General features: G+C 61.8%; 54 protein-coding genes, 1 other RNA gene and 1 pseudogene (1 of these 56 running past the window's edge). 29 read left to right on the forward strand and 27 right to left on the reverse strand.

The features are described from left to right. Nucleotides 1-218: 218 nt before the first annotated feature. Nucleotides 219-2,720 (reverse strand): annotated as a pseudogene (gene uvrB / locus WH91_RS01310) (excinuclease ABC subunit UvrB); the annotation flags it as partial. A gap of 314 nt (nucleotides 2,721-3,034) precedes the next feature. On the opposite strand from uvrB, the gene WH91_RS01315 reads away from it, so the two are divergent. From WH91_RS01315 to WH91_RS24510, 6 genes are all read left to right on the forward strand, one after another. Then, on the forward strand, nucleotides 3,035-3,307 hold the full coding sequence (locus WH91_RS01315; protein WP_046169213.1) for a hypothetical protein: 273 nt from the start codon (nucleotides 3,035-3,037) through the stop codon (nucleotides 3,305-3,307). Between the two features lie 102 nt (nucleotides 3,308-3,409). After that, nucleotides 3,410-3,877: a MarR family winged helix-turn-helix transcriptional regulator gene (locus WH91_RS01320; RefSeq protein WP_046169214.1), complete on the forward strand. Its 468-nt coding sequence runs from the start codon at nucleotides 3,410-3,412 to the stop codon at nucleotides 3,875-3,877. Between the two features lies 1 nt (nucleotide 3,878). After that, nucleotides 3,879-5,009, forward strand: coding sequence for an HlyD family secretion protein (locus tag WH91_RS01325; RefSeq protein WP_046169215.1), 1,131 nt, complete (start codon nucleotides 3,879-3,881; stop codon nucleotides 5,007-5,009). A 46-nt stretch (nucleotides 5,010-5,055) separates the two neighbouring features. After that, nucleotides 5,056-6,630: a DHA2 family efflux MFS transporter permease subunit gene (locus tag WH91_RS01330; protein WP_280140238.1), complete on the forward strand. Its 1,575-nt coding sequence runs from the start codon at nucleotides 5,056-5,058 to the stop codon at nucleotides 6,628-6,630. A gap of 98 nt (nucleotides 6,631-6,728) precedes the next feature. Next, on the forward strand, nucleotides 6,729-7,100 hold the full coding sequence (locus tag WH91_RS01335; protein WP_046169216.1) for a DoxX family protein: 372 nt from the start codon (nucleotides 6,729-6,731) through the stop codon (nucleotides 7,098-7,100). Between the two features lie 263 nt (nucleotides 7,101-7,363). After that, entirely contained in the window at nucleotides 7,364-7,540 is a 177-nt protein-coding gene (locus tag WH91_RS24510; RefSeq protein WP_158409498.1) for a hypothetical protein, read from the forward strand. Between the two features lie 368 nt (nucleotides 7,541-7,908). Here the strand turns inward: WH91_RS24510 and WH91_RS01345 are convergent, their stop codons facing one another. The 4 genes from WH91_RS01345 to WH91_RS01360 form a co-directional block, all read right to left on the reverse strand. After that, the gene (locus WH91_RS01345) at nucleotides 7,909-8,481 is read right to left on the reverse strand and encodes an SH3 domain-containing protein (protein WP_046169218.1); all 573 of its coding nucleotides are present in this window, start codon (nucleotides 8,479-8,481) and stop codon (nucleotides 7,909-7,911) included. Between the two features lie 124 nt (nucleotides 8,482-8,605). Beyond that, nucleotides 8,606-9,271 carry an SH3 domain-containing protein gene (locus WH91_RS22295; RefSeq protein WP_052952517.1) on the reverse strand — a complete coding sequence of 222 codons (666 nt, stop codon included), beginning with the start codon at nucleotides 9,269-9,271 and terminating at the stop codon, nucleotides 8,606-8,608. Nucleotides 9,272-9,464: 193 nt separating this feature from the next. Beyond that, nucleotides 9,465-9,866, reverse strand: a complete 402-nt coding sequence (locus WH91_RS01355; RefSeq protein ID WP_046169219.1) for an acyl-CoA thioesterase — start codon at nucleotides 9,864-9,866, stop codon at nucleotides 9,465-9,467. Between the two features lie 2 nt (nucleotides 9,867-9,868). After that, nucleotides 9,869-10,462: a thymidine kinase gene (locus tag WH91_RS01360; RefSeq protein WP_046169220.1), complete on the reverse strand. Its 594-nt coding sequence runs from the start codon at nucleotides 10,460-10,462 to the stop codon at nucleotides 9,869-9,871. Nucleotides 10,463-10,785: 323 nt separating this feature from the next. Here WH91_RS01360 and WH91_RS01365 point away from each other — a divergent pair, with 323 nt between their 5' ends. Next, entirely contained in the window at nucleotides 10,786-11,166 is a 381-nt protein-coding gene (locus WH91_RS01365; protein ID WP_046169221.1) for a DUF2147 domain-containing protein, read from the forward strand. 192 nt (nucleotides 11,167-11,358) lie between these two features. Here WH91_RS01365 and WH91_RS01370 read toward each other — a convergent pair whose 3' ends face one another. The 3 genes from WH91_RS01370 to WH91_RS22300 form a co-directional block, all read right to left on the reverse strand. Next, entirely contained in the window at nucleotides 11,359-12,237 is an 879-nt protein-coding gene (locus WH91_RS01370; RefSeq protein ID WP_046169222.1) for a DMT family transporter, read from the reverse strand. Between the two features lie 40 nt (nucleotides 12,238-12,277). Then, entirely contained in the window at nucleotides 12,278-13,510 is a 1,233-nt protein-coding gene (locus WH91_RS01375; protein WP_046169223.1) for an aminotransferase class V-fold PLP-dependent enzyme, read from the reverse strand. A 168-nt stretch (nucleotides 13,511-13,678) separates the two neighbouring features. Beyond that, nucleotides 13,679-14,350, reverse strand: a complete 672-nt coding sequence (locus WH91_RS22300; RefSeq protein WP_052952518.1) for a Spy/CpxP family protein refolding chaperone — start codon at nucleotides 14,348-14,350, stop codon at nucleotides 13,679-13,681. Nucleotides 14,351-14,472: 122 nt separating this feature from the next. Between WH91_RS22300 and WH91_RS01385 the strand changes: the two genes are divergently transcribed. Then, the gene (locus WH91_RS01385; RefSeq protein ID WP_046169224.1) at nucleotides 14,473-14,859 is read left to right on the forward strand and encodes a GNAT family N-acetyltransferase; all 387 of its coding nucleotides are present in this window, start codon (nucleotides 14,473-14,475) and stop codon (nucleotides 14,857-14,859) included. 63 nt (nucleotides 14,860-14,922) lie between these two features. On the opposite strand, the gene WH91_RS01390 is transcribed toward WH91_RS01385, so the two are convergent. Next, the gene (locus tag WH91_RS01390) at nucleotides 14,923-15,222 is read right to left on the reverse strand and encodes a hypothetical protein (protein ID WP_143078161.1); all 300 of its coding nucleotides are present in this window, start codon (nucleotides 15,220-15,222) and stop codon (nucleotides 14,923-14,925) included. Between the two features lie 145 nt (nucleotides 15,223-15,367). Between WH91_RS01390 and WH91_RS01395 the strand changes: the two genes are divergently transcribed. Then, nucleotides 15,368-15,787, forward strand: a complete 420-nt coding sequence (locus WH91_RS01395) for a DUF4864 domain-containing protein (protein ID WP_046169226.1) — start codon at nucleotides 15,368-15,370, stop codon at nucleotides 15,785-15,787. Between the two features lie 29 nt (nucleotides 15,788-15,816). Here the strand turns inward: WH91_RS01395 and WH91_RS01400 are convergent, their stop codons facing one another. Further along, complete coding sequence (locus tag WH91_RS01400) at nucleotides 15,817-16,008, reverse strand: hypothetical protein (RefSeq protein WP_046169227.1); 192 nt, start codon at nucleotides 16,006-16,008, stop codon at nucleotides 15,817-15,819. 128 nt (nucleotides 16,009-16,136) lie between these two features. Here WH91_RS01400 and WH91_RS01405 point away from each other — a divergent pair, with 128 nt between their 5' ends. Together WH91_RS01405 and WH91_RS01410 are read left to right on the forward strand one after the other, a co-directional pair. Continuing rightward, nucleotides 16,137-17,228: a LacI family DNA-binding transcriptional regulator gene (locus tag WH91_RS01405; RefSeq protein WP_046169228.1), complete on the forward strand. Its 1,092-nt coding sequence runs from the start codon at nucleotides 16,137-16,139 to the stop codon at nucleotides 17,226-17,228. A gap of 59 nt (nucleotides 17,229-17,287) precedes the next feature. Next, nucleotides 17,288-18,490: a pyridoxal phosphate-dependent aminotransferase gene (locus WH91_RS01410; RefSeq protein WP_046169262.1), complete on the forward strand. Its 1,203-nt coding sequence runs from the start codon at nucleotides 17,288-17,290 to the stop codon at nucleotides 18,488-18,490. A gap of 276 nt (nucleotides 18,491-18,766) precedes the next feature. On the opposite strand, the gene WH91_RS01415 is transcribed toward WH91_RS01410, so the two are convergent. From WH91_RS01415 to greA, 6 genes are all read right to left on the reverse strand, one after another. After that, a complete protein-coding gene (locus tag WH91_RS01415; protein WP_046169229.1) occupies nucleotides 18,767-19,870 on the reverse strand; it encodes a hypothetical protein in 1,104 nt (367 codons plus the stop codon). 667 nt (nucleotides 19,871-20,537) lie between these two features. Further along, the gene (locus WH91_RS23995; RefSeq protein ID WP_143078160.1) at nucleotides 20,538-20,699 is read right to left on the reverse strand and encodes a Thivi_2564 family membrane protein; all 162 of its coding nucleotides are present in this window, start codon (nucleotides 20,697-20,699) and stop codon (nucleotides 20,538-20,540) included. A gap of 551 nt (nucleotides 20,700-21,250) precedes the next feature. After that, nucleotides 21,251-22,243, reverse strand: a complete 993-nt coding sequence (locus WH91_RS01425; RefSeq protein ID WP_046169231.1) for a magnesium transporter CorA family protein — start codon at nucleotides 22,241-22,243, stop codon at nucleotides 21,251-21,253. Nucleotides 22,244-22,465: 222 nt separating this feature from the next. Then, nucleotides 22,466-23,359, reverse strand: a complete 894-nt coding sequence (locus WH91_RS01430; RefSeq protein WP_046169232.1) for a LysR family transcriptional regulator — start codon at nucleotides 23,357-23,359, stop codon at nucleotides 22,466-22,468. A 32-nt stretch (nucleotides 23,360-23,391) separates the two neighbouring features. Next, entirely contained in the window at nucleotides 23,392-24,342 is a 951-nt protein-coding gene (gene trxB / locus WH91_RS01435; protein WP_046169233.1) for a thioredoxin-disulfide reductase, read from the reverse strand. A gap of 247 nt (nucleotides 24,343-24,589) precedes the next feature. Further along, on the reverse strand, nucleotides 24,590-25,063 hold the full coding sequence (greA, locus tag WH91_RS01440) for a transcription elongation factor GreA (protein WP_046169263.1): 474 nt from the start codon (nucleotides 25,061-25,063) through the stop codon (nucleotides 24,590-24,592). A 467-nt stretch (nucleotides 25,064-25,530) separates the two neighbouring features. On the opposite strand from greA, the gene ppk2 reads away from it, so the two are divergent. Then, entirely contained in the window at nucleotides 25,531-26,442 is a 912-nt protein-coding gene (gene ppk2 / locus WH91_RS01445; RefSeq protein WP_046169234.1) for a polyphosphate kinase 2, read from the forward strand. Nucleotides 26,443-26,476: 34 nt separating this feature from the next. Then, on the forward strand, nucleotides 26,477-28,714 hold the full coding sequence (locus tag WH91_RS01450; protein ID WP_244542389.1) for an FdhF/YdeP family oxidoreductase: 2,238 nt from the start codon (nucleotides 26,477-26,479) through the stop codon (nucleotides 28,712-28,714). A 79-nt stretch (nucleotides 28,715-28,793) separates the two neighbouring features. On the opposite strand, the gene WH91_RS01455 is transcribed toward WH91_RS01450, so the two are convergent. Continuing rightward, nucleotides 28,794-29,201: a helix-turn-helix domain-containing protein gene (locus tag WH91_RS01455; RefSeq protein ID WP_046169236.1), complete on the reverse strand. Its 408-nt coding sequence runs from the start codon at nucleotides 29,199-29,201 to the stop codon at nucleotides 28,794-28,796. Between the two features lie 81 nt (nucleotides 29,202-29,282). On the opposite strand from WH91_RS01455, the gene WH91_RS01460 reads away from it, so the two are divergent. Next, nucleotides 29,283-30,500, forward strand: a complete 1,218-nt coding sequence (locus WH91_RS01460; RefSeq protein ID WP_425285345.1) for an MFS transporter — start codon at nucleotides 29,283-29,285, stop codon at nucleotides 30,498-30,500. Here the strand turns inward: WH91_RS01460 and WH91_RS01465 are convergent. After that, nucleotides 30,482-31,378, reverse strand: coding sequence for a TolB family protein (locus WH91_RS01465; RefSeq protein WP_046169238.1), 897 nt, complete (start codon nucleotides 31,376-31,378; stop codon nucleotides 30,482-30,484). The two genes, WH91_RS01460 and WH91_RS01465, sit on opposite strands and share 19 nt — an antisense overlap. A gap of 72 nt (nucleotides 31,379-31,450) precedes the next feature. Continuing rightward, a complete protein-coding gene (locus WH91_RS22305; RefSeq protein WP_052952519.1) occupies nucleotides 31,451-33,628 on the reverse strand; it encodes an AI-2E family transporter in 2,178 nt (725 codons plus the stop codon). A 140-nt stretch (nucleotides 33,629-33,768) separates the two neighbouring features. Here WH91_RS22305 and ettA point away from each other — a divergent pair, with 140 nt between their 5' ends. Continuing rightward, nucleotides 33,769-35,424, forward strand: coding sequence for an energy-dependent translational throttle protein EttA (ettA, locus tag WH91_RS01475; protein WP_046169239.1), 1,656 nt, complete (start codon nucleotides 33,769-33,771; stop codon nucleotides 35,422-35,424). A 79-nt stretch (nucleotides 35,425-35,503) separates the two neighbouring features. Here the strand turns inward: ettA and WH91_RS22975 are convergent, their stop codons facing one another. Beyond that, the gene (locus WH91_RS22975) at nucleotides 35,504-35,728 is read right to left on the reverse strand and encodes a DpnI domain-containing protein (protein WP_074797539.1); all 225 of its coding nucleotides are present in this window, start codon (nucleotides 35,726-35,728) and stop codon (nucleotides 35,504-35,506) included. On the opposite strand from WH91_RS22975, the gene WH91_RS01480 reads away from it, so the two are divergent. Next, the gene (locus WH91_RS01480) at nucleotides 35,702-36,217 is read left to right on the forward strand and encodes a hypothetical protein (protein ID WP_171910572.1); all 516 of its coding nucleotides are present in this window, start codon (nucleotides 35,702-35,704) and stop codon (nucleotides 36,215-36,217) included. The two genes, WH91_RS22975 and WH91_RS01480, sit on opposite strands and share 27 nt — an antisense overlap. Nucleotides 36,218-36,228: 11 nt before the next feature. Beyond that, the gene (locus tag WH91_RS01485) at nucleotides 36,229-37,080 is read left to right on the forward strand and encodes an alpha/beta fold hydrolase (protein ID WP_046169241.1); all 852 of its coding nucleotides are present in this window, start codon (nucleotides 36,229-36,231) and stop codon (nucleotides 37,078-37,080) included. A 221-nt stretch (nucleotides 37,081-37,301) separates the two neighbouring features. Here the strand turns inward: WH91_RS01485 and WH91_RS01490 are convergent, their stop codons facing one another. Next, entirely contained in the window at nucleotides 37,302-37,733 is a 432-nt protein-coding gene (locus WH91_RS01490; RefSeq protein WP_074797546.1) for a host attachment protein, read from the reverse strand. 193 nt (nucleotides 37,734-37,926) lie between these two features. Here WH91_RS01490 and rarD point away from each other — a divergent pair, with 193 nt between their 5' ends. After that, nucleotides 37,927-38,880, forward strand: a complete 954-nt coding sequence (gene rarD, locus WH91_RS01495; RefSeq protein WP_158409499.1) for an EamA family transporter RarD — start codon at nucleotides 37,927-37,929, stop codon at nucleotides 38,878-38,880. Here rarD and WH91_RS01500 read toward each other — a convergent pair. After that, entirely contained in the window at nucleotides 38,877-39,767 is an 891-nt protein-coding gene (locus tag WH91_RS01500) for a hydrogen peroxide-inducible genes activator (RefSeq protein ID WP_143078158.1), read from the reverse strand. The two genes, rarD and WH91_RS01500, sit on opposite strands and share 4 nt — an antisense overlap. Before the next feature lie 97 nt (nucleotides 39,768-39,864). Here WH91_RS01500 and katG point away from each other — a divergent pair, with 97 nt between their 5' ends. The 7 genes from katG (at nucleotide 39,865) to rnpB (ending at nucleotide 47,875) form a co-directional block, all read left to right on the forward strand. After that, nucleotides 39,865-42,069 carry a catalase/peroxidase HPI gene (gene katG / locus WH91_RS01505; protein ID WP_046169244.1) on the forward strand — a complete coding sequence of 735 codons (2,205 nt, stop codon included), beginning with the start codon at nucleotides 39,865-39,867 and terminating at the stop codon, nucleotides 42,067-42,069. A 233-nt stretch (nucleotides 42,070-42,302) separates the two neighbouring features. Next, the gene (locus WH91_RS01510) at nucleotides 42,303-43,451 is read left to right on the forward strand and encodes a DUF2336 domain-containing protein (protein WP_046169245.1); all 1,149 of its coding nucleotides are present in this window, start codon (nucleotides 42,303-42,305) and stop codon (nucleotides 43,449-43,451) included. 250 nt (nucleotides 43,452-43,701) lie between these two features. Continuing rightward, nucleotides 43,702-44,652, forward strand: coding sequence for an ArsR/SmtB family transcription factor (locus WH91_RS01515; RefSeq protein WP_046169246.1), 951 nt, complete (start codon nucleotides 43,702-43,704; stop codon nucleotides 44,650-44,652). Nucleotides 44,653-44,664: 12 nt separating this feature from the next. Continuing rightward, on the forward strand, nucleotides 44,665-45,564 hold the full coding sequence (metF, locus tag WH91_RS01520) for a methylenetetrahydrofolate reductase [NAD(P)H] (protein WP_046169247.1): 900 nt from the start codon (nucleotides 44,665-44,667) through the stop codon (nucleotides 45,562-45,564). A gap of 210 nt (nucleotides 45,565-45,774) precedes the next feature. Further along, entirely contained in the window at nucleotides 45,775-46,575 is an 801-nt protein-coding gene (locus tag WH91_RS01525; RefSeq protein ID WP_046169248.1) for a hypothetical protein, read from the forward strand. A 149-nt stretch (nucleotides 46,576-46,724) separates the two neighbouring features. Continuing rightward, nucleotides 46,725-47,450 carry a J domain-containing protein gene (locus tag WH91_RS01530; protein ID WP_046169266.1) on the forward strand — a complete coding sequence of 242 codons (726 nt, stop codon included), beginning with the start codon at nucleotides 46,725-46,727 and terminating at the stop codon, nucleotides 47,448-47,450. A gap of 33 nt (nucleotides 47,451-47,483) precedes the next feature. Continuing rightward, nucleotides 47,484-47,875, forward strand: an RNA gene (rnpB, locus tag WH91_RS22315) — RNase P RNA component class A. A 6-nt stretch (nucleotides 47,876-47,881) separates the two neighbouring features. Here rnpB and WH91_RS22310 read toward each other — a convergent pair. The 5 genes from WH91_RS22310 to WH91_RS01560 form a co-directional block, all read right to left on the reverse strand. After that, complete coding sequence (locus WH91_RS22310; RefSeq protein ID WP_052952522.1) at nucleotides 47,882-48,310, reverse strand: BrnA antitoxin family protein; 429 nt, start codon at nucleotides 48,308-48,310, stop codon at nucleotides 47,882-47,884. Beyond that, a complete protein-coding gene (locus WH91_RS01545; RefSeq protein ID WP_046169249.1) occupies nucleotides 48,303-48,557 on the reverse strand; it encodes a BrnT family toxin in 255 nt (84 codons plus the stop codon). The genes WH91_RS22310 and WH91_RS01545 overlap by 8 nt, the downstream gene beginning before the upstream one ends. Before the next feature lie 74 nt (nucleotides 48,558-48,631). Then, the gene (locus WH91_RS01550; protein WP_425285346.1) at nucleotides 48,632-49,669 is read right to left on the reverse strand and encodes a sensor histidine kinase; all 1,038 of its coding nucleotides are present in this window, start codon (nucleotides 49,667-49,669) and stop codon (nucleotides 48,632-48,634) included. Further along, entirely contained in the window at nucleotides 49,669-50,115 is a 447-nt protein-coding gene (locus WH91_RS01555; RefSeq protein WP_046169251.1) for a response regulator, read from the reverse strand. The genes WH91_RS01550 and WH91_RS01555 overlap by 1 nt, the downstream gene beginning before the upstream one ends. Continuing rightward, nucleotides 50,112-51,605 (reverse strand): sensor histidine kinase, encoded by a 1,494-nt coding sequence (locus WH91_RS01560; RefSeq protein ID WP_082101936.1) that lies wholly within the window; start codon nucleotides 51,603-51,605, stop codon nucleotides 50,112-50,114. The genes WH91_RS01555 and WH91_RS01560 overlap by 4 nt, the downstream gene beginning before the upstream one ends. Before the next feature lie 218 nt (nucleotides 51,606-51,823). Between WH91_RS01560 and rsmH the strand changes: the two genes are divergently transcribed. The 4 genes in view from rsmH to WH91_RS01580 are tightly spaced (at most 19 nt apart) and all read left to right on the forward strand, a layout consistent with a single transcriptional unit that may run on beyond the window. After that, on the forward strand, nucleotides 51,824-52,825 hold the full coding sequence (gene rsmH, locus WH91_RS01565) for a 16S rRNA (cytosine(1402)-N(4))-methyltransferase RsmH (protein WP_046169252.1): 1,002 nt from the start codon (nucleotides 51,824-51,826) through the stop codon (nucleotides 52,823-52,825). Further along, on the forward strand, nucleotides 52,822-53,211 hold the full coding sequence (ftsL, locus tag WH91_RS01570; RefSeq protein ID WP_046169253.1) for a cell division protein FtsL: 390 nt from the start codon (nucleotides 52,822-52,824) through the stop codon (nucleotides 53,209-53,211). The genes rsmH and ftsL overlap by 4 nt, the downstream gene beginning before the upstream one ends. Continuing rightward, entirely contained in the window at nucleotides 53,211-54,950 is a 1,740-nt protein-coding gene (locus tag WH91_RS01575) for a peptidoglycan D,D-transpeptidase FtsI family protein (RefSeq protein WP_046169254.1), read from the forward strand. Before ftsL ends, WH91_RS01575 begins: the two co-directional genes overlap by 1 nt. Nucleotides 54,951-54,969: 19 nt before the next feature. Beyond that, nucleotides 54,970-55,784, forward strand: partial view of a UDP-N-acetylmuramoyl-L-alanyl-D-glutamate--2,6-diaminopimelate ligase gene (locus WH91_RS01580; protein ID WP_052952523.1) — the 5' portion only. Its footprint extends 628 nt past the window's final position; only the first 815 of its 1,443 coding nucleotides appear in the window; the start codon lies at nucleotides 54,970-54,972; its stop codon lies beyond the right edge, outside the window.

The following is a 55,784-nucleotide window of genomic DNA, read 5'->3' on the forward strand; positions in this document are numbered from 1 at the left end:
CGCCTCCCCCTGAGAGGGGGAGGAATCTGATCGAGTTTGCGGCTTGTTTGGTAGGTAGGCTGGATGTCTGGCTCCTCCCCTTGCAGGGGGAGGTTGGGTGGGGGTTTTGCTGAGGGGGCGGCGATGGGCCCCCACCTCGCCTCCCCCTGTGAGGGGGAGGGATACTATCGGGGATGCGGAAAGGTCGGAGTTTAGTTGACCTCGCCCTGCAGTGTATCCAACTCCATCTCGCGCAGTCGCTTGACCTCGTCGCGCAATCTTGCCGCCTTTTCGAATTCCAGGTTGGTCGCGGCTTCGCGCATCTGGGTTTCGATGTCTTTGATGACGGCTGCCAGGTTGGCGCCGACCTGGATTTGTTCTTTGCCGTCGCGGCCCTTACCAATGCTGACGGTGACGTGGTCCTGTTCGTACACACTGTCGACAATGTCGTGGATGTTGGAGCGGACGGACTGGGGGGTGATGCCGTGTTCGACGTTATAGGCGGTCTGCTTTTCGCGGCGGCGGTTGGTTTCGGCGAGGGCGCGGGTCATTGAGCCGGTGATCTTGTCGGCGTAGAGCACGACCTTGCCGTCGACGTTACGCGCGGCGCGGCCGATGGTCTGGATCAGGGAGGTTTCCGAACGCAGGAAGCCTTCCTTGTCGGCGTCGAGAATGGCGACGAGGCCGCATTCTGGAATATCCAGGCCTTCGCGCAGCAGGTTGATGCCGACGAGGACGTCGAAGGCGCCGAGGCGGAGGTCGCGGATGATTTCGATGCGCTCGATGGTGTCGACGTCGGAATGCATGTAGCGGACGCGGATGCCCTGTTCGTGCAGGTATTCGGTGAGGTCCTCGGCCATTTTCTTGGTGAGGACAGTCAGCAGCGTGCGGTAGCCCTTTTTATTGGTCTCGCGGATTTCGTCGACCACGTCATCGACCTGGGCTTTCGCCGGGCGGATTTCGACCGGGGGATCGATCAGACCCGTCGGGCGAATGACCTGTTCGGCGAAGACGCCGCCGGTCTGGTCCATTTCCCAGGAGCCGGGCGTCGCCGAAACATAGACCGACTGCGGGCGCATGGCGTTCCATTCCTCGAAGCGGAGTGGACGGTTGTCCATGCAGCTGGGGAGGCGGAAGCCGTATTCGGCGAGAGTGGCCTTGCGACGCAGATCGCCGCGATACATGGCGCCGAGCTGGCCGATGGTGACGTGGCTTTCGTCGACGAAAACCAGGGCGTTATCGGGCAGGTATTCGAACAGGGTGGGCGGTGGCTCGCCGGGGCGGCGGCCGGAGAAGTAGCGGGAATAGTTCTCGATGCCGGCACACGAGCCGGTGGCTTCCATCATTTCGAGATCGAACAGGGTGCGCTGCTCAAGGCGCTGGGCTTCGAGGAAACGGCCGGCGCCGTTGAGCTCCTGCAGGCGCGCCAGCAGCTCGGCGCGGATCAGCTTGATGGCCTGGTTCATCGTGGTGCGCGGCGTCACGTGATGGCTGTTGGCGAAGACGCGGATGAAGCTGAGGTCGGCGGACTTTTTGCCCGTTAGCGGATCGAACTCGGTGATGGATTCGATCTCGTTGCCGAACAGCGAAACGCGCCAGGCGGCGGCGTCATAGTGGGCGGGGAAGATTTCGACGGTATCGCCGCGGACGCGGAAGGTGCCGCGCACGAAGCCGGTGTCGCCGCGCTTGTATTGCAGGGCGACCAACTTGGCGAGCAGCTCGCGCTGGTCGATCTTCTGGCCCTTCTGCACGTCGATGGTCATGGCGGTGTAGTCTTCGACCGAGCCGATGCCGTAGATGCAGGAGACCGAAGCGACAATGATGACGTCGTTGCGCTCGAGGATCGCCCGCGTCGCCGAGTGGCGCATGCGGTCGATCTGCTCGTTGATGGTGGATTCCTTCTCGATGTAGGTATCGGTGCGCGGGACATAGGCCTCGGGCTGGTAGTAGTCGTAGTAGGAGACGAAATATTCGACGGCATTGTCGGGGAAGAACGACTTGAACTCGCCATAGAGCTGGGCGGCGAGGGTCTTGTTGGGAGCCAGGATAAGCGCCGGGCGGTTGGTGGCGGCGATGACCTGGGCGGCGGTGAAGGTCTTGCCGGAGCCGGTGACGCCGAGCAGGACCTGATCGCTCTCGCCGTTGTTGATGCCTTCCACCAGCTCGGCAATGGCGGTGGGCTGGTCGCCGGCGGGCTTGTAGTCGGTCTGCATGCGGAAGGGATTGCCGGCGAGGCGTTTCAGGTTGGACTGCGCCTTGTGCGGCACCCAGGGGGAGGAGCCCTCCACCTCTTTGCGGCCGTGCAAGATGATCTGTTCGAGGGCTTTCACGGTGGCGGTGATGCCGACGGTCTGGGCGTGTTCGAGGCTCTCGCCCTTGCGCGCCTTGTTCTTCTTGACGGATTCGCTCAGCGCATCGCGCAGCTTGGCGAGGGTTTCGGGATCCTTGGCGGTGGTGTTGCGCAACTGAGTGGCGGGCGACGGCATATGCCCGAAACCGGCCTGCGGCGCTTCGCCCATGCCATCGAAATCGACGCGATCGACCGAGTTGATCTTGGATTTGGGCGCCTTGGCGCTCATGCCGGTGACGGAGTCGTGGCTGGACTTGGTGGTGCGGCGCTTTTCCAGCGCGGTCTTCTTCTTTGCAGCGGCGGCCAGCGCCTTGGCGGCATCGGCTTCGACCTGCGCGGCGTCGTCGGCGACCTTCTGGTCGGCCCGGTCGAGCGCGCGCTTGTTCCGCATGCGCTCGGCATAGAGCGGCTTGTTGGCCTTGAGGTCCTCGGCCTTCTCGATCTCGCCGAGGAAGTCGTCGATGGAGAATTCGTTGCTTCTTTTGTCCTCGCGCCGGACTGGCTGGTCCGGGCGTGCGGGTTTGTCGGCCATGGGATGCTCGCGGTCTGGGGGAGCGACTCAAATGGGTAACGAGGCGCGCGAATGCAATGTTCCCGCCAACATAGCGGGTAACGAACGGAGAGGGAACGGGGACTGCTGACAGGCGGTGTCAGGAGGCGGAACGCAATCGGATTACAGCCATTGCTGTGCAGCAGGAGAAGGCCATGACCCAGGTGCCCACTACAGATCAGATCCGCAATGCCATCGACAGTGGCGCTACTGGCGAGAAGGTCGGGTTTCCCGATCCGGCCGCCGCGCCGCTGGGGACCGATGCGGAAGCCGGGGGACATGCGCCGACGGTGCAGGAGCGCGCCATGGAGGCCAGGGCACAGATCGAGTATGTGCCGCCTGTGCCGCCCAATGGCGTGGTGGTCTATGGCGGCCTGATCGCGATGGTCACCGTGGCGATTGTTCTGATGCGGGTATTGTTGGGGTAAGGGGCGCCCGATTGCTCACGCAAACATGGGCGAAAATAGCTGTTGATTTGCCAAGCGTGCTTATTATATATTTACTTATAATAAGCGTGCATTGGATATTTTATGAGATCGAACCTTCGGACAGAGCGGCCAATCGGCTATCTCATCCATGAAGTGGCGCGGATGATGCGGCGACGTTTCGAGGACGAGGCGCGGACGCATGGCCTGACGCTGGCGCAGTGGCGGGCGCTGGGGGCCATCGACAGCGAGCACATGATTACGCAGGTGGCGCTGGCCAGCCATATCGATGCCGATCCGATGACGGTCAGCGGTATCTTGGATAGGCTGGAAAAGCGCGGGCTGCTGGAGCGCTATCCGCATCCCAATGACAGTCGCGCCAAGCTGTCCCGGCTCACGCCCGATGGCGTCGAGATGGTGGCCGCCGCCCGCCACCTGGGCAAGACACTATATGACGCAGCGCTGGACGGCCTCGATGAGGCGGAGCGCCAAGCGCTCATCTCTAGCCTGTCACGCATGCGCGACAATCTCAACAATACCGACCAAATGGCCGAACAACAGGAAGCCGTCTAGAATGAGCGCCCGTGTAACCGAACCCAATCCGTCCCAGCCCACCGTCGTTACCCTGCCTCGCGCAGAGCAAATCGCGCCAGAGGCGAAAGCCGTAGCGCCGGCCAAGGAAAAGCGCCGAGGCCGCGTGCTGCTGATGGCAGGCGTGCCCCTGTTGCTCGTCGCTGGCGGCGGCTGGTTCTACCTCAACGGAGGCCGTTATGAAGAGACCGACAACGCCTATGTGCAGCAGCCAAAGCTGTCGCTGAGCTCGGACGTTGCCGGCCGGGTATCGCAGGTGAGCGTCGTCGAAAACCAGATCGTCAAGGCGGGTGATGCGCTGTTCAGCCTCGACGCGCAGCCGTACCAGATCGCGCTGAGCCAGGCCAATGCGGCGCTGGCTTCGGCACGGGTCAATGTCGAGCAGCTCAAGGTGAGCTATGCCACGGCGCAGGCTCAACTGGCCTCCTCGGAGGCGACCCTTGCCATTCGCGAGGAGGCTTTCGGCCGCCAGTCGGCACTCGTTGAGCAGGGCATCAACGCCAATTCGTCTCTCGATGACGGTCGGCTGACATTGCAGCAGGCACAAAGTGCGGTGGATCTGGCCAAGCAGCAGATTGCTGCGGCGACCGCAGCGCTGGCCGGCAACCCTGCCATCGTAACGGACGAGCATCCGGCAGTGCTGGCGGCGCTGGCGAGTGTCGAGCAGGCCGAGCGCAACCTGAGCAAGACCGATGTGGTGGCACCGGCTGACGGCATCATTTCCAATGTGTCGAGTCTCAATGTGGGGCAGTTTATCGCAGCGGGCACCATGATCGCGGCGCTGGTGGAGACCAATTCGACCTGGATCCAGGCCAATTTCAAGGAAACCCAACTGGGCGAACTGCGTGTCGGCCAGCCGGTGGATATCCATGTCGATGCCTATCCTGAGATCCTGCACGGGCAGATCGCCAGCCTGGGCGCGGCGACGGGCTCGGAATTTTCGCTGATCCCGGCGCAGAATGCCACTGGCAACTGGGTGAAGGTGGTGCAGCGCTTGCCGATACGGGTGGCGCTGCCGGAAAGCGCCGAACTTGCCATGCTCAAGACCGGCATGAGCGCGATGGTCACGGTCGATACCGGCCGGTCCACGCTCGACAAGATGATGGGCAAGTAATCCGGCGCGGGCCTGATCGCGCCATCGTCAAGACTGGAGGCCCTCTGTGGCCAAAGCCGTATCCGAAACCCTTTCTGCCCCCGCCCTGATCGTCAAGAACAAGGGATTGCTGACGGCCGCCCTGATGCTGGCCACGGTGATGCAGGTGCTCGACACCACGATCGCCAATGTGGCGCTGCCCCATATGGCCGCTTCGCTGGGCGCCGCGCAGAACGAAATCACCTGGGTGCTGACGTCCTACATCGTCGCAGCCGCGATCGCGACGCCGCTGACCGGCTGGATGGCCGACCGCATTGGGCAGAAGCGCCTGTTTATGGTGGCGGTGATCGGATTTACCGTGGCCTCGGCGCTGTGCGGGATCGCTACCAGCCTGCCCGAAATGGTGATGTTCCGCGTGTTGCAGGGCGTGTTCGGGGCGGTTATCGCGCCGCTGGCGCAGACGGTGCTGCTGAATATCAATCCCAAGGAGCGCATTGGCCAGGCCATGGCCATCTATGGCATGGGCATCATGGTGGCGCCGATCATCGGGCCAACACTGGGCGGCTGGCTGACGGAAAGCTTCGACTGGCGCTGGGTGTTCCTGATCAATCTCCCGCTGGGCGTGCTGGCGGTGTTCATGTTGTTTGTGTTCATGCCCGATACCGAGATCAAGCGACGGCGCTTTGACTTCTTTGGTTTCGGCATGCTGGCGCTCGGGGTCGGCGCGTTGCAATTGATGCTCGACCGCGGCGCCGACAACTTCTGGTTTTCATCGATGGAAACCTGGATCGAGCTGGGGCTGGTGATTACCGGGCTCTGGGTGTTCGTGGTGCATTGCCTGACGGCTGAAAACCCGTTCCTCGACCTGCGCATCTTCAAGGATCTGAACTTTTCGCTGGCATCGGTGCTGATGTTCCTCGTTGGCATCACGCTGTTTTCCGGCCTGGCACTGTTGCCGCCGATGCTGCAGAGCCTGATGGGCTATCCGGTCATCTTCTCCAGCGTGATCATGGCGCCGCGCGGGGTGGCGACGCTGTTGTCGATGGTGGTGGTAGGGCGACTTATCGGCAAGGTCGATCCGCGGCTGCTGATGCTGTTTGGCATCGGCTGCATGGCTTATTCGCTCTATGGCATGACCAGCTTCAGCCTGCAGATGGACTATTGGCCGGTGATCACTACGGGCGTTATCCAGGGCTTCGGCATGGGCTTTCTGTTCGTGCCGCTGCAGGCGCTGGCCTTCGCGACGATCGCACCGAAGTATCGTGCCGACGCGACATCGATGTTCGCGCTGGTTCGTAACATGGGCAATGGCGTGGGCATTTCGCTGGTGACGGCCGTATTGTCCAACATGATGCAGGTGAACCACGCGGAACTGGCTGAACGGCTGACCGCGACGTCGCAGAATGTCATCAACCAGATGCCGAGCCTGCTGGGCGGCAGCGCCCAGGCCGTGGCAATCGTCAACGGGCTGGTGACGCAGCAAGCGGCAATGCTGAGCTATCTGGATGACTTCTGGCTCATGCTGCTGTTGAGCCTTGCAGCCATACCTTTGGTGCTGTTGCTGCGCGGGCCAAAGAAGTCAGCCCGGCCGAAGACAGAGGAAGAAAAGGCGCTGGAACGGGCGCATGCGATGGCTGAATGACGTGGGTGGGCCGTATTTCGCATTGAGGTGTCGAACAAGCCGCGATTGGATCGTTGTGAGGGCATAAGGCGGCGTTGGGCTGCCTTGGGGGACTGACAATGAAAATTACAGGTTGGGTGTTGAGTGGGCTGATCGGGCTGTTTCTGGCGATTGCGTCGGCGGCGCCCAAGTTCATGGGCATTGCGGCAGCGACGGATGCGATGACGGTGGTGGGATGGCCCCTGAAACACCTGGTGCTGATCGGCTGTATCGAGGTCGCCTGCGCGGCGCTTTTCCTCATTCCGCGTACGGCTTTGCTCGGGGCGGTGCTGACGACGGGCCTGCTTGGGGGTGCGTTGGCGGCCAATCTGCGGGTGGACAATCCACTGTTCAGCCACACGCTGTTCAGCGTCTATCTGGGCGTCGCGGTGTGGGTTGCGCTGTGGCTGCGCGACGAGCGCATCCGCAAGGTGTTCCCATTGCTCAGTTAAGACGCGGTTGATGATCGAGTTGGCTAGACCGGCGCGATTCAACTCAAGGTATCCGAGCTCAGGTATGGGATGGTGAAGCTGTATTAAAACGGTCTCGCCTCGCGAGCGTACAAATTCGGACCAAGCGTTGCCTGTAACGGGATCGAGATTGGGGTTTTCTGCGTTGACCCCAAGGTTCCCTTGAGACAGCGTCAGACGAAGTCATGTACGAATTTCGGGTTGTTGATATCCACATAGAAGACGGCGGAGACCAGGAACTGTTGGTGACCGCCTCCAGCCCGGAAGCCGCTGCGAGAAAAGCACTGGGCATTGATCTGGTGCGTAGCGGCGCCAAGCGTGATCTGCGCGCCAAGGTATATTTCCAGCATCCAGGGCAGTCACTCTCGATGGTGCGCCTCTATGCCAAGGTAGCAGAGCGAGCCATCGCTGAACGCGTCTAGAGTTTATTGCTTTGGGTGGGATAGCCCAAAGCTGCCGAGTTGCGTTATCGTTTGCCCTGATCAGAATTCGGGCCGGCGGATCAAAACTCCAGCCTGCGGGAGCTTACGCAAAATCGTTTCCACGGCTTAGCGGAAGTAGGTGTTGCGGATGAAGTGCCATAGCTGGCCAAGTCTGCAAAATGGCCGACGACACGGTCAGTGCTTCGTCGCTTAAGGCAGTTCGGGCCCGCAGCGTCGGATCGGTCATTCGGGCTCCAGCCAGCACGAAATCAGTGGCCGCCCAGCGCGCAGTCACGCGGTAAAGAGCAGTGGCCTGAGAAATACCAACGATGTCGGTTGGCAGCGGCCAGTGGCCGCTGCGATAGAACTTAGTAGACGTGGATCGACGACAGATTGCGCAGGAGATACTTGTCGAGTGCTGGTTGGGAGACCACGATGCGTTCACAATAGCTCTGGAAGAAACGGTCGCGGCAGACGTCAACAGAGGTGCCGTCGACGCGGACCGAGGCGAAGCTGTTGTCGAGGCCGGAAAGGGCGAGATCCTTAAGGACCTGACCGGTTTTCAGGCAGACTTCAGAGCCGGCATAATTGACGCCGGTGTAGAAGCAGACGGTACCGCCGCGGGGATAGCTGGCCAGCCCGTTAGGCCAGTCACCGGGAATAGCACCGAAGGAGATGTTGCGCTTGTAGGTCCAGCCGCGACCGGCGTCCCCGTCGACCAGGCACCAGAGCTTTTGGCAACGCAGGACCTTGATAGCCAGATCGGGACTGATTTCGCCAGTAAAGGCATATCGCGTACCGGGACCCTCGCGCAGGGTCAGCGTATCGGTGCTCCAGGCGTGGGTGCCTGATTGCGAAGCTGCCATCGCGGGCGTCTGGACTACGGAGAACAAAAGCGCCGCGCTGGTCAGGGCGGTCAGCAAGCGGAGGAGGATGCGCATCTTGGTGTTCCTGTGGCTGGTGCTGCAGGCAGCCTAGCGCGAGACGTGCCGGCTTCCAAGGGGTGTCAAAGCCAAGGGCGCAACCGTGGTTGCGCCCTTGATGAATACCGCAGTGTCGCAGCGATTAACGCACGCGGACCGATGCGACGAAATCGTCCAGATCACCCAGCGACGAGGCACTCGTGGTGTAAGTGCGGCAGTCGCGATAATTGTTTTCCGAACACACCTGAACCTGCAGACCATCGGGGTTGTCGATGGATGAGATGCGGTCAGCCCAGTTGCCGAGGTTGCGGTTGCTGTCGCCCGATTCCAGGCAGAAGCTGTCGCCGCGGAAGCGGGTCCGGTCAAAGAAGCACACTTCGCCAAAAGTAGGCTGGACAACCGGAGGCCGGGGCGGACGCGGCGGCTGAACCTGGGGCTGCTGGCCGACGCCGAAGTTAATGGTCGGACCACCGGGGCCAGTCGAGAAACCAAAGGACAAGCCTGGCTGCTGCGGATTGACGGGAGCACCGCCGCCAGCACTCAGGTAGTTCGACGAAATCCAGCCATCAGGACCTGGCTTGGCGATATAGCACCACGAGCCCTCGCACTGCTGCACATCGACCTGGGTGCCACGACGCACGGCATCGACGATGCCGTAATTGGTGCCCGGTCCCTGGCGCACGTTGACATTGCTGGTCACTATGCCGGGCGCTGCATAAGCGGCGGGGAGGAAAACAACGACCGCAGTGGCCGCGACGGCGATGCCCGTGGCAACATTCAGCAAAGTCTTGCGGGTACGGCGATTCATGATTGGCGCTCCTGTGTTCTGGTCATCCAGCCCGAATGGGCAACGCTTGCGGCGGCCAGGTATTTTGCTAAAGAACGGGGCTATGGAGAAAAGAGTTCCAGGCCCCGGGAAATTGTCAGTGCTTGCGACGTCTTGCGAGTGCCGCGGTTGCCACAGTCTTTAGGGAGGCGATCCTGAACGTTGCCTGAACGGTTCAGTCCGGAATTTTGCGCTTGGTGCCGTCTTCATTGAGCGCCACGAAGACGAAGCGACCCTCGGTCACCCTAACCCGGTCGGACAGCCGGTTGCGACGCGCCCAGGCTTCGACGCCGACGGTGATCGAAGTGGTGCCCACGCGTTCAACGCTGGTATAGACGCAGAGCACGTCGCCCACCTTTACCGGGGCAATGAACGTCATGGCCTCGACGGCAACGGTGACGGTGCGACCACCAGTGCGCTCGACGGCTGCAATAGAGCCGGCAATATCCATTTGGCTCAGCACCCAACCGCCGAAAATGTCGCCGGAGGGGTTGGTGTCGGCGGGCATGGCCAGCGTGCGGATGGTCAATGCGCCCTTGGGCTCCGCGGTTTCGATCGTCTCAATCGTCTCGCTCATGTTCAGGGTCCTTTCACGGGCCAACGACCGACTGCTTCTTCCCAATGCTTGCGGCATAGCGAGACATAGACCGACTTTTCAATCGCAACCTGTTCGCCATCGGTCAAGACGCGACCGTCGGCGTTCTGGCGCACCACCATGGTCGCCTTGGCACCACATTCGCAAATGGTGCGGATTTCGCGCAGCACATCTGCAATGGCCAACAATTGCTGGGAGCCGGGAAACAGCTTGCCCTGAAAATCGGTGCGCAAGCCAAAGCACATCACGGGGATGCGAAGACGGTCGCTGACCCGCGCCAATTGCCAGACCTGATCGGCCGTCAGGAACTGGGCCTCATCGACGAAGACGCAATCGACCTTGCCGTTTTCCGTCTCTTCGCGGATGGCGTTGTAGAGGTCGTCCTCGGCGGAATAGAGCTCTGCCGGCTCGGATATGCCGATGCGCGACGAGATCAGTCCGGAGCCGTTTTTTACGTAAAGCGAGGACGTATACAGCAGCGGCCGCATGCCGCGCTCGCGATAGTTATAGGCGGCCTGCAGCAGCAAGGTGGACTTGCCGGCATTCATCGCCGCATAGGAAAAATAGAGCTTGGCCATGCCTCGTTGTGCCGGAGCCAGTGACGCTGCGCGAGAGCTAAAGACCAGTGCTCCACAAAAAAGAGGCCGCCCGACTTGGGCGGCCAGAAAAGCCGAGGTATCGGCGGAGAGCCGGGGTTGGCGGCCAGACTCTCCAATAGGCCGGGCGCGACGTTGGGGAACGTGGGGCGCGGCGGTTCCGGACCGATGGGGATGGGCCGGGAACAGGGCAGAGGCTAGGATGGTTTGATGACACGGGCGTGACAGCTCGGCGGCTTGATGTTCAGGTCCGGTTCAGCGATGGGCTGGCAACGTTGGCGCATTCCCGGTTTGGAGTTTTTTCGATGCGGAAAGCAGTTTTTGTTGTTGGTGCAGTGGCGCTGCTGGCGCAGCCGGTGATGGCATCGCCGATCGGAATCTGGGAAATCGAGATGCGAGATTCCCGGTATAACGTCGAAATGTGCGGCGACGGCACGCAGCTCTGCGGCACGCTGATCTGGCTGGGCAATGGCGCCGATAATGCCGAAAATTTGCCCTATCTCAACACCTTGATGATCGACCATGCGAGCCCGGTGGCGCCCGGCCAGTGGAAGGGCGACCTGCATATCTATGGGCAGACGGCGGGGGGCACGATCACCCAGGCGAGTGAGGACCAGATCACGTTGCAGGGCTGCGTGCTGGGGATTATTTGCAAGACTTATCAGATGTATCGGTATGTAGAGTAGGGGCTCTAACCCCGCTGACCACCTCTCGATGTCATTCCGGCGAAGGCCGGAATCCATCCTGGGATGTGCGACCCGATGAGATGTCGCTCGAACCACCTTGCGGTTGGGGTTCGATTTTCGAGATGGATCCCGGCCTTCGCCGGGATGACATCGTGGGTCGGGGAGTTAGGGGTGCTTTGCGCGCTGCCGCTGTCAGTTCGTCAACTTCGCCTGTCGTCTGGCCCAGAGCGGGGGCAGGGCTTCGACGGCGAGGATGGCGACAAAGATCAGCGTTGCGCCGGCATAGCCAATGGGCGGGAGGCGCTCGTTGAGAAAAATGGCGCCGCCGAGGGCCGCGAACAGGCTTTCGGATGACAGGATGATTGCGGCATTGGCCGATGGCAGATGCTGCTGGCCGACAGCTTGCAGGGTGAAGGCGATGGCGGTGGAGAAAATGCCGGCATAGGCCAGTTCTTCCCAGCCGCCCATGATGCCAGTGATGGTCGGCGCTTCGAAGATGAAGGCGGCGAGCATGGCAAGGCCTCCTGCGAGCAGAAAGCTGATGCAGGAGACGAGGATCGGCTGGCTGGTGGTGCGGGCGATATAGCCCAGCATCATGACCTGGATGGCCCAGAACACGGCGCTTCCGACGACCAGAGCGTCACCGGCATTGAGCGTGTCGAGGCCGCCTCCATTGAGATAATAAATGCCGACCAGTGCCAGCGGCACACCGAACCAGATCACCGGATGGGGCCAGGTGCGGAACACGAACAGCCCAATCAGCGGCACCAACAACACGTAGAGGCTGGTGAGGAAGCCTCCATTGGTGACGGTGGTGGTCAGGAGGCCGACCTGTTGCAGCCATGAGCCCAGCATCAGCGCGAGACTCATGGCGGCGATGAACCACCACTGGCGCCGGGTGAGCGCCTGTGGGCGGGGGCTGCGGCAGGTGAGGAAAATCGCCAGCGGCAGGATGACCACGCCACCGAGCAGGTTGCGCACGCCGATGAAGGTCAGCGGGCCCATGGTTTCCATAGCCGATTTTTGCACCACGAAGGCAAAGCCCCAGAGCGTGGTGCAGATTAGCAGCATGAGGATGGCGACGGGGCGGGTGGATATGTGCTTCTTGCGACTACTTCAGCTCAGCGTCTAATGCCGCTATGAGCTGCTGGATCTCCTCGGGCGTCGTGTAGTGGACAAACGACAGGCGCAGCACGCCGTGGCTGGGGTCGATGCCGACGGCTTCAAGAAGACGGTAGGCGTAGAAGTGGCCGCCGCTGGCCATGATATTGTGGTTGGCGAGGCGGGTGGCGACCACGGCGCCGGGCTCGTCGAGGCCGAGGGCGATGGTGGGTGCCCGGGTGGCGGCGTCATCGGGGCCGATGATGCGGACGGAATTTTTGCCACGCAGATAGTCGAGCAGCGGCGTTGCCAGGGCGATTTCCTGGGCGCGCATGGCGGCGTGGGCGCGGCGGAAGGGATTTTCGCCCTCGACGCTATCACCGGCGATTTCAGCGACGCTTTCGAGATAGTCGACTATGCCGGAAGCCGCTGCGATCTGGGCGTGGTCGGGGCCGGCCGGAGTCAGCCGGTAGCGCGGCTTGCCCTCATTGAAGTAGTGGCCCTGGTTTGGCAGTGACATGGCGAGGTCCGGGCGCACGGCCATGACGCCCTGGTGCGGGCCATAAACCTTGTAGGCCGAGAAGAAATAGATGTCGGCGCCGAGGGCCTGAAGGTCAGGCAGGCCGTGCGGGGCGTAGCTGACGCCGTCGATGACGGTGACGGCGCCGACTGACCTGGCGCGGGCCGCGATCTCTGTGACCGGGTTGATCTCGCCGGAAATGTTGGAGCAATGCGGCGCGGCGATCAGCTTTACCTTGGCGTCGAGCAGCTTGTCGAGCTCGGCCAGCGACAGGCGGCCGGTTTGGGGATCGACCTTCCACTCGCGGATTTCGGCGCCCATTTTTGCCAGCCGGCGCCAGGTGCCGCCATTGGCTTCGTGATCCTGATTGGTGACGATGACGACGTCGCCGGGCTTTAGCCAGCCGGCGAAGGCATTGCCCAGCACATAGGTGTTTGCTGAAGATGATGGACCGAAATGGATCCAGTCGGCGGTGACGTTGAGCGCCTGCGCCATGCGCTCAAAGCTCAGGTCCATCGCTTCGCCGCCTGCGCGGGAGGCGGGATAGACGCCGTAAGGCTGCACTTTGGTGGCGCAGTAGAAGTGGTCCAGCTTGTCGAGCACGGCGCGCGAGGTGTAGGAGCCACCGGCATTTTCGAAGAACGCCTGGCCCTTGAGGCTGGGTTCGGAAAAAGCGGGGAAATGGGCGCGCAGGCGGGCCGGGTCGAGGGGCAGGGCGGTCATGGTCTATCCAGTCGGTGGGTCGTGGCTTGGATAGGGGATGGCGACGAAAAAGCAAACCCCGGCTGTTGAGAGCGGGGGTTTGCGCAGCAGTTGCCGGGGGCAGGCTAACGGCCGCGAGCGGTGCCACCCCAATGAAGGAGATCAGGGCGGGGCGGCACCGGTGCCTGGTTAGCCATTGGCCGGAGGAGGCGTCGGGGCATCGGCTGGAGCTTCGTCCGGAGCGCCGGGGCCACCGCGCTGGCCACCGTGATGACCGTTATCGCCCTGATGGCGCGGGCCACCCTTGCCAAAACCGCCGCCGGGCATGCCGCCGTCGCGGTCTGGGCGCTGCGGCGTCAGGCTGGCTAGTTGATCCGCGCTGAGGCTTGCGAAGAATGCCTTGGCTGCTGGTTGCACGGATTTCAGCGCGTCGAGACGTGCGGTTTGGATGGCGATGTCATTGTCGAGGCGCTCGGCCAGGTTTGGTGCGGCCGGGGTTTCGCCCTCGACGGGAGGCGTTGGGCGCAGGCCTTCGGTTGCGGTTTCAAATTTGATCGCAGCCGCCATGGCTTTGGTCTTGAAGGTGTCGAACAGCGGCTGCTGCTCGGCGGTTAGTTCAACGCGCTGGCTCAGGCGAACCAATGCGACTTCCATGGCATCGGCACCACGCTCGAAGCCGAGGACGTTGCCGCCCATCGGGCCGTCGCCGCGCGGACCCTGCTTGTGCTGGCGGAAATTGTTCTGCTGCTCGGACTGTGCGGCAGGTGCAGCAGCTTGTTGTGCGAATGTCGGGGCAATGGCGGAGAGACCGATGGTAGCGGTCATCATTGCTACAAGCACGGTTTTGGAGATCGTCTTCATGGGTAGGTCCTTTGCATGGGAGCCGGTTAAGAGCGGCATGCGTGAACCTAGAGGACGCCACCTGTTCATGACCTTGCGAGAGCATGAAGAGTTGGTCAGGTTGGTAAGGAAGGGGAAGAGCCATGATCACGATTATCACCGATCCGATGCCGGATGATGCGGCGATGCGGGCTTTATGGCTTTCGGCGTGGGGTAATGTAGGGCCGCAAAGTTTCCAGCCGGTGCTCAAGCACGGACTGGGGCATGTCGGGGCGTTCGACGGCATGGCTCTGATAGGGTTCGTCAATATCGCCTGGGACGGCGGCATTCACGCGTTCATTCTAGATACCTCTGTGCATGCGAACTACCAGCGCCGGGGCATTGCGCTGCGGCTGATGGAGCGGGCGACCGAGGTGGCGCGGGAGCGTGGTGCGCAGTGGCTACATGTAGATTTCGAGCCGCGACTGGAGGCGTTCTATCGCAAGGCAGGATTTGGGCCCACGTCGGCTGGGCTGATGCGGCTGGATTAGGCGCAAAAAAATGGGCCAGCGCGAGGCTGGCCCAGTCAAAGTATGGTCAGTGAGAAATGGAGGTCAGCTCTCGCCCCGGCCTGGGGACCAGTGACGATGAGCACGCCGGCGCGCAGGGGCGTCGACCGGCAGGTTGCCGCGCAAGGCAAAGCGCGCGACTTCGAACATGACCGCAAGGACGAGGATAGTCAGGGGAACCATGAACACCGCAATCTGGGTGTCGGGCTGGCTCGCCAGGTTAGCGGCTGTCGCAGGGGTTACGCCGGCCATCAGGGCCGCCGCGGCGCCGCCCGTCACCAACGCTGTGGTGGCAATGGCGACGCGCCTGAAACTTTTCCGCTTGGGGGACGTAGATTTGTGCATGGGATCGACGTCAACCTTGTCGTTGCGATGGCGGTACTAAGCCACCGGAATGCGGTTCGAGTTTGTGTCGAATTAGGTCGGTCGCGTACGATTTGAAGGCGAAACTGTGGCGCTGATGGCTGCAGGCCAACGACAGGAGCCGGTTATGCGGGTGATTATTGCTTTTGCCATGATGATATTTTCTCTGAATTTGCCCGCTTTGGCGCAGTCGGATGAGGCACCCTGGCGGGCCAGCGTGACAGGGCAGATCGAGGCTTTTAGGGCCGGTGATGGTGCTACGGCGCTAACGTTTGCCGGCGAGGTTTTCCGCACCCAGTTCGAGGGAAAGCCGGAGGCGTTTTATGCGGCCATCGCAGCTTCGGGATATTCGGCGATCGTGGAGTCGCGCTCGCATAGCTTTGGCGAGTTCAACAAGGTGAGCGATACGTCGGTGCTGCAGGTGGTCAGGTTCGTGGGGCCAGACCAGTCGCTATATGAGGCGATGTATCAACTGGCTGACGAGCCGGACGTGGGCTGGCGTGTCATCGGCGTGGTCCTGCGCAAGCAGGCCGGCATCGCCATCTAAGGTCGATCCGGCCCGTTACGGGCGGCAGTTCAGTCATAGGCGTGGCTGCCGACCTGGTGGCTACGGGCGTTTGGGCGATGTGAGAGCAGGGCGCCGATTGCGCTCGCGAGTGGCGTCAGCAGCCCCTTGATGGGGCGAGGCTTTTGGATCGGTGCCGCGGCGGTGGGCTCTTCCCAGGCCTGGCTGTAGACCTGCTTGAACAGATAGCTTGCGGGGATCATTTCAAACTCCTTTGAATCGGTTCAGAATAGCGATAGGGAAGCGCCTTGAACCGGTTCAAATTGCTCTTTTGGATACCGCAAGTCAAGCAGAAATTGAACCGATACAAAAACCGTGCTATGTCAAAGGCATGGCATTGAAAAGCAAATCCGGCGTGGGCCCGAAATTCGGCGCAAGCATCAGGCTCAAGGACGTGGCGAAGGCGGCGGGCGTGTCGCAGGGCACGGCGTCCAATGTGTTCAGCAAGCCTGAAGTGGTGCGCGAAGAAGTGCGCGAACATGTGCTCACGGTAGCCAAGGAGCTTGGCTACGGCGGACCGAGCGTGACCGGTCGGCTGCTGCGGCAGGGCAAGGTCAATGCCGTGGGCGTCGCGGCGATACAGCCGTTGAGCTATTTCTTCGAGGACCCCTGGGCACGCCAGCTGATGAGCCACATTTCGGCAATCTGCGATGCAAGGGGGGCCGGAGTAGCGCTGGTGTCGGCGCTGAATGACGAACGGCTGGCCTGGAATATTCAATCGGCGCTGGTGGATGGCTTTGTGCTGCTCTGCGTCGAAGGGGGGGACGCGCTGGTCGAGATCACCCGGCAGCGGCAGCTGCCCTATGTGGCACTTGCAATCGCAGCCTCGGATCAAAGCATTCCTACGATAGGGGTCGACAATGTCTCTGGCGCCCGTCTTGCAGCGGAACACTTGATCGGCCTTGGTCACCGTCGCCTTGCTATCTTGTCGACGATGATGAGCCATGATGGCGGCGGCCGGATGAGTGAGGCGCAGCTCGAAGCGGCGACGTTCTCGACCTCGCGCGACCGCGTGCTCGGTTACTGGCTGGCGATGGACGCTGCCGGCATTCCGAGGACCAGTGCGGCGGTATTTGAAACCCGCGAGGACGAGGCAAGCACGCATGACGCGATGGCCGAGATGTTTGCGGTATCCGAACCGCCGACGGCGATCCTGGCGATGTCTGACAAGATTGCGCTGTATGGCGCGGACTGGCTGATGCGCCATGGCATCGCTATCCCGGGTGACGTCTCGATCGTCGGGTTCGATGGTGTGCCCGAGGGGGCAACCGCCCGGCCCAGCCTGACGACGGTGGAGCAACCGATGGCCGAGATCGCGCGGCTGGCGGTGGACGCGGCGCTGGGGGTTACGCATGTCGAGGGCCGGCAGATGTTGCAGACCCGGCTGGTGGTGCGCGAATCCACCGCGCCACCGCACGCGTAACGCTTGCCCAAGGGCATGGGAGCCCCTATCAGTTTGCCCCGTATTCCGGGGGATTGATGATGGGTTTCTTGTCCGAGGCACTGGAGCGCGTTGCGCCGTCCGCCACTGTGGCGATCAGCCAGAAGGCGCGCACCATGGCGCAGGAAGGCCGCGATATCATCGCACTATCGGCCGGCGAGCCCGATTTCGATACGCCGCTGAATGTGCGCGAAGCTGCTGTCCGCGCGATGAACGAGGGCAAGACGCGCTATACCAACGTGGACGGAATTCCCGAGCTGAAGGCGGCGGTGGCGGCCAAGTTCAAGCGTGACAACGGGCTGGACGTCACGGCTGCCGATTGTTTCGTCGCCTCGGGCGGCAAGCAGATCATTTTCAACGCGCTGATGGCGACACTCAACCCCGGCGACGAAGTCGTGGTGCCGGTGCCCTATTGGGTCAGCTATCCGGAAATCGTTCGGCTGTGCGGGGCGACGCCGGTGTTTGCGGTGGCCGATGATACGACGGGGTTCAAGCTGCGGCCGGATGTGCTGGAAGCGGCGATTACGCCCAAGACCAAATGGCTGATCCTCAATACGCCTAGCAATCCGACCGGCGCGGCCTATTCGGCCGATGAGTTGCACGGGCTGGCGGACGTGCTGCTGCGACATCCGCACGTGCACATCCTCACCGACGATATCTATGAAGTGCTGGTCTACGACGGGGGCACGTTCGCTACCATTGCTCAGGTGGAGCCCAGGCTGCAACCGCGCACGCTGACGATGAATGGCGTGTCGAAGTCGCATGCCATGACCGGCTGGCGCATCGGCTATTGCACCGGGCCGCGGGTGTTGCTGGCGGCAATGACCAAGCTGCAGAGCCAGTCGACCACCAATCCGAGTTCGATCGCGCAATGGGCGGCGGTGGAAGCGCTGAATGGGCCGCAAGAGTTTTTGGCCGATTGGCGCGCAGTGTTCCAGGGGCGGCGCGATCTGGTCGTCAAGGGGCTCAATGCCAATACCGGGCTCGATTGCCTGACGCCGGAGGGGGCGTTTTACGTATTCCCGTCATGCAAGCGGCTGCTGGGCAAGACCAGTGCGGGCGGGGCGGTTTTGACCACCGACGAGGACTTTGTGATGGCGCTACTGGAGGAGACGGGCGTGGCGCTGGTGCATGGCACGGCGTTCGGACTGCCGGGGCATTTTCGGTTGAGCTATGCGGCTAGCAATGCAGAGCTGGGAGAGGCGGTGAAGCGGATCCAGGGCTTTTGTGCTGGTATTAGGTGAGGGGCCGGCCGTCCTGTTCGAGCAGCGACAGCCGAACTATCTCCACTTCTCGCCTTGAGGGAAAAGGTGTCCGAAGGGCGGATGAAGGGTGTCTCACTTTAGCCTCAAGGATAGGAGAGCGCAGAAACCCTCACCTGGACCTTCCGCTCAACGTGCCAGGTCCCCTCTCACTCAAGTGGAGAGGGGGAGAGCAAGTTCGTGGAGGGTGTAAGCCATCCGGCCTTAGGCCTGGCGGCTTCCAAATAAAATCGGCCACTGGCGTGATTTTGCCTGCGGCTATTTTCCCATCCAGCTCATGAAGCCCGTGCTGTCACCACCGGCTTCGGCGAACATCTGGGTGAGTTTGCTGGTGCTGTTGTAGCTATCGACGGCGGCCTGATAGAAGCTTTCGCTCCAGCCAGCGGCCTGGCGTTCTTCGGTGCTCATGCCGCCGAACAGCGACATGATGTTCTGGCTGAAGGCAGTTGGATCGCTGGACTTGGCGGCACTTTGGAATCCGGCGACGAGCGCTGCGCCGCTCTTGCCGCGCATTGCGGTCTTGGCTGCGCTGGCTTCTTCGACGGTGAATTTGCCGGTGCTGTCGAGCACGATCGAGGACAGCGTGCGGCTATCAAACTTTGACATGTCGATGTAGGTGCCGACTGAGGTCGACTTGTTGAAGGTGGGTGCCTTGCCGGTCTTGATAGCATCGGCATAGAGCGCATCGAGCGTCTTGCGGGCAGTGGTGGCGACATCGGCGATGGGCTGGGGCTTGATCTGCTCGCCGGCCTCGACGAGGGCCAGGTACAGCGCGACGGGATCGTCTTCGCCGGCATCGGGGAAGGTCTTGGGGTCGGTGGCGAGCTGCTTCTGGGCGTCGGTCACGGCGGCGCGGCCGGCGATCCAGTCGGCATCGGCTTTTTCCTCGGGGCCAAGTGCATCGAGGAATTCGGCAGCGGCTTTGTAGAGGGCGGTGAAGTTGCCGGTGACCTTTGCGAGGCCGGCCGGGCCTGCCATGGCCGACTCGAAGCGGCGCTGCATTTCGATGCCGGCGGCTTTTTGTTCGTCGGGGGTAAAGGTGTCGTCCTTACCCATGGCAAAAAGCTCGCGGGAATCGAGGCTCGATAGATCCACGGCCAGCTTGTCGCCTTCGAGCGGCGAAGTGCGCGCGGCCTCTTTGAGCAAGGCGAGGAGTTTGGCGCGGGTTTCGCTGAGGACGGTGACGAAGTCCTTGGTGGCCAGCGCGGCCTTGGCCTCGTCGGAGAGGGTGACCGAGGTGGCGGACTGGCCGGTCGTGCTGGCGACGGTGGTTGCCGTTGTCGAACTGGTGGTTGCCGCCGTCACGGCTGCGGCGGCCTTGTAATATGTGCTGGTCGAATAGGTGGTGCTAACGGCAACCATCGGACGCTCCTGCGATCGGGCGTTAACGAATATGCAAGCATTGTGCCGCGGGAAAAGCTGGCGAAATCAATGGGCTGGTTCGGTGGGGATGTGCCGGGCGGCAGGAATTGCCGGGCAATAGTGCGCCGGAAATGAAAAGGCCCCGCCCGAGGGGATGGGCAGGGCCCAGGGGTCAGCAGCCGAAGCGTCTGACCTTGGGGAGAGCGGGGCCACCGGCGCCGCTGAACTTGTGTGTCGTTTATCTGATGCGGCGCTGCGGCGCACAAACGCGCAATTGGAACTGCTGCCATGCAGATTCGAAGATGGGAAAAAAAGAGGCTCCAACCGAAGTTGGAGCCTGATGATAGGGCCGAAGCCAAATCGTAAGTATGGCCCAGCGCAAGGGAGGAGGATATGCGCCGAACCGGTTGGACCCAGGCCGAGGGAGGAGGATACGGCCTAAATCCGGTGTCGCAAGAAGCGGGTCCGAGGGAGGAGGATACGGAGCGGCTTCACCAGCGACAAAGCCAATATAGGTTTTGACCGTTTGGTCAGCAATGCATAGGTCAACATGACTGCCATGCATTTTGAACAGCGGCATTGTGTCAACCATACCAAGGTGGCTTGTCGCGACAGAAAGCGCCGCTGATCGCTTCAAGTCAAGCGACCAGCCACGCGGCAGCTAGGACTAGAATACGGCGAGGTATTTCAGCAGCGAGATGATGCCGATGACGATGACGACGACCTGCAGGATCTGCCGGATATTGCCTTCGATGGGCAGGCGCTGAACCAGCCAAAGAATGAGGACGATCACCAGGAAGGTGATCAGGATACTGATCAGGACAGACATATGACGCTCCATAGGCGCAGATCGCGCGGGGGAGTAACGCGAGCGTGAGCGGGAGGTTGCGTGGGGCGTTGTCGAGATGAAAAAAGGCCCTGTCCGAAGACAGGGCCGAATGAATGGCCGAAGCCAATCGAAAGTGGGGCAGAGAGCAAGGGAGGAGGATATGCGCTCTGCCAGTGAACCTTGATCGAGGGAGGAGGATACGATCTCGGTTCGGTGTCGCGATACTTGGCCCGAGGAGGAGGATACGGACCGCGTCTCAGCGACGATCTACATATGAACTCTATCAGACAGATAGACAATGCAATGTCTGACATGTCAGCCATGCGTTTCTGCCGGAGGTGTGGAAAAGAATATGGCCCCGCTCGAGGGGAGAGCGGAGCCATAAGTTGCGAGAACAGGTCTCGCAAGGAGGGAACGCAGCAGGGCGCAAGGGAGAAGGAGGCGCACCCGCTGTGTAAGAAGGCATATAGGCGCTGAGCTTCTGCCCAACAATTGGGCGCGTAGCATGTTAGTTATGCACCAGGCGCATACGATTTGGGCTTTGCTCGCTCCTACAGCCAGCCCCGGCGCTTGAAGAAGAGATATGGGAAGATAGCCGAGGCAATCATGGCGCAGATCGCGAGCGGATAGCCGAACTGCCACGCCAGTTCAGGCATGTGCTCGAAGTTCATGCCGTAGATCGACGCCACAAGCGTCGGCGGCAGGAAAATAACCGCAGCCACCGAGAAGATCTTGATGATCTGGTTCTGCTCGAGGTTGATCAGCCCCAGGGTGGCATCAAGCAGGAATGTGACCTTGTTGGACATGAAGCTGGCGTGGTCGCCCAACGCAGACGCGTCGCGTTGCAAGACCTTGAAGTCCTGGCGAATGTCGCGCATCGCCTTGGCGTCAGGGTTGTTGCTGGTCTGATGAAAGGTCGTCAGCCGCAGGATGCTGACCAAGCTCTCGCGGACCAGGGTCAGCATGTCGCCCTTATTGCCGATTTTTTCGATCAGGGCTTCGAGATTGCGGGCCTTGCGGGCGGCTCCTTTGACGCGTGGACGAAATACATCGCGCGAGATGGCGTCCAGTTCCTCGCCGGTGGTTTCCAACACCTGCGCCAGCCGATCGATGAATGCCTCAAGCAGGCCGACCATGACATGCTCCCCGGTGGGCAGGGGGCGGCCCCCTGTCCGTGTGGCGGCGGCTTCGAAGATCGCGAAGGGGCGAGGCTCAGAATAGCGGATGGTAACGAGCGTCTTGTCGGTCAGAACGAATGTGACTGGCGTCTTGATCGGGTCATGCTCATGCAGATTGGTCAGCACGGTGAGGGTCATGAACTCGGCATTGGCCTCACTGTAGAGGCGGGCCGACGGTTCGATGTCTTTCATTTCGTCGCGTGTTGGCACGAGGATGCCAAGGCAGCTTTCGACGAAGTGCTCTTCTTCGCGGGTCGGGTTGATCAGGTCATACCAGATCGCGTTGTCGAAACCGGTGCGGTCGGACAGGCCATCGGTGATCGAGCAATTCAGGTGCGTGCCGGAAGTGGTGTAGATACGCAGCATATTGAGGTCCTTTGCACGGGCAACCCAGCCCGCCGGACCTCGAGGTCACGACGTGGTTCGGGCGGTCCGCAATCTAGATCGACTTCGGGAGTCGGGGTTCACAGTCGTGTCCTAGGGTTGTCAACGACCTGGCAGAAATGCGCCCGAGACCGAAGGTCGTCAAGGTGCAAATACCGCTGAGGGGGTCGCAAGTTAGTGTGGCCCGCGGCGCTTCTAGCGGAGCTAGAAGCTCCACTCCCTGGCCTTAGCGACAAGGAAGTCGCGGAACACGCCGACGCGTTTGGAATTTTTCAGCGCGGGCGGATACACGAAGTAGGCCTCGTAGGCGGGCAGCTCGATATCGGGCAGCACTTGCACCAGACCGTCTTCGCTTTCCGTGACATAGTCGGGCAGCATGGCGATGCCGGTGCCGGCGCGGCAGGCCTGCATCATGCCGTTGATGGCGTTGACCTTTAGCGCGGCGCGGCGCGGGCTTGAGTCAGTGCGGCCCATGCGCTCGAGGAAGTTGATATCGCCGAGGTAGGACGGCACCGGCTCGCCGAAGCTGATGATGCGGTGATCGTCGAGCTGTTCGCCGCTGGCGGGCATGCCGTATTCGGCGATGTACTTTTTGGACGCGTAGAAGTGGTTGTGCACCGTGAACAGCTTGCGCTGGATCATCTCGGACTGGTTCGGGCGATGCAGGCGGATGGCAACGTCGGCCTCGCGCATTGCCAGATCGAGCTCGGCGTCGTTGAGGCGGATTTCGAGCTGGATCAGCGGATAGAGCTTGAGGAATTCGTCAAGCCGCGACGATAGCCAGGTTGAGCCAATACCCACCGTGGTGGTGACGATGAGAGGGCCGGTCGGGACGTCCTGACTTTCGGACATCTGGGTTTCCACCTGCTGCAGCTCCCAGTGCATGCGGTGGGCGGTGCGGAACAGTTGCTCGCCGACCTCGGTGAGAACCAGGCCGCGGGCATGGCGGATGAAGAGCTTGAGGCCCAGATCATCTTCCAGCGCCGAAATCTGCCGGCTGACAGCCGACTGGCTCATGCCCAGCTTTTCGGCGGCGTGCGTGAAACTGCCCGACTCGGCGGCGGTGTGGAAAATCCGGAGTTTGTCCCAGTCGAGCATTTCTTTTGACGCTTTCTAGTTGGGTCGGCTTGTTACTCCGCCGCTTCGGCGAGTTCGTGTTCAGCGAGGTATCGTTCAGCTTCCAGCGCCGCCATGCAACCCATTCCAGCGGCCGTGATTGCCTGACGGTAAACGTCGTCGGCCACATCTCCAGCGGCAAACACGCCGGGAATGTTGGTTTCGGTGGTTCCCGGCTTCACCTGCAGGTAGCCGCCGGGCTTCATGTCGAGCTTGCCGGCAAAGATCGAGGTTGCCGGAGCGTGGCCGATGGCGATGAAGATACCGTCGATCGGCTGCTCGTATGTACGATTTGTGACGGTATCACGAAGTGTCACGGAGTTGACCGATGGCGGCATGGCCGAGCCACCGATTTCGGCGATCTCATGGTTCCAGCGCACTTCGATCTTGGGATGCTTGAACAGGCGTTCCTGCAGGATGCGCTCAGCGCGGAACTCGTTGCGGCGATGGATCAGGATGACCTTGGAGGCGAAATTGGTGAGGAACAAGGCTTCCTCGACTGCGGTATTTCCACCGCCGACGACCAGCACTTCCTTGTTGCGATAGAAGAAGCCATCGCAGGTAGCGCAAGCCGAGACGCCAAAGCCCTGGAATTTCTGCTCGCTCGGCAGGCCCAGCCATTTGGCCTGGGCGCCAGTAGCGATGATGATGCTATCGGCTGTGTAGACCTCGCCGCTATCGCTGGTCAGCACGAAGGGATGCCTGTCGAAATCGACACTGACGATCAGGTCGTTGATGATGCGCGTGCCAACATGTTCGGCCTGTGCCTTCATCTGGTCCATGAGCCATGGGCCCTGGATGACGTCGGCAAAACCGGGATAATTCTCGACGTCGGTAGTAATGGTCAGCTGGCCGCCTGGCTGCAGACCCTGAATCATCACCGGTTCCAGCATGGCACGCGCCGCGTAGATCGCAGCGGTGTAGCCGGCAGGGCCAGACCCGATAATGATGACTTTCGCGTGCATCGCGACGCTCTCCGACAAATGCGAGTAGTTCCTCTGCCGCTAGTTAAAGGGCGAAGGAGCACTCTTTCAAGGCAAACTGTGTTTTCACAGGGCATGTGCCTGTGAAACAGACGTAAATATCACACCAGAAGCAGGCGAATGCCCGAACATTGGGCATGGCGCGCCGAACGCGACGGCAGATAGTGCCGCGTGCGCCCTTTTTGCCATGTCCGAATCGTAGACAACGCCAGTGCCGCCTGAAGAAGGGTCAGACGTATTTAATCTTGAGGATTTCGTAGCTTCGGGCGCCGCCGGGAGCTGACACCTCGAACGAGTCGCCCTCTTCCTTGCCGATCATGGCGCGGGCGATGGGCGAGGAAATCGAGATGCGGCCGCCCGAAGCGTCAGCCTCAGGATCGCCGACGACCTGATAGGTTTTCTCTTCCTCGGTCGCTTCGTCAATATAGGTTACCGTGGCGCCGAACTTGACGGTGGTGCCGCTCAGCTTGCTGATGTCGATGACATCGGCGAGCGCCAGGATGGTCTCGAGTTCCTTGATGCGGCCTTCGTTGAGGCTCTGCTGTTCCTTGGCAGCCGAATACTCAGCGTTTTCGGACAGATCTCCATGGGCGCGTGCCTCAGAGATCGCCTCGACGATGCGTCGGCGCTCGCTGGCAGTACGGTGCTCATATTCGGCGGCCAGGGCCTTTTGGCCACCGATCGTCATAGGGATCTTTTCCATTTCGTCGCCTCCAAGCGGCACGTCATTCAATAGGCTAACCCCCAGCCAAATCCGTTCGGCAAAGCGCTTCACGATTAGTCTTGTGGGGGAGATGGGCGCAAACTGCCCGCCCGCCGCGTCGCGGTCAAGCGGGTGCATGCGAACAAGATGGTCATGTTCACACGCACAATCAAGTTTTAGCGCAGTTTGAAGCGAAAGCGGCAGTTAATTCATTAGGGAGGATGATGTGGCTGCGAGCGATCTTGCCACTCGGCCATAGGCCTCATGGCCTTCTGACCTGAGATTGCTCCACTGGAGCAATCTTGCCGCGCAGCGGCCGGTCGCCACTCGAGCACAGCTCTCGTGGCCTCCTCACCTGAAATTGCTCCGCTGGAGTGATTTCGCCCCTAAGGGCCGATGAGGAGTGTCACAAAATTGTAATGTCCGTATGGCCATTGGCGCCAAACGTGTTGCCCGGGGGAGCTCCCATGACCAGTCCTGATCTGCAAGCCGAACTTGACCGTATCCGCCAAGAAATTTCCGACAGTTTCGACGAGGAACTGGAGCTGCAGTTCGAGGACGACCAGCTGGAAATGCTGGCTGGCGAAAATCGGCCCGGCGGCAAGACGCTGGACCGGCGCATTTATTTCCGGGAACTGTTCCGGCTGCAGCACGAGTTGGTGCGGCTGCAGGACTGGATCTCGCATAACAAGCTCAAAGTTGCGGTGGTGTTCGAGGGTCGCGATTCAGCCGGCAAGGGCGGCGCCATCAAGCGCATTACGCAGCGTCTCAATCCGCGCGTCTGCCGCGTGGTGGCGCTGCCGGCGCCGAGTGATCGCGAAAAGTCTCAGTGGTATTTCCAGCGCTATGTGCCGCACCTGCCGGCGGCCGGCGAAATGGTGCTGTTCGATCGCTCCTGGTACAATCGGGCCGGCGTCGAAAGAGTGATGGGCTTCTGCAACCCAGACGAGTTGGAAGAGTTTTTCCGCTCGGTGCCGGAATTCGAGAAGATGCTGGTCCGCTCGGGCATCATCCTGATCAAGTTCTGGTTTTCGATCAGCAACGAGGAGCAGGAATTCCGCTTCAAGATGCGCATCGAGGACCCGCTCAAGCAGTGGAAACTGTCACCGATGGACATGGAATCCCGCCGCCACTGGGAAGATTACACCCGGGCCAAGGAAGACATGTTCAACCGCACGCATACCTCGGATTCGCCATGGTGGGTGGTGGAGGCCGACGACAAGAAGCGGGCGCGTCTCAATGTCATCGCGCATCTGCTTGACGCCATCCCCTATGGCGACGTGCCCAAGCAGGAGGTGATCCTTCCCGATCGCATCCGGCATCCCGATTATGCCCGTGGCCCGGTGCCACAGGGCATGAAGGTGAAGCCGGTTTACTGAGGCATTCACCTCTTCCTCCAAAGTGAGGTGAAGAGTGCTTGCACCCGGAGCGGGCTGCGCCGACAATGGCGGCGCAGCAAGCCGGAGCAGTGCATTGGCCGATACCAGCCACATCGTGGGCGGAGGACCCAAGAAGGTCCTCTATACTCTCGCCACCATCGCGCGCATGGGTGTCGGCAAGGCCGGCAAGGCGCTGACCGCCAAGAATGCCTGCAAGGCCTGTGCCTACGGCATGGGCGGGCAGCGCGGCGGCATGACCAATGAACTCAATGAGTTTCCATCGGTCTGCAACAAGAGCGTGCAGGCGCAATCCACCGACATCCAGCCGGCGATTCCGCACGAGGTGTTTGCCCATCCGCTGACCGACCTGCAGGAGCTGAGCGGGCGCGAGATGGAGCATCTGGGGCGGCTGGGGACACCGCTGTTCAAGCGCGCAGGCACTGACCGGTTCGAGCCGGTGGATTGGGAGTTCGCGATTTCCCATGCCGTTGGCAAGCTCAAGGCGACCGATCCGAAGCGGAGCTTTTTCTATTCGTCAGGTCGGTCGTCCAACGAGGCCGGGTTTATCTTCCAGTTGCTGGCGCGAGCCTATGGCACCAACAACGTCAACAACTGCTCGTATTATTGCCACCAGGCCACCAGCGAAGGCCTGGCAACGACGATCGGCAAGGCGACCTCCAGCGTCGAGCTGGAAGACCTGACCGGGGCGGACCTGATCTTCGTGATCGGCGCCAACCCGTCCTCGAACCATCCGCGCTTCATTCATATGCTGAAGAACTGCCGCGAGCGGGGCGGGCAGGTCATCGTCATCAATCCTGCGAAGGAGCCGGGGCTGGTGAAGTTCGCGGTGCCGAAGTCGCCGAGCTCGATGCTCAAGGGCGGCAGCGAGATCGCTTCAGATTACGTGCAGCCGCGCATCGGCAGCGACATCGCGCTGATGAAGGGCGTTGCCAAGGCGGTGCTGGAGCTGGGGCTGGCCGATACCGGATTCATCGTGGCGCATAGTTCGGGGTTTGAGACCTTTCACGGCGATATTGATGCGCTGAGCTGGGAGACGATTGTCGAGGCCTGCGGCATTTCACGTATCGAGATCGAACATATCGCGCGTCAGTATGGCCGGGCGAAGCACGCGGTGTTTGCCTGGGGTATGGGCATGACGCATCACATCCATGGCGTGGCCAATGTGGAGGCGATTGCCAACCTCGCGATGCTGCGCGGCATGGTGGGCAAGCGCTTTGCCGGGCTGTTGCCGCTGCGCGGGCATTCCAACGTGCAGGGCATTGGCACCATTGGGGTCAAGCCGGTGCTGGCCAAGGATGTGCTGGAAAAGATGGAAGCCGCATTCGGGGTCAAGTTTCCCGAGGAGAAGGGCTTCGACACCATGGCCTGCCTCAAGGCGGCGGAAGCGGGCGATGTCGACAGCGCCGTCATCATGGGGGGCAACCTTTGGGGCGCTACACCCGATACCGCCTTTGCCAGCCGGGCCATGGGAGCCATCGGGTTCAAGCTGTTCCTCACCACAACGCTCAACATGGGCCATGTGCATGGGCTGGGCGATGGCGAGGTAATGATCTTGCCGGTGACGGCGCGCGACGAGGAGTGGGAGCCGACGACGCAGGAGTCGATGTTCAACTATGTGCGGCTATCGGATGGCGGCATTCGGCGGCTGGACAATGTGCGGCCGGAAAGCTGGATCCTGGGGGAAATTGGGCAGGGTCTGATGCCCAACTCGCCGATCCAGTTCAAGGCGTTCAGCGCCCATTCCAAGGTGCGCGACGCGATTGCCAATATCGTGCCCGGCATGGAGGAACTGGCCGATATCGACGTGGCCAAGCGCGAGTTCCACATCAAGAGCCGGGTGATGCATACGCCTGAATTCGGTACGCTGGACGGCAAGGCGCATTTCGTAGTGACGCCACTGCCGGTTTTGCAGCGCGAGCGCCTGACGCTGGCGACGATGCGCAGCGAGGGCCAGTTCAACACCATCATCTATGAGGAAAAGGACAGCTATCGCGGCGGCGCCGGGCGGCATGCGGTTTTTCTCAATGGCGAGGACATGGCGGCGTTCGGGGTGAGCGAAGGCCAGTCGGTGACGCTGGCGTCGGATGTCGGTCGAATGACTGCGGTGGTCACCCTGTTCGACTTGCCGCGCGGCAGTGCGATGGCTTATTATCCCGAAGCTAACATATTGGTTGGGACCGAAGTTGATCCCCGAAGCAAAACTCCGGCGTTCAAGTCGGTGCCGGTCTGGATCGAGACTTTACCGGCTTAACATAGCGACGCGTTAGTTAATTGCCGCTCGGTTGCCATACAATATCCGCCAGGCCCCGGGCATGGGGCGCTGACAAGCGTCAGGCCGATTTCGATCCGGGTTTAAGCGAGGCTGTCAGCAGGCGGCGGAAGCTCTTGCAATCCAGATGCGTCGGGGCGGGACAGTCTGCAACATGCTGCAGGGTATCGCGCAGTTCGCCGAGCCGGCGGATTTGGACATCGATTTTCGCGGCCTGGTGGCGCAGCTGCGCTCGCGGAAGCTCGGGCCGGGCCTTGCCGCCGAACATCCCCGCGATTTCATCCAGCGTAAACCCCGCAGATTTGCTCAGGGCAATCAGCGCAAGCTGCAGGAGCACGTCGGGCTCGTACTGACGTCGCAGTCCCTTGCGGCCGGCCGAAGAAATCAGGGCAATATCTTCGTAGTAACGCAGGGTAGACGGGCTGTTGCCGGTCCGTTCGACGACCTCGCCGATATCGAGCAGATTCATTCTTGACCTCAAGTTGACTTGAATTCGTAGAGTGCCAGCGAAATCAGGTCAAGCGAGGTAGAATTCATGACGGAGATGGCGTTGAAGGATCGCAGGGGGGCGGGGGCAGCCCTGGCGCTCGTCATGTTGCTGGGGTCGCTGGGCACCAGCATCGCCAACATCGCATTGCCGACGCTGTCTGCGGGTTTCGAGGTGCCATTCTATCAGGTGCAATGGGTGCTCATTGCTTATCTCGCTGCATTGACGCTGTGCGCAGTGATCGCGGGCCGACTGGGCGACCAGCATGGCAAGAAGCGCATGGTGATCTCGGGACTGGCGATATTCTGCGCCGGTTCATTAGCCTGCGGCATAGCTTCATCGCTGCCGCTGCTCGTGGCCGCGCGGGTCCTGCAGGGCATAGGTGCTGCCTTTATGGTCACCTTGAGCATGGCGTTGGTCCGGCAGTCTAACAGCGGCGCAAGCGTGGGAAGGGGGCTCGGGTTGCTGGGGGCAATGTCCGCACTGGGAACCGCCCTAGGGCCAAGCCTCGGAGGGCTTTTGCTGTCCACTACCGGCTGGCGTGGCATTTTTCTTTGTCTCGTCCCGCTTGGTATAGTCGCCTGTTGGCTGGTTATCCGGATATTGCCCGATGATGCCGGGCAGAGCAGGGTCAAGCGCGGCGGCGGTTGGTCCGTCACGTCAGGAATGCTTCGAGGGATGGCCTGCAACTTTCTGGTTGCCGGCGTAATGATGACGACCCTGGTGGTGGGGCCATTCTATCTCAGCATCGGGCTTGGGCTCGATAGTCTGGCAACGGGCCTTGCCATGACGGTCGGCCCGGCGCTTTCCATCGTGACCGGCCTACCCCTTGGACATGGGGTAGACCGCTGGGGCACGCGCCGGGCAGTGCTGGCTGGCTTAGGCGCGATGGGTATCGGCAGCATCGGCTTGGCTGTCTTGCCGCAGGCGCTGGGCCTTTTCGGTTATCTCGCTGCAATCGCCGTTCTGACACCTGGCTATCAGCTGGTTCAGGCTGGCAATGCGGCTGCGACGATGGAGGCGGCTGGCGACAACAGGCGGGGCACGGCTGCAGGCCTGTTGGCGCTTTCACGCAACCTTGGGCTGATTCTAGGCGCTTCGGTGATGGGCGCCGTATTCGCGCTGGGCGGTGGGACGGCGGAACTAGCCGCGCTGACACCGGCGGCGGTTGGTGATGGTTTGCAGCTGGCGTTCGCCGTGTCCGCCAGCATGATCGCCGTTGCGTTCTGGCTGTCTTGGAACAAATCCGAACCTGTCCAGACTCATGGCGCGACCGGATAGGCCACATAGGCCAGTCTGCGGCTATCGGGCGCCCATGAATTGACGTTGATGGTGCCCTGGCCGCCGAAGAAATCGGCGATTATGCGCAGAGGACCGCCGTCGGGACCCATCAGGCGCAGCAGCACCTGCTTGTCGGCGGGGTGGCCGATGGTGCCCTGGGGAAAGCTCAGCACCGCCACCTGCCGGCCATCGGGCGACAGATGTGGGAACCAGTTGACGTAGCTATCGAAGGTCAGCTGTTCGAGGTCGCTGCCATCCGCGGCGCTCATGCGGAAAATCTGGGCATGGCCGGGCCGGGCCGCCGCAAGTTCGGAGTTGAAATAGATCCAGCGGCCGTCCGGCGAATATTCGGGGCCATCATTGGGCATCGATAGGTCGGTCAGCCGCGTATCGGGACCACCGGCAGACGGAATGCTGAACACATTGACCTGCCGCTCGGCATCGCGCTGCTCGATGGCGACATAGGCCAGCGTTTCACCATCGAGCGAAATGCCGTGCAGATAGTAATGAAACGGCGTCGCATGCGTGTTGGAAACCCGGCGCGGCGTGCCGCCGGTGAACGGCACGGCATAGAGATGGCCATCGTCGGAGCTGACATAGATCGTCCTGCCATCTGGGCTAAGCACGTGGTCATTGTTGAGATCGGCCAGGTGACCGGTATCGATCGGCTCGGGCGTGCCGCCGGTCGCGGCAATGCGGAACAGGTGCCCGCCAGCATTGAACACCAGCCACTTTCCATCCGCCGACCAGTTCGGCGCCTCGATCACTTCATCGGCGGTGAAGATGATTTGGGCCGCGCCGTCGAGATCGATGACAGTCAGTTCTGAGCGCTGGCCGGCGGCAAGCGAGCGACCACGGCGGGGGAAAGCAAAGGTCACGGTGTGCACCTGCGATGTGAGTTCGACGCAGCCTAGCGCACAACGTTTGCTCTCGCCAGCGGCCGATCGGGCTTACCCAGCGCTGACATTTCCGAATCGTTGCACGAGGTCCTGAGCAGCCGCTTCGAGGCGGGTCACGTCTTCCTCGCTAAATGCACGCGGCTCGTAATCCAGCAGCGCCAGCGCGCCGACGCAGGTCCCATCTGCCAGCACCAGCGGCACGGCCGCGTAGAGGTCGATGCCATTGGTCTGCAGATAGGCATTTTCACCCACCAGTGGGTGCGCAGTCTTGGAGTGAACTACCAATGGCTGGCGGGTTTCGGTGACGATGCTGGTCAGATGGAAGGCCGCATCGTCTTCGACATGGCGGTCGTCCTGCAACAGGTTGATCGTCGCGAAAGGAATTTCGAAGCTATCGGCTATCTGCTCGATGGCCTGGCCGAGTGCATCGTCGCCGCGGCCCGCCCCGGCGAAGGGTTCGGCCCTACCGCTGGCTTGCAGGTCGTCGGATGCATGCCGGCGCAGGCCGGTCAGCGCCCCGTCGACCGCGTCATCGACCGAGCGGTAGATGGTGTCGACATGCAGCGTTTCGTTTGACTCCTGCGCGCTGAGGTCGTTCAGGGCGCAGACGGCGACGCGAGCCTCCGGCGCCATGCGACGGATGCGGCGGGATACGTAGCGGGTATGCGTCCGGATATCATCGCCCATAAAGACCAGAACCACGACTTCGACGCCTTCGAGATCGAGGCGGCCAATCGCCTCCTGCCGTACGGCCACTGGCGGCAGGACCCGGCTCTCGATGCCCTCGTTGGCCAGACGAATGCCGAGAAGGGTTGCGGCGCATTCGTCTATCTCCGTGCGCCCGCCAATCAGCAGAACCGAACTGTGTTCGGGCCATTCGACCGTGGCGATCTCCCTGATCAGCGCCTCGAACGACTCAACCAGTCGGCGGCGCTGCGGCAGGGCGTCGGGGCCATCGGCCAGCTCATTGCTGGCCAGGCGGAGGGCGGGCATCATCACACCGTCAAGGTAATGCTGGGTATTATGGGCCTCGATATGATCTTCAGTCATTTCGATGGCGTCTTCCGTCGCGCCTCGAAGCATGCGCTGGTAGAGCCGCTCCGAAGGGGAAAGCACCGGCTCGCTGCCCAGCAGCGTTTCGAGGAACTGGAACTGCGGCAGATGGCGGCCGATCACCACGAGACATACCGTCATCGGCGTAGCGAGGATGAGGCCGACAGGGCCCCACAGGGTGGCCCAAAACATGGCGGAGAGCAGAATGGCGATGGCTGATACGCCGGTGCTCGATCCATAAAGACGCGGCTCGATAACGTTGGCCGTGGTGAGATCGAGTAGCAGGAACAGCCCGACTGACAGGATCAGCATGTCCCAACCCGGATCCACCGCAAAGGCGAGCAGGAACGGCACGACGGCGATTATCAGAGCGCCGACAAAGGGGATGTAACGAAACAGAACGATCAGAAGACCCCAAAGTATCGCGCTGGGCACACCGATCAGCCAGAGCCCGATGCCAAAAATCGTGCCGTAGACGGTATTCACGGCCAGTTGGATCAGCAGATAACGGCCGACGCGTTTGCTGGCATCGGCGATGGCGATATTGGCCTTGGAATAGCGTCCGCCACTGACCAGCCGAATGAACCGTTCCTGCAGGTCACCGCGTCCCATCAGCAGGAAAATCAGGAAGACGGCGACGATGGCCACGGTGGCGACCGGGCCGATGATCGAGCCCAGCACCGAACTCAGGATACCCAGCGGCCCGATCTCGTTTGAGATGGTAACAGGGATGGGTGCGCCGGGCCGCGTCTCGGTGCTGGCCATCTGGTCGCTCAGGCCCGCGATGGCGCCGTTGATCTGCTCGAGCAGGGTGTTGTTGCCAAACTGCTGCTGCAGGCCCGCGATCTTGGTGGAGATGGTCTCCTGATAGCCGGGCAATTCCGCTGCCAGCTTAATGATCTGGGTTCCGGCCAGGTAGGCAAAGCCCGAGAGCGCGGCGAGAGCCAGAGCGACAGAGACGATGACGGCCACCGGATCGGGCAAGTGCAGGCGCCGATTGAACCAGGTGACGAGCGGCGCCAATGCGAAGGCCAGCAAGGTCGCCAAAACCAGCGGCACCAGTATGCCGGCGCCAAGATAGAGCAAGGCGGCCAGGAGCACGAAGGTCGCCACGCTTTCGAAGACGCTGGAGCGGTGTGGGAGGTCTGGGGTGAAAGGCAGTTGACGCTGGGACAAGGCAGGTGATCCTCCGGGCTCACGGAACGCGGAACGCCGCAAGATGTTCCTGCCGCCCGGGCTTGTGCCCGTTGCCCCTCGGAGCCTGTTGCCCTACATAGGCGGCCAACTCACGTCATCTCTGAAGAGGTTGCAGGCCTATGGCTCGCCAGTTCATTTATCACATGCACGGAATGTCCAAGTCCTATGCCGGCGGCAAGAAGGTTCTGGATAATATCCATCTCAGCTTCTACCCCGATGCCAAGATCGGTGTGCTGGGCCCCAACGGCTCGGGTAAATCGACGCTGCTCAAGATCATGGCTGGCGTCGAGAAGGAATTCCAGGGTGAAGCCTGGGCCGACAAGGGCGCCCGCGTCGGCTACCTGAGCCAGGAGCCGGAGCTCGACCCGGCGCTCAACGTGCTGGGCAATGTGATGACCGGCATGAAAGAGAAGAAGGCCGTCGTCGATCGTTACAACGAGCTGATGATGGACTATTCGGACGAAACCGCCGACGAAGCCAGCAAGCTGCAGGATCAGATCGACGCCGAAAACCTGTGGGATCTCGAATCGCAGGTCGAAGTGGCGATGGAAGCGCTGGGTTGCCCGCCCGGCGATGCCGATGTGACGACGCTGTCGGGTGGCGAACGCCGCCGCGTGGCGCTGTGTGCGCTGTTGCTCAGCAAGCCCGACTTGCTGCTGCTCGATGAGCCGACCAACCATCTCGACGCCGAAACCACCGCATGGCTCGAACGCCATCTGCGCGAGTTCCAGGGCGCCGTGCTGATCATCACCCATGATCGCTACTTCCTCGACAATGTCACCGGCTGGATTCTCGAGCTCGATCGCGGTCGCGGCGTTGCCTATGAGGGCAATTACTCGGCTTATCTCGGGGCCAAGGCCAAGCGCTATGCGCAGGAAAAATCCGAAGACCAGGCCCGCGCCAAGGTGCTGGAGCGCGAACGCGAATGGATGGGCCAAAGCCCGCAGGCGCGCCAGACCAAGTCGAAGGCCCGTCTCAAGGCCTATGACGATCTTGTCAAGATCAACGAAGCACGCTCGCAGTCGGGCACGGCTCAGATCGTCATTCCGGCCGGCGAACGGCTGGGCCACAATGTCATCGACATCGAGGGGCTGTCCAAGTCGTATGGCGACCGGCTGCTGATCGACAACCTGACCTTCAAGCTGCCGCCTGGCGGCATCGTCGGCATCATCGGCCCGAACGGCGCTGGCAAGACCACGCTGTTCAAGATGCTGACCGGCCAGGAAACTCCGGATGGCGGTTCGGTGACCGTCGCCGAGAACGTGCATCTCGGTTACGTCGACCAGAGCCGCGATAGCCTCAACCCCAACAAGACCGTCTGGGAGGAAATCTCGGAAGGCGACGAAATCCTGATGCTGGGCAAGCGCGAGGTGAACTCGCGTGCCTATACCAGTTCGTTCAACTTCAAGGGCGGCGACCAGCAGCAGAAGGTTGGCAATCTATCGGGCGGGCAGCGCAATCGCGTGCATCTGGCCAAAATGCTGAAAAGCGGCGCCAACGTCCTGCTGCTCGATGAGCCCACCAACGATCTAGACACCGAAACCCTGGCGGCTTTGGAAGAAGCTCTCGAGGAATTCGCCGGCTGCGCCGTGATCATTAGCCATGATCGCATGTTCCTCGACCGCCTGGCCACGCACATGCTGGCGTTCGAGGGTAATTCGCATGTGGAGTGGTTTGAGGGTAATTTCGCGGACTACGAAGCGGACAAGATCAGGCGTCTCGGCGCCGATGCGGTGAACCCGAAGCGGGCTACGTATAAGCCGCTGACGCGGTAGGCCCCGAAATGCAACTAGAGGGTGGCGTGCCATTGGGCCGCCATCCTCCAACTAATATATGAATTCGCGGCGCTCTCATTCAGTACGATGGCTGCAATCCGATAAGAAGGCCTGTCGTCGGCCGGTCGGTACAAGACGGACAGAAGAAATCGGCCAAGGGGCTGTTATTTGGAAACTGGCTTAGCTGCGATGCACCGCAGTTAACGCAGTAAACCCAGTCGGCCACCCAGCGCTCTGTCCAAACGCGGGCGTTTTGCGACCCGCTAAGATAGATTGATTGGGCCTCTTCGAAACCGAGTTTCATGCGTTCCTGCCCCTATTCGATGAGAAGATCGCTGCATGGCTCATTACTGTCAACGTTACCAGCCTGTCGTCCCAAAACTCCGCGACACCCGCGCATTCCCGCGCTAACAGTTCCTTGCGGCATTGGCTGTTGCTTTGGGGGCATGACTTGAAACGAATGATTGGGGTGGTCGCGTTGGCGGCTGCTGTTTTGGGCGCGATGGCGGTAGCGGGTTATGCGGCGCCGGGGCAGTGTACGGTTAGCGGCTATAGCGCGTTTGATTGCGACGTGGTGACGGATGGGGGCGGGCTGACGTTTGGCCTGCCGGATGGTCGCACTTTTGCCTTTGCGTTGATGGAAGAGGGCGTGGGGATGGGCTACCTGATCGAGGCCGATGCGGCGCCGGGTGCCCGGCCGGAGGAAATCCACGATCTGCTTGCCGTGGATGGCAAGCCGGGATGCTGGGCGCGCGAGGATGAGTTCGAGTTCTGCGTGCTGATCGAACAGTAGGAGTTCTGCACATGGTGGGTACGCCATTTACCGTCCAGGTCGGCGGTGCGCGTCTGGCTGGGCTCAAGCTGGGCGAGGGATTGCCGGTGGTGTTCTTGCATGCCGGGGTCTGCGACAAGCGGATGTGGCAGGCGCAGATGAGCATGGTCGCCGAGGAGGGCTGGCAGGCCGTGGCCTATGACCGGCGCGGCTATGGCGAGACCACAAGCCCCGACGAAGCCTTCAGCCATATCGATGATCTCAAGGCGGTGCTCAACGCGCTGGATATTCATGCGGCGGTGTTTGTCGGCTGCTCGATGGGCGGCGGGCTGGCGGTGGATTTCGCGCTGCGTAATCCGGGCCGGGTGATCGGGTTGGTGCTGATTGGGACTTCGGTGACGGGGTCGCCGTGGACCTCCAATGAGGCGGAAAGCCAGCTCGAGGCGGCAGAAGAAGATGCCTATGAGCGCGGCGATCTCGACATGATCAATCGCGTGCAGGCGCATTTGTGGCTCGATGGCCCACGCACCATGGGCGGCAGGGTTACCGGGGCGGCGCGTGAGTTGTTCCTCGACATGAATGCCATTGCGCTGGCAAAGCCGGAACTGACACTGGAAGAGAAACGAGACAGCGCCTGGGACAGGATGGGCGAGATCGGTGCGCCGACCTTGCTGATGGTGGGCGACGAGGATTTTTCGGCGCTGATCGACCGGCATGAGTATTTGTCGGAGGAAATGCCGAACGCGTTTGCGGCGGTGTTGGAAGGTGCGGCGCATATTCCGAGCGTGGAGCGGCCGGATTTGGTGAACACGATGTTGATCGAGTTTCTGGATGCGATTGAGGGTGGGGATGATGAGGGGGAGCATGGTGACGAAGAAGAATAGCAGGAAGAATACCCCCACCTAGCCTCCGCCTGAAAAGGGGGAGGGACTTGATCCAGTTTGTCCCTCTATCGACGTCTAATCACCGGCCGGATTCCTCCCCCTATCAGGGGGAGGCTAGGTGGGGTATCCGCTTCATGCAAAGAATCCAAGCAATGAGAAGCCGATTCAACTGGCTGGTGAGTTGAATCGGCTTCACGCTTTAATGCATTGAATTTGCTAAATTAAGCCGCGAGGATCGCCTCGAAATGCTGGTCCAGTTGCGCTGTCGGGATATTGGTTAGGTCCTTGTTGATCTCGGCCAGCACGGTTTTCTGCACAGCCGGGGAAATGGCTTTGCGCAGGTCGCCGAGGGCGATTGGTGCGGCGGCGATGACAAGGCGATCGAAGTCGCCCTTTTGCTGATGGCGGCCTAGCGTGGCAGCAACCGATTTGACGAATTCGGTTTCACGGTAGGCGACTGGGTCGGTCTTGGGAACAATGCCGCCGCCGCTTTTGCTGCCGGGGCGGTCGCTGGTGATGTCCCGCGCCTGCAGCGCCTCGATCGACCAATCGAGACCTTCGACCTGCTTGAGTCCCTTGCCGGGGCCGGTGTTCTCGAGCACGCGCGCCTGTGCGCCGTCTGCGATCAGAACCCAGGTGATGGTCTTCTTCATGTTGAAACTCCTGCTGGTGAAAAGTCTGATGCGCCTTTGCAAAGAGGCACCGGCAGTCAACGCCCCGGCGCCAAAAAGGTTGGCGCGATGCATCAGCTTTGCATCATGTAACGATCACAAACTCTGATTGGCGATGGGTGGCCGGCGCTGCTATCAGGGGGCTTGGAGCATCCAGACGGATGCGGAGTTTTTCATGTCGCTTCCCGAATCCGCGCCCGAGGCCATCGCGCCTGAGACGGTCACCGCTCCCGCCACGCCGGACGCAAGCGATGGCAGCCGGGGCGTGTTGGCGGCTTTGCTCGCCTATACACTTTGGGGCTTCCTGCCGCTGCTGTTCCGGCAGGTCGAGGCGGCCGGATCGGTGCTGATCGTCGCAGAGCGGACCGTGTGGTCGCTGATCCTTTTGGCGGTCATACTCGCATTTTCCGGTGGCTTTGGCGAAGTGCGGACGCTGTTTTCCGACCGCAATCGGGCGCTAGGAACACTGCTTTCGGCGGTGCTGCTGGCGGGTAACTGGCTGATCTATGTGTGGGCGGTGGAAACTGGCCAGGTGCTGGAAGCCAGCTTCGGCTATTTCATCAATCCGCTGGTTAACGTGCTGATGGGGATGATCCTGCTCGGCGAGCGGCAGAACCGGCTGCAGACGATCTCCATTTTGATCGCCGTCATTGCCATCGGCATTCAGGCGGTGGGGCTGGGCAAGATTCCGTTCGTGGCGCTGAGTCTGGCGCTGTCGTTCGGCTTCTACGGCTATTTCCGCAAAACCGCGAAGCTTGGACCGGCTTCGGGCCTGTTTGCCGAGACGGCGATGCTGACGCCGGTGGCAGTTGGGTTTATCCTATATGGCTTGGTGACCTCGGGGCCGGGCGTGCATGCCGATCCTTACCTGCTGACGCTGCTGGTGCTGACCGGGCCGGCGACGGCTATTCCGCTGCTGCTGTTCGCATTCGCGGTGCGGCGGCTGCGGCTGACCACGATCGGGATGTTTCAATACATCGCGCCGTCGATCCAGTTCCTGGTGGCGATCTACCTGTTCGGCGAGCATCTCAACGGTTTGCGGCTGGTCAGCTTCGGGCTGATCTGGGTGTCGCTGCTGGTGTTCAGCTATGACAGCTTCAAGCGGCGCAAGCGGGCAGCAATGGTCTAGGGATGCGTTGCACGGATAATCTCGGCCATCTTGTCGAAGGTGGCGCCGAAGGGTGTGGCCTCACGCCAGACCAGCGATAGCAAGCGACCGGCGCCGGGCGAGACCAGGTCGTGAATGGCGATGCGCGGGTCGGTGGCCTCCTTGCGCAGGGCAATGCGGGGCAGCAGCGTCACGCCCTGACCATTGGCGACGAATTCCACGATGGTGGAAAGCGAGGTGGCGGCAAAGGTGCGGGCGCCGGGATCGCCGTCGAGCCGGCAGGCCGCGATAGTCTGGTCGCGGAAGCAATGACCCTCATCAAGCAGCAGGATGCGCTCGGGTGCCAGGCTGGAAAGGGAAACCGGCGTGGTGGTACCCTCGCTGCGGCTGGTGGCAAGGACGAAGGCGTCTTCAAACAGCGGGCGGCTGACCAGTCTGGGGCCGTGTAGTGGCGCGTCCGTGCCGATCAGCGCCACGTCGAGGCTGCCATCGACCAGCCCGGCAATCAGCGCATCGGTGCGGTTTTCGCTGACGGTGAAACCGAGGCCCGGCAGTCCAGCGGTCAGCGCCGGAAAGATTTCGGGCAGCAGGTAGGGCGCGACAGTCGGAATAAGGCCGAAGCGAATTGGCCGGTCCGGTTCGCCGGCGTGGCCTAGCGTGAACGCGGCCAGGGCATCGGCGCTTTCCAGCACTTGGCGAGCGCGAGACACAAACTCCATGCCAAAGGGCGTCGGACGAACGCCGGACTTCAGCCGGTCGAACAGCGGTGTGCCACACAGTTCCTCGATGGCCTGCACCTGCTGGCTGAGGGCCGGTTGGCTGATGTTGCAGGCCTTGGCGGCGCGGCCGAACTGGCCGGTTTCGGCCACTGCGACGGCGTAGCGCATTTGCTTGAGGGAAAGGTGCACGATAAGCCTCGCTTATGTAGTATCGAAGCATTATCAATTGGCCTAATGAATGTCACGTGCTTATAAGACGGCAAGCAGCAAGCGTCAGGAGCCTATGATGAGCGATCCACACTCCCCCAATCCGCAGACCCAAGCCGAGGGCGGGAAGTGCCCTGTCGATCACGGCGGCGGCGGCGGTGGCGCCAAGAAGCATGGCGGCAATGGCCAGTGGTGGCCCAAGCAACTCGATGTGCAGATGCTGCACCGCAATTCGTCACTGTCCAACCCGCTCGCCAACGAGTTCGATTATGCCGAGGCGTTCAAGACTCTCGATCTGGCTGCAGTCAAGCGTGACCTTACGGCGCTGATGACCGATAGCCAGGAATGGTGGCCGGCTGACTTCGGGCATTATGGCGGTCTGTTCATCCGCATGGCGTGGCACAGCTCCGGCACCTACCGCATCACCGATGGCCGTGGCGGCGCCGGGCAGGGGCAGCAGCGTTTCGCGCCGCTCAATTCGTGGCCGGACAATGCCAGCCTCGACAAGGCGCGGCGCCTGATCTGGCCGATCAAGCAGAAATACGGCAACGCCCTGTCCTGGGCCGACCTGATGATCCTGACCGGCAATGTCGCGCTGGAATCGATGGGCTTCAAGACCTTCGGCTTTGCCGGTGGCCGTGCTGACGTCTGGGAGCCCGAAGAGCTGTTCTGGGGGCCGGAAGGCACCTGGCTGGGTGACGAGCGCTACAGCGGCGAACGTGAACTCAGCGAGCCGCTCGGTGCTGTGCAGATGGGGCTGATCTACGTCAACCCGGAAGGCCCCAACGGCAATCCGGACCCAATCGCCTCGGCCCGCGACATTCGCGAAACGTTCAAGCGCATGGCGATGAATGACGAAGAAACCGTGGCGCTGATCGCGGGTGGCCACACCTTTGGCAAGACGCATGGCGCGGGCGATCCGTCGCTGATTTCCGCCGAGCCAGAAGGCGCCGACCTTGAGGATCAAGGCCTCGGCTGGAAGAGCAAGCACGGTACGGGCTTCGGTGCGGATGCAATCACTTCGGGCCTCGAAGTGACCTGGACGCAGACTCCGACGAAGTGGAGCAATTTCTTCTTCGAAAACCTGTTCAACTACGAATGGGAGCTTTCGGCCAGCCCGGCCGGCGCCAAGCAGTGGGTTGCCAAAACCACGGACGCGGTGATTCCGAACGCTTTCGATCCGTCCAGGATGCACCTGCCGACCATGCTGACGAGCGATCTGGCACTGCGTTTCGATCCGATCTACGGGCCGATCTCGCGCCGCTTCCTCGAACACCCCGATCAGTTTGCCGATGCTTTCGCACGCGCCTGGTTCAAGCTGACCCACCGCGACATGGGCCCGAAGGTGCGTTACCTCGGACCAGAAGTGCCGGCCGAAGACCTGATCTGGCAGGATGTCATCCCCGCCGTCGATCATGATCTGGTCAACGACGCCGATATCGCGTTCCTCAAGGGCAAGATCGCCGCCTCGGGCCTTTCGGTATCCGAACTGGTCTCGACTGCCTGGGCCTCTGCCGTCACCTATCGCGGCTCGGACAAGCGTGGCGGCGCCAATGGCGCCCGCATTCGACTGGCGCCGCAGAAGGACTGGCTGGTCAACCAGCCGAGCCAGCTGGCGCAGGTTCTGGCCACGCTCGAAGCCATTCAGGCTGAGTTCCAGGCTGGTGGCAAGAAGGTGTCGCTCGCCGATCTGATCGTGCTCGCCGGCGGCGTCGGTATCGAGACTGCCGCCAGGGCCGCAGGTAGCGACGTCGCGGTGCCGTTCACGCCCGGCCGCATGGATGCTTCGGACGCGCAGACCGATGTTGTTTCGTTTGCGGCGCTCGAGCCGCGCAGTGACGGTTTCCGCAATTACTACAGCAATCGTGCCTTCATGGAGCCGGAAGAGTCGCTGGTCGATCGGGCACAACTGCTGCGTCTCACCGCGCCAGAAATGACGGTGCTGGTGGGTGGGCTGCGCGTGCTCAAGGCCGGGGTCAACGAACACGGCGTGTTCACCAATCGGCCCGAGGCGCTGAGCAATGACTTCTTCCTCAACTTGCTGGACATGGCTACGGTGTGGGCACCCAAGGCCGGTGAAGAGGGTGTCTATGAAGGCCGCGATCGCAAAAACGGCGAATTGCGTTGGACCGGCACCCGCGTCGACCTGATCTTCGGCTCGCACTCGCAGTTGCGCGCCATTGCTGAAATCTACGGCCAGTCGGATTCGTCTGCCAAGTTCAGCAGGGACTTCGTCGCAGCCTGGGTGAAGGTCATGAACTCCGACCGGTCCGACCTGCGCTAAGCTACCGACGTGGTTCGAGATACTGGGGCCTCGGCATGCTGCCGGGGCCCATTTTTATTTACGGAGCGGTCCATGGCGGTCGCGGCACATAGCGAGACTGTCTAACCCGCTGCGTCCGCGGCGAAGTTTCCGTTACTTAAAACTTGAATCGAATTGGTCCCAGCGCCTTCAGGGGGTCTGAGCACATGGTCTCCACACTGGACCTTGCAAATACCGCGTAACGGGAACGAACCATGTCTGAACTCGACCAGGGCGAACGGGCCTTTGCCAGCTTTCGCGTATTGAGCAGCAGTGGCGACGAGAACCATTCCGAACGCGAACAGTTGTTCCGCAACATGGCGCAGCTGTTCAGTTACGTATCGGACCGTTGCGACGACGAACAGGTCGCCCAGTATGACGAAGTACTGTGCCAGTTGGCCGAACTGGTTGAAGTCGAGGCCCGGATCCATGTCGCCAAACTGCTGGCGCCGCTCGACCGGGCGCCGGGCACGGTGGTTGTCAAGCTGGCCAATGACGATATCGCAGTGGCCAAGCCGCTGCTGGAATTCTCCAACGTGCTGTCGGATGACGATCTGATCGACATCATCGCCCACCAGAGCGAAGAGCATCGCCTGGCCATTGCGAGCCGCAGCACCGTCGCCGACCGGGTCGGCGAGGCGATTGTCGAGCATGGCGAGCGCTCGTCGGTGGTGCGCCTGGTGCGCAACAGCGGCGCTGAACTCGACAAGGCCACCCTCGAAAAGCTGGTCGAACGCGCAGCCCGCGATGTGGAAATTGCTGCCGACCTGCGCAACCGGACCGATATCGACTGGAAGACCCTGCGCGGCGAGATCGATTCGGTGGCCAGCAAGGTGCTGGAGACGCTGGGCGAAGTGGATCGTGGCCGCGGGCTCGATCCGGTAGCCGCAGGCAAGGTCAATGCTGTCGTCTACAACCGCATGCGCAACCGCGCAGGCTTCTCCGCCAATGAGTGGAAGGTGGCTTATAACCAGGTCAAGGCGCTGAGCGATCGCAAGCAGCTCGACGAGCGCGCATTGGCCCGTTTCGCCCGCTTCGGCTACGGTCACCATGCGGCGGCAGCGCTGACGGTGATCCTGAGCGTGGCGCCGGAGGTCTTCGTCAAATGGCTGGCTGGACAGGATTATGTGGCCGTCACCGTTGCTCTCAAGGCCGCTGGCCTGTCTTCGGATTTGTTCGAGGCCATCGTCGCAACGCTGCCTTGGCGCGATCTCCCATCCGAAGCCGACAAGAAAATGGTCGCCAGCCGCTTTGGCGCGCTTGATACGGAAGAGGCGCTGGGGATTTTCGAACTGTGGCGTGCGCATTCGTTCCGTAAGCGGGCGGTGAGTGAAGAGCGGGCGCAGAGCGTGGCTCAGGTTTAGCTCAATTAGCGGGTACCCCCACCTAGCCTCTCCCTGATGAAGGGGAGGAATCTGGCTGGTGTCTATTGTATATCATGCCTCAAACTGGATCGGATTCCTCCCCCTTTTCAGGGGGAGGCGAGGTGGGGGTATGCTTCCTTCCCCTGCACCGAACCATCCACAAAAACTGATTTTTCCCGACACACCCCTTAACCACTAGACCTCTCGCCCAATCCAGATATAAAGACATCTTTATATCTCGTGAGGGGCGATGGCCAGTTTGGAGCAGTTGGTGACGGTGCTGAAGGCGGCGGGTGAGGGGACAAGGCTGCGGCTTTTGGCATTGCTGGCCGATGGTGATCATTCGGTCAAGGACCTCACCGAAATCCTCAAGCAGAGCCAGCCGCGGGTGTCGCGCCATCTCAAGCTGTTGGCCGATGCCGGACTGATCGAGCGCAACGCCGAGGGAGCCTGGGCCTATTATGGGCTGGCACAGGATGGCGATGCGGGCGCGCTGGCGCAGTGGCTGATATCGCGCGTTGATGCGGCCGATATCGAGCGAGCGCGCGACATCGAGCGGCAGCAGAAGGTGCGCGGCGCCCAACAGGCGCAGGCCAGCCAGTATTTTGCCAAGGTCGCCGGCAGCTGGGATTTGCTCAAGACGCTGCACGTGCCGGAAGAAGCCGTGGAAACCGCTGTCGTCGCCGCGCTGGATGGCCGGCAGGTCGAGACGCTGATCGATCTCGGCACCGGTACCGGGCGCATGCTGGAAGTGCTGCAGAATAGTTACAAGCGCGGCATTGGCATCGATTCCAGCCGTGAAATGCTGACCGTGGCGCGGTCGCGGCTGGCGAGTGCCGGCATTAATCATGCGCAAGTTCGTCTCGGCGATATTGGCGATGTCGATCTGACTGCCGGCCCGGCCGATGTCATCGTGGTGCATCAGGTGCTCCATTATTTCGACGATCCGGGTCGCATGCTGGCGCAGGCGCGACGCCTGCTCAAGCCAGGTGGGGAAATGGTGATCGTCGATTTTGCCCCGCACGAACTAGAATTCCTGCGCAGCGAGCATGCCCATCGGCGGCTTGGCCTGTCGCAAAGCCAGATGAGCGGCTGGGCCGCCGCAGCGGGACTTGGCGTCGAGTCCGTCCGCGAATTTCCCAGCCAGAGCACCGACCGTGGCTTGACGGTTTGCCTGTGGCGCCTCAGCGACAAGACTTGAACGGATAGACCCATGCTCGATGATAATCTGCGTGCCAGCCGCCTGACGGCAGACCAGCGCCCCGAACTGCAGATCTCGTTCGAGTTCTTTCCGCCGAAGACCGACGTCATGGAGGAGAAATTCTGGGACAGCGTGCACAAGCTGGCGCCGCTAAAGCCCCGCTTCGTCTCGGTGACCTATGGCGCCGGCGGTTCGACGCGCGAGCGCACCCTGCGCATGGTCAGCCGGATCAAATCCGAAACGGGCGTCGATGCGGCGGCGCATCTGACCTGTGTCGGCGCGACGCGCGACGAGGTAGATGCCGTGGTGCGCGGCTACCAGGATGCCGGTGTTACGCGCATCGTAGCGCTGCGTGGCGATCCGCCCGAGGGCGTCGGGCAGCCGTTCACGCCGCATCCGGAAGGCTATCGGAATGCCGCTGATCTGGTGGGGGGGCTGCGCCGCATCGGCGAATTCGACATTTCAGTGGCCGCCTATCCCGAGAAGCACCCGCAAAGCGCGGACTGGCAGACCGAGATCGATAACCTGAAGCGCAAGATCGATGCCGGCGCCGACCGCGCCATCACGCAGATGTTTTTCACCAATGGCGACTACCTCCGCTACGTCGAGCGCGCACGCGCAGCCGGCATCACGGCGCCCATCGTGCCGGGCATCCAGCCGATCCATAACTTCAAGCAAATCGCCAGTTTCGCCTCGCGCTGCGGCACCTCGATACCCGACTGGCTAGCCGAACGCTTCGACGGGCTCGATGATGAGCCGGAAACCCACGCGCTGGTCGCCTCGGCAGTGGCCGCGGAGCAGGTTACGGAATTGCTCGACGAGGGTGTCACCGAGTTCCACATCTATACCCACAACCGCTCGCCGCTGGCCTTGGCCCTGGCGCGCATCCTCGGTCGCCGGCCAGAGCAATAGTCGCGGATCCGGTGGGACATTAACCTTGTATTCACCATGATCTGGTGCCATTGCGTCTTGGGCCGCGCGCAGGAAAGCTGACATCGCGTCATTCAGCTTCCGTTCAGCTTACGGGGCCCATTGCCGGTAGTGTGGGCGCTTTTCATAAAACGGCCACGAAAATCCGGCTCTTTCGCCGACTGTGGGCGAAGCAATTCGGGACGTAGAAACATGAAGCTTGACCGCCGTATCACCAATGGACTGGCTTGGGCCGGTGTTATTCTCGTTGTCGGCGTGCCGACGGCGGACCTGTTGTCGGCGCAGTTTTCCGGCGATGCGACACCTGTACGCGCGCAGGTCGCGATGGTTGCGCCTGTCGCGCCGATGCCCGCGCCACTCAGTCAGCGCCCTGCCGCCCCAGTTGCCAAGCCGGTGGCCGAAGTTGCATCGGCGACGCCGGCCAAGCCTGTGGCTCCCGCCGTGGCCCAGCCGGTTTCTGTCCCGCAGACGACCGGAGTGGTCAATAATTTCCTGCAGTCCGGCAAGGCTTTGCCGAGCTATATCACTGCCGCCGGTTCGGCGCCCGCACAGGCACAGGTTGCAGCAACGCCGCCGGTCCGCACGCCCATCGTTACTACGCCTGCGCCAGTGACTCCCGGCGTCGACCCGATCCAGGTAGCATCCATCCCGCCGCAGAAGGTGGCGCCCATGCCGATGCCGCTTTCAATGCGCCCGGCCCCGATCCGGGTGCCTGTCGCGACCATGGCGCCGAGCGTTCCTGGCGATATCGTGATTCCGCCCGGCCTTGTGCCCGTCGAGCCGCTGGACACGGTCACTGCTGCCGATCTCGACGACTGGGAAACCGGCCCGCTGTCTGAATATCTCGCGCAAAAGCAGGGTCGGGGCAGTTCGGCCAACGTCACCTCGGACTATGATCCTGATGGCTTTTTCCTCGACCAGGGCCCCAGCCCGTCGCGCCGCGACCGGGTGATCGGCTGGGAAGATCAGGGCTCCTCTTTCTTCGCCGACTGAGGCACTGCCGCCATGCGTCCTTAGACAGTGGACCGGTGCGTGCCTAGCCGATAGGTTGCGCCTCCTGATCGTCGGCGCTGCCGTGCGATTCCACTCACGAGGCGCAGCGGAGCATCATAAGCGTGCGCATGCGCGAAAAGCAGACGGATATGTGGGAGAGACTAGGCGACCTTGTCGGCTCGTTCAGCCAGCGCACCGGCTTTGCGGGCTCGCTGGTCAACGCGCTCGACCCTGACAACTGGTTGCCTGGCGGGCGCGATGCGGCCTTCACGCTGGCGCTAATCGCGCTGGCCGCGAAGATGGCTGTGGCAGATGGCGCGGTTACGGCCTCCGAAGAGCGCGCCTTCCGTGCCACGGTGGAAATCGCTGCGGGCCACGAAGAGCAGATCGTCCGGGTGTTCAACCTCGCCAAGCAGGATGTCGCCGGCTACGACGCCTATGCCCGCAAGGTGACGCGGTTTTTCCACGACAGCCCCGAAACACTCGAACATGTGCTCGACAGCCTGTTCTTCATCGCGACGGCCGACGGTCTGGTGCATCAGGCCGAGCTCGATTATCTCAAGTCGGTCAGCGATATCTTCGGCTTCGACGATGTGCGCTTCGAGCAGTTGGCCAGCCAGCATGTGCAGCTGGAAGCGGGCGTCGATCCCTATGCCGTGCTGGGTCTGTCGCCCAAGGCCGACCCCGCCGAAATTCGCCGGGTCTATCGATTGCTGGTGGCTGAGCATCATCCAGACCGGCTGATCGCCAAGGGCGTGCCCGAGGCGCTGATCGACGTCGCGACCGATCGCATGAAGGCAATCAACCTCGCCTACCAGGCACTGACCAAGCCAGTACAGCGGCCCTTGCTGACCGCCGATCCCGCCAACGCTTGACGCGGACCCTTCCAACTCTCTACATCACGCCAGCCAGTTGACCGGGTGACCGCTGGCAGTGGGGTAACCTGCTGCGGGAGGAAAGTCCGGGCTCCTTCGAAACACGGTGCCGGTTAATGGCCGGCGGGGGCGACCCCAGGGAAAGTGCCACAGAAAGTAAACCGCCACGGCATGCCGGGGTAAGGATGAAAGGGTGCGGTAAGAGCGCACCGGGCAACCAGCAATGGAAGCCGCACGGTAAACCCCACCGGGAGCAAGACCAAATAGGGATGACGCGGGGCTTCGGTCCCAGCCTGTTTTGAGGCCAGATCATCCGGGTTGGTTGCACGAGCGTCCTGGTAACAGGCGCCATAGATGAATGGTCACCACGTCTGCGTCGCAAGGCGCAGGCCCTACAGAACCCGGCTTACAGGTCAACTGGCGTTTTCCTTTCAGCCTCTAGGCGATGCTTTTTTCACGGCCTGTGCCATTCGGGTGCGCCAGTCGTCGCCCTCAGATTTGAAGCGTTCCACCACGTCGGGATCGAGCCGCAGAGTCACGGCCTGTTTGGCATTGTGCAGGCGCGGCCGGCCTCTGCCGCGTCGGATGGATTCGGCGAGTTTGGGCAGCACTTCGTCGATTGGCTTGAGGCGAGAAAGCTCTTCGTCGGTTCGGGGCCGCTCGATTTCCGGATCCGGGCCGATCAATTCGCCGGTTGCATCGTCAACCCACCAGCCATCCTCATCTTGATGAATCTTTCCGACAGCAATCAGCTCTCGCATCTCACGATCATAGGTTTCCCAACGCCGCTGCATTTCAGCATCGTCTTTCGGGCTATCACCCAAATCACTGGTAACAAATGAGGGCCACTTTTCAGCCATTCATCCGGTTCCTTTCCTTCTGATTTGCCCTGCGCATGGAAACAACCGAGATTGCCTCACTGCCGAGCGGCCGAAATATAACTGCGATCACCATGGTTCCATCGATATTGCCAATCGCTAGGCTACGTCCGTCCTTGGCACTCTCCACATAACAGGACAGGAAAAAGTCGAAGGACAGCGCTGCAAAATCCATGCCGTGCTTGGCGATGTTGGACTGACGATTGGCTTCGTCAAAGATAACCCGCATTGCTATTTACGTAGACGAAAATTGAGGCATGTCAATAAACGCACACGAAAATTAACCGCACATCACGCGCAGCCCTAAGCCGAAAACTGCAGGCTCACCCGCGTGCCGATGCCTTCGGTGCGGTAGGCTACGGTGGCGCCGAGGCCGCTGGCCATTGCTTTGACGATGCGGCTGCCGAGGCCGGTTCCCTGCACTTTGCCGGTGCCGTCCCAGCCGATGCCGTCGTCTTCGACGGCGAGGTCGATCAGTTCGCCTTCGCCGCGCCGCATCGAGATGCGAACATCACCGTGGCCGAGATCGGCATAGGCGTATTTTATGGCATTGGTCACCAGTTCGGTGACGATGACGCCGATCGAGGCGGCCTTTTCGGTCGGGATGGCAATGTTTTCGGCCGTCACCAGGATGCGGGAGTCGTTGCCGGTCGCCTTCATCGTGGTTTCGAGTTCGGCGGCGAGGCTTTGGAGGTAGTCACCGATCTGCACCGAGCGCACGTCGTCGCTGGTGTAGAGGTGGCGGTGCACACCGGCGATGGCCTGGATGCGGGCCTGGGTTTCCGCGAGAGCCTGCTTTGCGTCATCGTTGCTGACCGCATTGGCCTGCAAGCCGACCAGCGCGGCGACCATGGCGAGGCTGTTGGCGACACGATGATTGACCTCGCCCAGCAGGATTTCGGCGCGTTCGCGGGCTTGGCGCATTTCCAGTTCGGCGGTGGCCTTGGAGCGCGTCAGGTTGATCAATTCCAGCGCGTTGGTGATGGCGCTGCTGAGCAGTTCGAGGAAATCGGCATCGACGGTCTTGAGCACGTAGTCGGCAGCGCCCGCCTTCAGCGCCGCGATGGCCACCGCGGTCTCGACCGTACCGGTGACGTAGACCACGGCGGGCTTGTCGACCAGGTCTTCCATCTGCGCTAGCACGTCGAGGCCGGTACCGCCGGGCAGATAGTGGTCAAGCCCGACAACGTCTATTCCGCCCTGGCTAATGCGCTCAAGGCCTGCTTCGGCCGTTGCCGCAAGCTCTACCGCATAGCCGCGCCGCTCCAGTGCCTTCTGCACGAGCCGTGCAAGGCCTGGATCGTCGTCGATGTAGAGCACGCGTGGCGGCTGGGTCATAATCAGTTGGTTTCCGGAACCTGCATCACCGCAAAGAACAATCCGAGCTGGCGGATAGCGTTGGCGAAGCCATCATAGTCCACTGGCTTGGTGATATAGACATTGGCGCCAAGGTCGTAGCAGCGCTGGATTTCGCGCTGGTCGTCAGTGGTGGTCAACACGACGACGGGCGAGCGCTTGGTATGCTCGTTGCCTTTGACCTTTTCGAGGATATCGACACCGGTCATGTCGGGCAGGTTGAGGTCGAGCAGCACCAGCAGTTGGCGGCCCTTGTTGGCCGAGCCGGTGCCATCGGGGCCCATCAGGAAGGCCAGCGCGTCCGTGCCGTTGGTGAACGGGATGATTTGGTTGGATACACCGGCGCGGCGGATGTTTTTCTCGATAAGGCGGGCGTGGCCCTCGTCGTCCTCGATCATGATGATGGTGACTGGCTTACCGTCGTTGCTCATGCGGACTGGCTCCCGATAAAGCTGCGCAGGTCGCGCGGCAGGATGATGATGAAAGTGGTGCCGACGCCCAGTTCTGAGCGCAGGGTGATGTCGCCGCCCAGGCTCCGCACCATGGTGCGGACATGGGCGAGGCCGATTCCTTCGCCGGGCTGGGTCTGGGTGCCGGCGCGGCGGAACAGTTCGAAGACGCGTTCGTGGTCGGCGGCAGCGATGCCGCGGCCATTGTCCTCGACCTCGATCTCGATGCGATTGCCCGGTGCCGGCTTGGCGCGCACGGCAAGTTCCAACGGACGGCCGAGCTGCTGATATTTTATGGCATTGTCGAGCAAGTTTCCGAGCACCTGTTCGAGCGACAGTTTATCGGTCACGATGCGTGGCACGTGCACCTCGACAGTCGCCGCGCCGCCGTTTTCGACGATCTGGTGCTGAACGGTCGTGACGGTTGCCTCGGCCATTTCGGCCAGGTTGAGTGCTTCCGGCTTGAGCTGGCGGCGGCCTTCGCGGGAAATCTTGAGGATGGCGTTGATCAGGCTGTCCATCTTGCGGGTGGCGGCGCGGATGAAGGTGATGGCCTCGGGCAGGTCTTCAGTGGCTGCCAGCTTGGCATCGGTGAACTTGGGATCGCCGTCATCGTGTCGATCGGCCATGTAGCCCGAAAGCTCAGCGACGCTGGTTTCCAGCTCGCTGGTAAAGCCCATGATGTTGACCAGGGGCGCCCGCAGGTCGTGCGTCACGATATAGGCGAAGCGCTGGATTTCCTCGTTGGCGCGGCCAAGGTCGGAGGTGCGCTCTTTGACCCGAACCTCAAGGCCGGAATTTGCCTCTTCCACGGCGCGGCGGGCAGCGGCCAGCTCGCGAGTATAGACCAATACGGTCCAGACAGAGCCGCCCACCACGGCGAGGATGATGAAGGCGCCGATGATGGTCACCCAGCGTAGGGCAACCGTGCCGTTGCGCTGGTATTCCAGACCCTCGACGGTACGGGCATCGGCCGCTTCGATTATGGCGGTGAACATGGTGCGCAGGGCATTCATGTCGTCTTTGCCCCGGTCGGTGCGGACGATTTCCATCGCCTGGTCGAGGCGGCCGGCGCGGGCGAGCTGTATGGTTTCGGCGAGCTCCGCGAGCTTGCTGTCACTATTGGCGCGCACCATGGCGGCGACACCGTCGGCCTCGGGGTAGGGAGCCAGCACCTGATCGAGCCTGTCAAGGAACTCCGGCAGGGTGGGAACGGCCGCTTCGTAAGGCGCCAGATAGCTGTCTTCCCCGGTCAGCAGATAGCCACGCTGGCCGGTTTCGGCATCCTGCAGGGCGTTGCGCACACCGACGGCTACAGCCCGCGCGACGCGGGCACTGGTGGTTTCGTTGAACCAGTAATAGTTGTTTTCCACCAGCCAGATGGTGGTGCCAACAATGCTGGCCAGCGCAAAAAAGGCCACGGTCAGCAACAGCGTGGTTGAACGCACAAATACATTGGTCGAAATCGGCATTAACGGTTCCCGGCACGCGTCGCCATGTTCATGGCGCAAAGGCAAAGTGCGGGCAATATCGAAAAGCAATCCAGCTACGGATTTCGGCGATTAGTGGGCATATGGGCGTGAAAATCGGCCACGCCAACCGCATGGGAAACAGAATCTTAAACGTCCTTGGTCAAAGTACGAGTATGTTTACGAACCGGCTTCCCGGCGGTAGTGGAGTAGCGGCATCTATGGGCAAGCGTTTCATGCCCGAAACCAGCCAGGACAACGGCCCCCATGTTCCTGTCCTGCTGGACGAGGTTCTGGCGGCGCTGTCTCCGCTTGAAGGCAAGCGCATCGTCGATGGCACCTTTGGTGCCGGCGGCTATTCGCGTGCCCTGCTGGAAGCTGGCGCCCTCGTCGTTGCCATTGACCGTGACCCAAGCGTCAAGCCCTTTGCCGATGCCCTGATGGCCGAGTTCGAAGGTCGCCTGATCTTTGTGCCTGGCACGTTTTCCGAACTCGATACCCTTGCGTCCGAGCATGGCCCCATAGATGGCGTGGTGTTGGATATCGGCGTGTCGTCAATGCAGCTCGACCAGGCCGAGCGCGGCTTTTCCTTCATGCGCGAAGGCCCGCTCGACATGCGGATGAGCGGGCAGGGCGAGAGCGCTGCCGATTTGGTCAATACGCTCGATGCCGAGCCGCTGGCCAACCTGCTCTATGCCTTTGGCGAAGAGCGTAAGTCGCGCCGCATTGCCCAGTTCATCGTGGCTGCGCGCGAGACCGCGCCGATCCAAACCACGTTGGAGCTTGCGAAAACCGTCGAGAAGGCCATTGGCCGCAAGCCGGGCGATGCCCATCCGGCGACCCGGACGTTCCAGGCGCTGCGTATTGCGGTCAATGCCGAGTTCGAGCAGCTGGTCGAAGCGCTGTTCGCCTCCGAACGCTTGCTCACCGAGGGTGGCAAGCTGGTCGTCGTGACCTTCCATTCACTGGAAGACCGCATCGTCAAGCGCTTCTTTGATCCCGACAAGGGTGGTCCGGCGCAGTCGCGGCACTTGCCGCAGGTGCAAACCGAAGCCCGGCGATGGGTCGAGGTGGCAAAGGCACGCAAGGCCGGAGAATCCGAGCTGGGCCGCAATTCGCGGGCGCGCTCGGCAATTTTGCGGACTGCCACTCGTTCCGACGCAGTGCAGCGTCCCGTCAGTCTTGACGGTCTCAGCGTCCCACAGATCCGGGGCGCCGAATGATCCGCAACTTCAATATCTTCCTGATTTTTACCAGCGTGTTTGTACTGTCGAGCGTTTATGGGCTCAAGTTCTCCATCGAGAACACCGCCAGCGAGCGCACAGAGCTGATCGCCCAGATCGACAGCCAGGAGGGCGAGCTGTCCATTCTGAAGGCCGATGAGGCCGTGCTGAGCCAGCCGGGCCATATTGGCCCCATCGTGGCGCGCCACGAGTTGGCGCTGGCCATTTCACCGGTCAAGCAGGAGCAGTTCGGTGCTTTCGCCGACCTGCCGATGCGTCCCGTGCAGCAGCAGCCCAATAGCTCCGCAATGAACTCGCTGTTTCAAGCGCTGGAAGCCGGTGTCGATCCGATCGACGCCATCCTCGAACTGGAAGGGATCGAATAATGGCCGTCGCAGACGAATTCGCGCCAACCATTTCCCTCGAGGGCGCCCGCAAGGCGCGCGGCAACCTGACCCAGGCACGCATCCGCTGGATGGTGCTGGCCATGGTACTGGGCTTTGGCCTCGTCGGCGCGCGCCTCGTGCAGCTCGGCATGGTCGAGACAGACTCCACCATCGAGGGGCAGGCGCGCGATGTCATCACCGCGACGCGGCCGCCGATCCTTGATCGCAATGGCCTCGAAATGGCGGTCGATATCCGGGTGCCATCGCTATTCGCCGAACCGCGCCGCATCATCGATGTGGAAGAAGCAGTCAAAAAGCTGCGCACGGTGCTGCCGGACCTGGATGAGAAGTGGCTGCGGGCCCGGCTGACCGGCGACAAGGGCTTTGTGTGGGTGCAGCGCGAGCTATCGCCTGCCATTCAGGACAAGGTGATGCGGCTGGGTATTCCCGGCGTCGACTTCATCACCGAATCCAAGCGCTTCTATCCTGGCATGAGTGAAGCCAGCCATATCCTGGGCTCGACCAATATCGATAACCAGGGCATTGCCGGTATCGAACGGCACATGGACAGCGAAGACGTCGCCCTGCTGCAGGACCTCGGTCTGGCGCGCGGCAATGCGCTGGCACCGGTCGAGCTCAGCGTCGACATGCGCGTGCAGCACATCATGCACGAGCAGTTGATGGACGCGATGACTCGCTACAAGGCCATTGCCGCTGCGGGCGTGATGATGGACATTCATACCGGCGAAATCATTGCCTTGGCTTCGGTGCCGGACTTCGATCCGAACGATCCCAAGTCAGCCCTGGTCAAGGACAGCTTCAACCGCATCACCGCCGGCATTTTCGAGCCTGGCTCGATCTTCAAGACCGTGACAATGGCTGGTGCAATCGACGCGGGCGCAGTGCGGCTGACTGATCAGTTCGATGCCCGCTTCGGCGTTCGCTTCGGCCGTTTCACCATCGACGATTTCCACGGCAAGCACCGCATCCTGAGCCTGCCGGAAGTCTATAAATACTCTTCCAACGTCGGCACCATCCGCGTCATGCAGGCGCTTGGCAAGGACAACTACCGCGCCTTCCTCAGCACCATGGGTTTCGATGCCCGCGTGCCGTTCGAACTGCCGGAAATGCGCCTGCCGACCGTGCCCAAGAATTTTTCCGAAGTGGGTGCGGCGACGGCGTCGTTCGGTCATGGCCTATCGGTATCGCCGCTGCACATGGTCACGGCCTATTCGGCCTTCGTCAACGGCGGCAATTACATCGCCCCGACGCTGTACAAGCGAACGGTGGCCGAGGCCGAACCGCTATATCGTCGCGTCGTCCAGCCTTCGACCAGCGAAGCCATTCGCTATCTGATGCGCCTCAACGCGATCGGTTCGGGCGGCTCTGGCTCGCAGATGAACAAGCTGGCGCTGGGCTTCCGCGTCGGTGGCAAGACCGGCACCGCCGAAAAGGTGGTCGATGGCCGCTATTCTTCTAGCAAGGTCACCAACTTTTTCGGTTCGGCTTTCCCTCTGGATAACCCTCGCTATGCAATGATCATCATGATCGACGAGCCCAAGGCGGAAAGCGCGCAGACCGGCACCACGGCCGGCTGGAACGCCGGTACCGTTACCGGTCGCATAGTGCAGCGGGTGGCGCCGATGCTCGGCATTGCGCCCGATTTTTCGCCTCTTATCGACGATAGCCTCGTACCTGCTTCGCTTCGCAACGGCCCGCCCGGCTCACAATTTAACTGATCCAGAAGGATTTGCCCCCGTGTCACTCAGCGTCACACAACTGCTCGAAGGCTCCGGTGCCCGCCCCAAAAAGGGATTGGGTGCGGTTTTTGGCCTCAATTCCGACAGCCGCCGGATCGAGCCGGGGGATATTTTTTTTGCCCTGCCGGGCCATAGCGTTCATGGCAACCAGTTCGTGTCCGACGCGGTCAAGCGCGGCGCCCTGGCGGTGATCACCGATGTTGCTCCCGTCGGCGATCCGGGCGTTCCCGTGGTCGTGGTCAAGGATGTGCGCGCGGCCTATGCCCGTGCCGCGTCCCGCATTTTCGAGCCGCAGCCCGAAATCACCGTTGCAGTGACTGGCACCAACGGCAAGACTTCGGTCGCATCCTTCGTGCGCCAGATCTGGAGCTATGCCGGCGTACCCGGCGCCAGCATCGGCACGCTCGGCGTCGACACCGCGACCCGCCATATCGACGGCAGCCTGACCACCCCGGATTCGCGCACGCTGCATCAGACGATGCGGGCGCTGAAGGCCCAGGGCATCGACTATGTGGCGCTCGAAGCGTCGAGCCATGGTCTTGACCAGCGCCGGCTCGATGGGCTGCATTTCGAGGCGGTCGCCTTCACCAACCTCAGCCGCGACCATCTCGATTATCACGCCGACATGGACGAATACCGCAACGCGAAGCTGCGCCTGTTCACCGACCTGTTGGTCGATGGCGGCGCGGCGGTGGTCAATGTCGATGACCCGGAATACGAGCCCTTCATGTTCGCGGCGCTGGGCGCCAGCGCGACGCTGCTGACGGTGGGCCGCGAAGGCGCCTATATCGAAGTGCTGTCGGTAAAGCCCGA

Source organism: Devosia psychrophila (assembly GCF_000971275.1).
In the GTDB taxonomy this organism is placed as follows: domain Bacteria; phylum Pseudomonadota; class Alphaproteobacteria; order Rhizobiales; family Devosiaceae; genus Devosia; species Devosia psychrophila.

What these genes read in the sequence shown, in the direction of transcription:
- WH91_RS01315 (WP_046169213.1), top strand. Translation starts at nt 3,035, where the DNA reads ATGACCCAGGTGCCCACTACAGATCAGATCCGCAATGCCATCGACAGT.
- WH91_RS01320 (WP_046169214.1), top strand. Translation starts at nt 3,410, where the DNA reads ATGAGATCGAACCTTCGGACAGAGCGGCCAATCGGCTATCTCATCCAT.
- WH91_RS01325 (WP_046169215.1), top strand. Translation starts at nt 3,879, where the DNA reads ATGAGCGCCCGTGTAACCGAACCCAATCCGTCCCAGCCCACCGTCGTT.
- WH91_RS01335 (WP_046169216.1), top strand. Translation starts at nt 6,729, where the DNA reads ATGAAAATTACAGGTTGGGTGTTGAGTGGGCTGATCGGGCTGTTTCTG.
- WH91_RS01345 (WP_046169218.1), bottom strand. Translation starts at nt 8,481, where the DNA reads ATGCGCATCCTCCTCCGCTTGCTGACCGCCCTGACCAGCGCGGCGCTT.
- WH91_RS22295 (WP_052952517.1), bottom strand. Translation starts at nt 9,271, where the DNA reads ATGAATCGCCGTACCCGCAAGACTTTGCTGAATGTTGCCACGGGCATC.
- WH91_RS01355 (WP_046169219.1), bottom strand. Translation starts at nt 9,866, where the DNA reads ATGAGCGAGACGATTGAGACGATCGAAACCGCGGAGCCCAAGGGCGCA.
- WH91_RS01360 (WP_046169220.1), bottom strand. Translation starts at nt 10,462, where the DNA reads ATGGCCAAGCTCTATTTTTCCTATGCGGCGATGAATGCCGGCAAGTCC.
- WH91_RS01365 (WP_046169221.1), top strand. Translation starts at nt 10,786, where the DNA reads ATGCGGAAAGCAGTTTTTGTTGTTGGTGCAGTGGCGCTGCTGGCGCAG.
- WH91_RS01370 (WP_046169222.1), bottom strand. Translation starts at nt 12,237, where the DNA reads ATGCTGCTAATCTGCACCACGCTCTGGGGCTTTGCCTTCGTGGTGCAA.
- WH91_RS01375 (WP_046169223.1), bottom strand. Translation starts at nt 13,510, where the DNA reads ATGACCGCCCTGCCCCTCGACCCGGCCCGCCTGCGCGCCCATTTCCCC.
- WH91_RS22300 (WP_052952518.1), bottom strand. Translation starts at nt 14,350, where the DNA reads ATGAAGACGATCTCCAAAACCGTGCTTGTAGCAATGATGACCGCTACC.
- WH91_RS01385 (WP_046169224.1), top strand. Translation starts at nt 14,473, where the DNA reads ATGATCACGATTATCACCGATCCGATGCCGGATGATGCGGCGATGCGG.
- WH91_RS01390 (WP_143078161.1), bottom strand. Translation starts at nt 15,222, where the DNA reads ATGCACAAATCTACGTCCCCCAAGCGGAAAAGTTTCAGGCGCGTCGCC.
- WH91_RS01395 (WP_046169226.1), top strand. Translation starts at nt 15,368, where the DNA reads ATGCGGGTGATTATTGCTTTTGCCATGATGATATTTTCTCTGAATTTG.
- WH91_RS01400 (WP_046169227.1), bottom strand. Translation starts at nt 16,008, where the DNA reads ATGATCCCCGCAAGCTATCTGTTCAAGCAGGTCTACAGCCAGGCCTGG.
- WH91_RS01405 (WP_046169228.1), top strand. Translation starts at nt 16,137, where the DNA reads ATGGCATTGAAAAGCAAATCCGGCGTGGGCCCGAAATTCGGCGCAAGC.
- WH91_RS01410 (WP_046169262.1), top strand. Translation starts at nt 17,288, where the DNA reads ATGGGTTTCTTGTCCGAGGCACTGGAGCGCGTTGCGCCGTCCGCCACT.
- WH91_RS01415 (WP_046169229.1), bottom strand. Translation starts at nt 19,870, where the DNA reads ATGGTTGCCGTTAGCACCACCTATTCGACCAGCACATATTACAAGGCC.
- WH91_RS23995 (WP_143078160.1), bottom strand. Translation starts at nt 20,699, where the DNA reads ATGTCTGTCCTGATCAGTATCCTGATCACCTTCCTGGTGATCGTCCTC.
- WH91_RS01425 (WP_046169231.1), bottom strand. Translation starts at nt 22,243, where the DNA reads ATGCTGCGTATCTACACCACTTCCGGCACGCACCTGAATTGCTCGATC.
- WH91_RS01430 (WP_046169232.1), bottom strand. Translation starts at nt 23,359, where the DNA reads ATGCTCGACTGGGACAAACTCCGGATTTTCCACACCGCCGCCGAGTCG.
- trxB (WP_046169233.1), bottom strand. Translation starts at nt 24,342, where the DNA reads ATGCACGCGAAAGTCATCATTATCGGGTCTGGCCCTGCCGGCTACACC.
- greA (WP_046169263.1), bottom strand. Translation starts at nt 25,063, where the DNA reads ATGGAAAAGATCCCTATGACGATCGGTGGCCAAAAGGCCCTGGCCGCC.
- ppk2 (WP_046169234.1), top strand. Translation starts at nt 25,531, where the DNA reads ATGACCAGTCCTGATCTGCAAGCCGAACTTGACCGTATCCGCCAAGAA.
- WH91_RS01455 (WP_046169236.1), bottom strand. Translation starts at nt 29,201, where the DNA reads ATGAATCTGCTCGATATCGGCGAGGTCGTCGAACGGACCGGCAACAGC.
- ettA (WP_046169239.1), top strand. Translation starts at nt 33,769, where the DNA reads ATGGCTCGCCAGTTCATTTATCACATGCACGGAATGTCCAAGTCCTAT.
- WH91_RS22975 (WP_074797539.1), bottom strand. Translation starts at nt 35,728, where the DNA reads ATGAAACTCGGTTTCGAAGAGGCCCAATCAATCTATCTTAGCGGGTCG.
- WH91_RS01485 (WP_046169241.1), top strand. Translation starts at nt 36,229, where the DNA reads ATGGTGGGTACGCCATTTACCGTCCAGGTCGGCGGTGCGCGTCTGGCT.
- WH91_RS01490 (WP_074797546.1), bottom strand. Translation starts at nt 37,733, where the DNA reads ATGAAGAAGACCATCACCTGGGTTCTGATCGCAGACGGCGCACAGGCG.
- rarD (WP_158409499.1), top strand. Translation starts at nt 37,927, where the DNA reads ATGTCGCTTCCCGAATCCGCGCCCGAGGCCATCGCGCCTGAGACGGTC.
- katG (WP_046169244.1), top strand. Translation starts at nt 39,865, where the DNA reads ATGAGCGATCCACACTCCCCCAATCCGCAGACCCAAGCCGAGGGCGGG.
- WH91_RS01510 (WP_046169245.1), top strand. Translation starts at nt 42,303, where the DNA reads ATGTCTGAACTCGACCAGGGCGAACGGGCCTTTGCCAGCTTTCGCGTA.
- WH91_RS01515 (WP_046169246.1), top strand. Translation starts at nt 43,702, where the DNA reads ATGGCCAGTTTGGAGCAGTTGGTGACGGTGCTGAAGGCGGCGGGTGAG.
- metF (WP_046169247.1), top strand. Translation starts at nt 44,665, where the DNA reads ATGCTCGATGATAATCTGCGTGCCAGCCGCCTGACGGCAGACCAGCGC.
- WH91_RS01525 (WP_046169248.1), top strand. Translation starts at nt 45,775, where the DNA reads ATGAAGCTTGACCGCCGTATCACCAATGGACTGGCTTGGGCCGGTGTT.
- WH91_RS01530 (WP_046169266.1), top strand. Translation starts at nt 46,725, where the DNA reads ATGTGGGAGAGACTAGGCGACCTTGTCGGCTCGTTCAGCCAGCGCACC.
- WH91_RS22310 (WP_052952522.1), bottom strand. Translation starts at nt 48,310, where the DNA reads ATGGCTGAAAAGTGGCCCTCATTTGTTACCAGTGATTTGGGTGATAGC.
- WH91_RS01545 (WP_046169249.1), bottom strand. Translation starts at nt 48,557, where the DNA reads ATGCGGGTTATCTTTGACGAAGCCAATCGTCAGTCCAACATCGCCAAG.
- WH91_RS01555 (WP_046169251.1), bottom strand. Translation starts at nt 50,115, where the DNA reads ATGAGCAACGACGGTAAGCCAGTCACCATCATCATGATCGAGGACGAC.
- WH91_RS01560 (WP_082101936.1), bottom strand. Translation starts at nt 51,605, where the DNA reads ATGCCGATTTCGACCAATGTATTTGTGCGTTCAACCACGCTGTTGCTG.
- rsmH (WP_046169252.1), top strand. Translation starts at nt 51,824, where the DNA reads ATGGGCAAGCGTTTCATGCCCGAAACCAGCCAGGACAACGGCCCCCAT.
- ftsL (WP_046169253.1), top strand. Translation starts at nt 52,822, where the DNA reads ATGATCCGCAACTTCAATATCTTCCTGATTTTTACCAGCGTGTTTGTA.
- WH91_RS01575 (WP_046169254.1), top strand. Translation starts at nt 53,211, where the DNA reads ATGGCCGTCGCAGACGAATTCGCGCCAACCATTTCCCTCGAGGGCGCC.